Raw genomic sequence first — 57671 nt, 5'->3', positions numbered from 1 at the left:
GACAATCCACAGGGGTGTCTATCTGTCCTGGTAGACACCCCTGTAGGCGCCGGTGGATGCTAAGTGGTGCCGCTCAATCCGTAGGCGTCCGGGCTCACATCGGGCTCACCGCGCCGCCTTCAGGCAGCACAGACGCCACCGGGCGACGCGCAGGTCAATGTGGACGGCCACTCTGCCTCTTGATAGCTTTCGGGCTGCTTGCCCATGGGCGGGTGCCCGGCAACGCCGCGAGTAGCCCCGATGAGCGAAGCTGGCGCCCACGCACTCAGCCGTTCGGCGGACGCACTCTTCGCCCAGCCTGTCGATGAAGGGGTGCGCCAGTCGAAGCCATTGATCCCTCGGGATACCGTCCAGGTCAACGATCGATTCGGCTACCTCGTCAATGTCGTCGTACGACGCACGGAGGTGCGGTCCCACCAGCCATGCTCTGATGCCATTCCACCTTCGACCACTTACGCCGCGGGCTGTCTCGGAGGATCCCCTGGACTTCGCAGTAAGCGAGGCTGGCCTTGATGTGCGGGAAGAGTTTGGCCGCCGGCGGGAAGCTGCGCCAAGCGTGCCGGAAGCTCTGGTCTAGCGCCTGAGTATTCGTGGTGATGGCGGTGACGCCTAGGTCGGGCAGCCGACGGCAAGGCCGTCCCCAACAAGGTTGAGTTGGTCGGCGTTGGTGAATTCGCGGAGCATGGCGATGATTATCCCGTGGTTGGGCGCCAGCCATAACCTTCCGTTGGTCAGCGGTCTATTGTCGGACGGCCAGCCTCGGATGTGCTCGCGGTCGAAACCGAGCCGTTCTCATCCTGTGTAGCAGACGCCTTCGGCGTCGGTACGCCTGCAAGGCAGGCTGCAAGCATCCGCGACTACCCTAGGTCACCGCAAGCGGGGACAGCGGTGTCCGGATTTAGCCGATGAGAGCGCCCGTGCTTTCGCTGAGCCGGCTTATGACTCGGTCTGGTGGGCGCTGACGATGCGTTTCAGGACAGTTGCCATCGACGTCCCGGACGACATCGCGCACGAGCCCGACGGCACCCCCGCCAATATCACCGCCGCGCTGAGCTGGGCCCGCCGAATCCTGGCACAACGACAGGGAACCACCCGCCTGGATACTCTCATCGGCAACCGCGACCGCATGCTGCGCCAGCTCGAAAACACCACGCGCACCGTCAACCAGGCCCTCGCCGCGTTCGACCAGCAACTCGACATCACCACCCTGGAGAACACCGACTGGCGCCGCGTCACCCTCGCCGCCCCCAACGCCGCCGTCGGCGACGACCTGCGCCACGCCACCGCTACCCTGCGCACCACCGTCGCGGGCCTGGAAGCCGACCTCCGTCACGACATCAAAGGCATCCTCAAAACCTCGACATTCATCCAGCTGCGCCGCGACATCCAGCAACGCCGCGAAGCCGCCCAAGAGCTAGTGCGCCAGATCCGCACAACCCTGCAGAACGTACGCACTGGGGTCGCCCGCGTCGGCGTGCAAGTCGACTGGAAAGTCCGCGAGGACGACAATGCCCGCCAGATGGTCGACCTGCTCACCGCCCCGCCCTCCGACGAGGTCTTCGAGTCGATGTACGACGTCCTGCGCCGCCGGATGGAAGAAGCCGGCGATGAAACCTGGACCGACCGCGTTGCCCACACCTTCGACTACCGCTCCTGGCACGAGTGGCACATCAGCGTCACCCATAGCAGCTTCGGCGTCGACCAGTTCAAACCCGTCAACGCCCGCTCCAACCCGCTCAAGAGCCTGTCCACCGGCGAATCACGTCTGGCCACCATGCTGCCGCTGCTCGCCGCTGCCTGGTCCATGTACTCCGGCACCAACTACCAGGGCCCTCGCCTGCTGACCATCGACGAGATCGACGCCGCCTTCGACGACAAGAACCTGCGGCAGGTCCTGGCCCTGCTGCGCACCTGGAATTTCGACGTGCTCGCCACCACCCCGTCGATCGCCCCACTGATCAAACGCGAATCCCGCGACGTCGTCATCCACGAAGTCATCACCACCGCCGGCCGTCATCGCGTCACCATCCCCTGGCTGTGGAACGGCGCTGGCGAAGCCACCCCCGTCACCCTGCCGCTACCAGCCACCCGAACCGAGAGCTGACCCACGGTGCCCACCGAATTGACCTACCTCGCCGCCGACACCGACCTGCACCCTCTCTGGCAGGCGATCCACGACCGGCTGTGCGCCGGCACCACCCCCGAAACACTCACCACCGTTCGCGTCACCGACATGAACCACGCCGGCCTCGCCCAACTGCGAACCTGGCTTGACACCACCACCCGGCGCCGCCGCAGAACCTCAGCCGTCACCGTCACCGTCGACACGATCACCGTGCCCGTCCGCGATCTGCTCACCGTCCTCGACCTCACCCCTGACCAACTCGTTACGATCGTGGAACTCGCCATCGACGCCCCGATCATCGACCGCAGCGCCACAGCGCGCACCGCCGCCGCCCACCGCGAACAGCTCTGGCAGTACGCCGCCGACCAGCTTCCCGGGCTCTCTCAGCTGATCACCCGCATGCGCACCGCAGGCCTCGGTGAAGACGACACCGACATCCGCACCACCATCGCCGCCCTGGCTGCGGTTTTGAAACAGCTGCCCGTGACCCCGCCGAAGCCGCTGGCGAAACTGGCCCACGACACCGTCGGCGATCCGCACTACTTCGACCTGGACCGGCTCGCCGGTAGACGCCTCGTTGCCGCGATCGCCGAACACACCGGCCAAGCCGTACCAGCCCGACCCGACCTCGTACGGGCGCTGCTGGCCGAATCCGGCATCGTGGCCGACCGGTTGTCGGCCACCGTGCTGCTGTTCAACGTCCACACCACCGGTGACGGTCCCATCGACCGGCGGCTACGCGACAGCAGCACCCCCGTCGCCCTCACCCTGCTCGACCTCCTGCAGGAGCCGCCAACCCTCGGCCCGCAAGTTCTCACCGTCGTAGAGAACCCGTCGGTGCTGGAAGTCGCATACCTCAACGGCTCACCCCAGCCGCTGGCCTGCACCAGCGGACAACTTCGCGCCGTCGACCACACCCTGTTCCGCCTCGCCGTCCACCACGGCGTTCGCGTGCGATACGCCGGCGACATCGACCACGCCGGCCAGCACATCGCCGCCATCGTCGCCGATACCTACGGCGCTGAACTCATTGCTATGGACGCTGACACCGTCCAGCAAGCCCAGCAGCGGCCACCAGCCGTCGCGTCCGCACCTGCCACGCAGGCTGACACACCGGCGATCTACCAGGAACACGACGTCCTGCTGCACCGCATTCTCCAGTAGCGCCTCAGCTCAGCAGTGCGATGGCGGACGCTTAACTCCTCGCTCGCGGACTCCGTGAGTCGGCCAGTGCGGCGGTATCGGTCGGTGCCCAGCCAGCGTCTGCGGCGGGTTGCGCCCGTGAGCTGACCGAGGAGCCGGGCTGGTCGTCACCCTCACCAACCCGCGGGTCGAGACAATCGATCGTCAAGAAGTTCCGGAGTCACGGCAACGTTTGCTGGGGTCGAGAGCGTAAGTAGTGGCCGTGAGATTGAAACCGAGGGTGCGGGTGGCTGATGCATGATCGCGAGGACAAGGAGGTGACAGCCTTTGTGCGGGCGCGTTACGGATCGCTGCTCCGGACCGCCTTCCTGCTGTGCGGAGACCGAGGGAAAGCCGAGGATCTGGTCCAGACGACGTTGGCCAAGACGGTTGTGGCGTGGCCTCGGCTGCAACGCTCGGAAGGCGTCGATCACTACGTTCGGCGCATCCTAGTCAATACTTTCGTGTCCTGGAGGCGGCGCCGATCCTGGTGGGAGCAGCCTTTGGGTCGGCTGGTGGAGAGTCAGGCGCGCGACGAGTACGTGGGGGTGGAACAGCGGGACCTTCTCCGCCGGGCGTTGGACGGGCTGCCAGCACGCCAGCGTGCCGCCGTCGTGCTGCGCTTCTACGAGGACCTGTCCGAGCAGGACACGGCGCACGTGCTGGGTTGTTCGGTTGGCACGGTCAAGAGTCTTTCTTCAAGGGGTCTGCAGACTCTGCGTAAGCAGTGGGTTGAGGCCGACGCTGTTGCTGATCAAGAGGTGCGCTATGCGTGACACGACCGAGTTGCGTGACGGCCTGGCAGATCTGGCCGAGTCGGTGGCACCGACCGAGGGCTATGAAGGCAAGATCATGCGGCGGGCAGAGCGGCGTCGCGGGCGGCGGCGTATCGCCGCTGGAGCTGCGGCTGCGGTATGCGTGGCGGTGCTGGTCACGATGGTTCGGGTTGTCGGATTCGGGCCCGCACCGCAACTCGCTGCACCGCCGCCGGACGGCCCGTTTCTAGGCTGGTCCCCGGTGGGAGACCTGGACGCTGACCTGGTACATGAGGCCACCAGCGTCTGGGACCGCACCAACTCGGCAGGCCCGCACACTGATGTTCGGGCCCTTGTCGCGACGCGCCATCCACGCCTGCGCTCGACGGTGGTCGTCCTGCAGGGATACGACAAGCAGGGCAACGCGCGGTTGGCGTTCTTCACCGGTGATCTTGATGCGGCGGACGCCTTGCGGATGCGGGTTGATCGGCCGGCGCCCGACCCGGTGAAGACTCAGGCGATAAGCCTGGTCAGTCCACGGTTGTCCGGAGCCGCCGGCGAGGTCAGTAATGACCCTGCGGGCACCTACGCCATCGCCATCGCCATGCCAGGCGTGACAGCGGTGCGGGTGTCGAATACCGCAGTCGATAATGAAATGTTCCAAGAACCGGAGGGATCCACCAGTCGTCTTGTGGTAAAACGATTCCCGCTCACTGCGACCGCGCAGACGACGACGATCGCGGGGTTCACCAAGCCGAAGCGGCCGTTCGCCAGCCTCACGAAGGTGTTCGAGGTACCTGGTGAGGACGGCGTGGACGGCGACGCGCGGGCCGTACCCGCTGAGGTGCTCCGCAGGAACGGCCAACAGATTATCGTGGCGTTTCCGAAGGATCAGGGAGTCCAGCGAGGGCAACTAGCTGTTGTCGCCGAAGGTTTGGTCGGACGCGTAACGGCAGTCGATACCGTCCGCGGCGAAGCCACTGTCGACCTCATCACCAGCACCGGCTTCACCGGCCAGGTGCACACGAATATCAGTAATGTTCCGGGTTCCGTACGCGGCACCGGCGGAAAGCTGGTCATGGAAGGCGTTCCCGCAGACGGTGAGATCTACCAGACCAACCGTGTCTTGATGCCAGATCCGTCCCAGCAGAGCAGCCAGGTTGGCGCTGTCACGATCGGGCGAGCGTCTGCGGACAAGGCGGCAGGCGCGACCACGGTGGAACTTACGCCGACAGCCGACCTTGCCAACCTGACCAGATTGTCGATCATGACGCCATCCGCCCCTTGACGGCGACCCGCCGACGCAAGGATGGCGCGGAGGCGACTCGCCTCCGCGCCATCCTCAACAGGCCTGTAGATCAGTAGTGGACCGAGCCGCTGCCGGAAGCCTTTGCGATGTCACCGCCGGAGTTGCCCGTAGAGAAGTAGGTGAAGTGCATAGTTGTGTTCGTCGGAACGCTCGACCAGCACCAGGTGCGCGTTACGCCGTCAGTGGGAACGGTGATGGTCCCGCCCGCTGAAAGGCTAACCTTAAACTGGTGATGCGACCCCTGGGGGTAATCCCACGTGGCTTCAATGTCCTTGCAGAAGCTCGTCTGCGTGGACTTGAAGTCTCGGCCGTCCAGGCTCCACGCTCCATCAAAGGTAAAGGAGAACGGAATTGTGGCCACCGCGAAAGGAGTCATTCCCGTCGTGACCGTAGGGCCGTTCTGAGTGTAGTGGTCGGTCGGGCCCTGAAGCTTGGGCATCTTCCCGACAACCTTCATGGTCACGTTCGGCGGCAGCGACGCCCACACGGCGGCATTGTTCGCCTCGATCTCGGCGGCACTGGCCGTGGGTTTCGCCGGCTCGCCGCCGGCGGCCTCGGTTTTAGGTGCCGCTTGAGCCGGAGCAGCCAACAGCAGCAACCCTGTGGCCGCGGCAGCGACGGTGCCAAGAGACCGCTTCATCAACGAGTGTGACACTCTGTGATCCTCCCGTGCGGTTTGTGTGATGGCCTGACCCTGTCATCAATCGGGCCATTGCCGCAAGAATGACTATTATCTATATTTGTGCGACTTTTCACCAGCATCGGGTCAGCGCGTCCGGCGAACGTGTGGTATGGCCAGAAATCTTTGCGTGGGGGTCGGCTCGGGAGGCGGCTCCGGCAAGCGTGTCAACGCGAGGAATGCCTGCGCGAACAGCTCGGCGGTCGGCTGGCACGATTTCGTTGACGTCGACCTGCCCGGGATCATTGAGCCTTTTCCAAGTTGAGCCGGCAGTTCAGGGCGGGTGCGGCGAGCCCGGAGGTCGATGAGGGTGAGGCTCCGGGTAGGGCAGCAGTCGACCAAGATCCGATGCCCGGACCGGGAGCCTTGCTGTGCTGTCTTTTCCTTCCACGATCTCGCTGTCCAGCCGCGCCCTGAACCACCTTGCCAACCTCGTCCGCCAGCACCACAATCAGCATCGATCCTGCCGGTTGCTTGGCAGCTACCTCTCTGGGCGCTGTCCGAGGTTCGACACCACAGCTCGCTGCTGCACCGCAGTCGTGCCCAGCACCGTCCCCGCAGGCCCGTCGGCGGTGTCCGCCACGAGGTAACTGCGCTCACCGAGGTATTCGTACGTATGTTCATCGAAGATCCACTCTTTGCGCCGGCTCCGCTCGGTGTACGCGGCAGCCCCCCCCGCCGCCCGGCCGCGTCCGTGACCCCGCGAACCACCTCGACCCCCGGAATCTTCGCCGTGGCCTGGTAGAGCGCGGCAGCCGTCTGTGGCGGTACCAGTGACTCGCGCAGGATGTCGCCGATTGCGGTAAACGCCGCACCGTCGCGGCTGTTGCCTCTGCCACGCTCGTCGCGCTCCCGGTAGAGCTTCTCCAGCAGGGCGTCCGGATTGCTGGGCAGATCGACGAGTGCCGCGTTCGGCGTTACGTCCGTGAGCGTCTCCCGCTCCGGGATCACACCGATGATCGGTACGTTGAGGAACGGCTGACGGAGCAAGCCGTCACGGCGGCGGCAGATAACCGCCGCTCCATCAAGGCGGGAGAAGCTTAACTGGCAGACATTCAATGCTTCGTCAAGAAATGAGTAATCGGGAGTCCTGCCCACTCCGACCGCCGGCTAATTCTCCACAGTGCCCGCTGACTACTGTAGGATTACGGCATGAGCACCCATGCTGAGCATGGGTGCCGCAAATTCGTGTACGAATCCCCCCTCGGACACAAACGATAACCCCACGGTGTGCGCTGAGATCGACTTCAGCGCGCACCGTTTGCGTTTCCGGCTGGTAGTTCAGTCGGAGGCCGAGTTGTCGGTAGACCTCGGCTTTGTCGGCTGGGTCGGCGTTACGGAGCACGGTGGTGATGTCGCCGAGCGCGGTCACCAGGGTTGTGATCTCTCCTTGGCTCATCCGGCGCGGGGTGGTGCGCGCGATGGCGCGTAGTTCGGTTTCCGCGCGGGCGCGTTCGGCTTGGGTCTGCGCGATCCAGGCGGTGACCACGGCCGGGTCGGCGCCAGCGTCGAGGGCGGCGCGGTAGCGCTCCAGTTTGGCGTCGCACTCGGTGATGATTGCTTGGGTTGTGGTGCTGCGCTCATGGCCGAGCGGGGACTCGTCGCCAGAGCGAAACGACGCCGGCGTGGCCTGACTCGGCAGGGCAAGCGGCCGGCCGCCCCCGATCTGATCAAGCGGAACTTCACCGCGCCCGCGCCGGACGTGGCCTGGTGCGGCGACATGACCGAGATCGTCACCGGTGAGGGCAAGCTCTACCTCGCCACGGTCATCGACCTGTACTCGCGGCGGTCCTCGGCTACGCCATGGGCGAGCACCACGACGCCGGCCTGGTCGTCGCCGTGTTGAACATGGCCGCGGTCACCCGTGGCGGGGACGTCGCCGGAGTGATCTTCCGCTCGGACCGGGGCAGCGAGTACACCTCGGCTGACTTCGCCAGGGCGTGCGCCCGGTGGAAGGTGCGCCAGTCGATGGGTCGGGTCGGGTCGGCTCGTGCTTCGACAACGCCGTGGCCGAGGCCACCTTCTCCACCATCAAGGTCGAGTACGTTCACCGTCACCAGTTCCGCACGCGCACCGAGGCCCGGCTGAAGATCGCCACCTGGATCACCGACTTCTACAACCGCCGACGCCGCCATTCCGTCTGCGGCGGACGCGCACCGATCGACTACGAGCGATCGGCTATCCGCGCCCTGGAGGACCAGGCCGCATAACCGAATCCTCCACGATTACAGGGGATTGACAAAGAGTTAGGAGTTGTAAGACGTGCCATCGGGCATGCGCGTCGACCGCAGGGCTGTTGCAACCTTTCGCGTGACCCGGCTCAGTGATCCTGCGCACGTTCGTGCCGATGAACGGATGTCGGCCGCTGTGCTCCCGGACATCCGACTGTCCGCCGAGGCATGATGATCGGCATGCGTTACCTGCTGCCTCACCCCGACGCCGTGGCCGACCTCAGCGATCTTGACGTCGGGCTTTACGACGGCACGCAACCCCTCCCAGAGAACCTGGACGACGTCGAGTTGTACGCAGTGCCGTACGGGATCATCGATCCGCGCCTGTGTGAGCCGATCACTCGGATGCCTCGGCTCAACGTTGTGCAGGCAGTGACCGCTGGTTACGACCACGTCCTGCCATTCCTGCGGCCTGGTCTGACCCTGGCCAACGGCCGGGGCGTTCACGATGCGGCTACCGCCGAACTCGCCGTGGCGCTTACGCTCGCCGCCCGGCGCGGACTGCCGCAACTCGTTCGGGCGGGCGACGAGGGCCGCTGGGACCCGTGCTGGTCGCGTGGACTAGCTGACGCCCGAGTCCTCATCGTCGGCTACGGCTCGATCGGCGCCGCGATCGAACGCCGGCTCGCCGGGTTCGAGGTAGCCGTCAGCCGGGTGGCCCGGACTGCCCGCCCTGGGGTCCGGCCGATCTCGGAGATCGCGGACATGCTGCCGCACGCGGACGTCGTCATCCTTGCCGCACCGCTAACCCCGGAAACCGAAGGCATGGTGAACTCGGACTTCCTAGCCAAGATGGCCGACGGGGCCCTGCTGGTAAACGTGTCAAGGGGCCGAGTGGTGGACACCGACGCGCTGCTCACCGAACTCAGCAAAGGCCGGATGCACGCCGCCTTGGACGTTACGGAGCCCGAGCCGCTGCCCGCTGGTCACCCGCTGTGGTCCGCGCCGAATGTCCTTATCAGCCCGCACGTCGGCGGCCTGACCGCTGCGTTGTCACCCCGGGCTCGCCGCTTGTTGGTCAACCAGGTCCGGCGGCACGCAGCGGGCGAACCACTCGCGAACGTTGTCGTCGCGCCATGATCGCCCACTGCAGACGTCCGAGGTAGCGGCGACCCTCGCCCACGGGCACGTACCGCTGATGCTTCAGCCCAGGGCGGACGGGCCGGTCGAAACAGTGACCCAGGCTTGAAAGGTCAGACCCGGGTGTATGCATCGGCGCGCTGGGGCAGCTGGTGTTCGAAGCGAGGCTTCCTCTGGTGACGAAGCATGCGTGCAAATTGACGCTGGGATCGGTCCAGGCGGCAGGCCAGATCGTGATGCTGGCCGGTCGCACTACGCCGGTGCCTCGCTGAAAGAACTCGTGCAGAGCGCTCGCCATCAGGTCGGGGCTGCCACTGGGACGGATCTGTGCTGTCGTCGGTGAGTGCCGTGAGGTCGTGCAGCCAGCCGATCGCCGAGCTCCGCACGCGCGGTATCACACCTGTCATCGCCCGACGCGGCATCGTGCACGGCTCTGGACTCGGCACTCGACGCTGGGTCGTCGTGCAGACCATCGCCCTGCTGCACTGGTTCCGGCGCCTTCCGAATCCGCTGGGAGATCCGCGACGACATCCACGAAGCGTTCCTTACCCTCGCCTGCGCCGTCATCTGCTGGCGCCGACTCCAACGCTCAAAGAGTTAGGAGTTCTAAGTGCGGACCGCGGCGAAACTACAGCTGGCTGTACCTCAGTTCCGGTAGTAGGAGGTATCAGCCCAGGCCGCCGCCACTCCTAGCATCGGACGGCATGAGATCAACGAGGGACCCGTCGAGACGGCGCGTCCCGCACGCCGAGACCGCCCCGACCGACTCGCCATACACCCGCGCATTGCCGACATCGGGGGCATCGTCGGGGGCTGTCTCGCTAACGGTGTTTCCGGCGATCTTGTTAGTAGGTTTCAGCGGCTGGGAAGCGGTCGCTGAAGGTGATGGCGAAGGCGTTCAACGCGGGTTTCCAGCGCATCGTCCATCGGGTTCTGCCTGCTCCGGTGGGGTCCAGGGACCGGGTCACCAGGTACAGACACTTCAGCGCGGCCAGCTCGTTGGGGAAGTGGCCGCGGGCCTTGACCGCCCGCCGGTAGCGGGCGTTGAGGGACTCGATCGCGTTGGTGGAGCAGATGACGGTGCGGATCTCCGCTGCCGGCCCACAACCCGAGGATGTCCTTGTCGCCGTCGAGGGTGACTCCGATCGCGGCGTAGAACGGCCGGTTCGCGACCTGTCCGTCACGGACCTTGACCACGATGGCGTCGATGAACACCGCCGCGTAGATCTCATCGAGGGCCGATGCGACCAGTCGGTCATCTCCTCGATCACCTTGTCGGTGATCCGCGAGATGGTCTCCTTGCTGACCGAGGCCCCGTAGATCTCCGCGAAGTGAGCGCTGATCTCCCCGGTCGTCAAACCCTTGGCATACAACGACAACACGACCTCGTCGACCCCCGACAACCGGCGCTGCCGCTTCTTGACGATCTGAGGCTCGAACGTGCCAGCCCGATCTCGCGGCACGTCGATCTGCACCGGCCCCGACGCGTCGGTCAACACCGTCTTCGAGCGAGTGCCGTTGCGGATATTGCCCGACTCCACCCCAGCTGACTCATGTTTCTCGTAGCCCAGGTGTTCAGTCATCTCCTCGTTCAACGCGGTCTCCAGGACCGTCTTGGTCAGCTGCTTGAGCAGCCCGTCCGGGCCGGTCAGGGACAGCCCTTGCTCCTTGGCAGCCCGGACCAGGTCCGCAGCGGCCTTCGCCTCCGCCGAAGGCTCGGGTCGCTTCTTACGTCCGGTCTGGTCGTTCAGTGTCGCGGTCATCACGGCACCCTCCTCACCAGGCATAACGCCCGGCGGGTCAGGCCGGAAACACCGTTAGATCCACAGTGCCCCTGCCACCCACAGACGTTTGTTGGGTGGCAACCGCAGGCGCTGCCAGATCGCTGGGGTGACTGCTCGGTCTCCGGATGACGGTCCGTGTCGCCGCGTGGACGCTCGTCGCCCGGGAACGAGGTAGCGGCTTGCGCCGCCGCTGAGCAGCACGCCGAGCGTCCACGACAGAGCCGCGACGAACGCGAGATCAAAGGTCGTATTCCGTGTGAAGCGGCCGAGGGCCCAGGCAAGGGCAGCGAGAAGGTGACCACGACCTCGGGGTAGGAGGTGTGGACGCCGCGATCGACGAAGTACCGCCCAGTGTCGATACGCAGACGGCGTACGTCCGCATGGGGTGTGTACAGCTCGCCGACGCGCCCGTCGGCGTCGGTGCAGGCCCGGGCGAGGTGCTGCCACGCGTCGCCATGACAGCGCTCGACGACGACCGCGAGTTCCGGCGCGGGAGGCCTGTGGTGATGTCCAATACGTGAGTCAACAGGCTCATCAGCCCTCCGATCGCAGGAGTTTGCCCAGCCGCAGGCGGTTGATCTCGGCCAGTTCGGTGAGCGCTACCGGCGTTCGGTTGCCGGGCCGTATCCAGATCGCGTCGAACCGCCTGCCGACGCTCAGGTCGCCGACCTGGTCCCGCAGGCCCAGAGCCTGCGCCCCCGCTGTCGTGGCCAGGTACAACAGGTGCGCCGCGGTGAGTGGCACGCCCTCCGCTCCGTGCAGGCGTCGCAGAAGGTACGTCTGCAACCCTTCCTTCAGAAGTGAGAGCCGGTTCCCGCATCCCCATCGCCACCGAGTGCCACGAGCGCGCCATGGGCGAGGTGGCGGTTGAGCGGGAACATGCCGCTGCCCAGCGCCGCGTTGCTCGTTGGGCAGTGCGCAACGCTGGGCAGGGTCTCGGCCAGTCGCTCAGCTCGGTGCCGATCGAATGTACGTTGTGCGCGAAGACGCTCTGTCGGCCAACCAGCCCGTGCCGGTCGTAACAGTCCAGGCGGTTGGCCGTGCCGGACAGTCGCCGGACCGTGGCGACCTCGTCGACGTTCTCGTTCAGGTGCGACGTGAACCAGCTGCCCACCACGTCCCGGTGCAACTTCGTGGTCGGGTCCTCCGGTTGGGTATTTGGCGTGGGGCGGGCGCGGAGGTGTGCGCGTCGACGGTCCGGAGGTCTACCCGTGTCAACAGCGGGTGCCGGCGGCGGACGTCCTCGATGGGGTTGAACCGCACGTTGTAGCTGGCGTCGGCCGCCGTGAAGTGGCGGTGTCGAGGGCTCGGTGATTGACGGCCGTCGCTTGCACTGGGTGCGCTCTGCCCGTGAGGCTGTGAGCGATAACAGGACCGCAGCTGGTCGCGCCTTCGGTAGCGATCCGATCCGGCTCGCCGAGCATTTCGTGAGGCAGGGGCGGCCGAGCGGCTGGGCCGCTCTGATGGATGGGTGCGTTCTGGGGCCTGGAAATAGATGATTCGTTACGTCTTGACGAACGTGATGTTATCGCTCACCCTCGATGTCGAGGATGACGGCACCTGTGGCTTACCGGGCGAGCCCTCGCTGGTCGACCTCGCGATCATGACGTCCCCCAGGGCATGCGGACGTCGCCTCAGGACATCCGCTGGCGACAGCGACCGGACTCGCGTGTCGGTGCCTCCACCTCACTGACCGTCAGCGAGCCGCGCCCGCCGTTCCGGACCGGCTTGCCTGAGCGAATTGGCACATCATCACCGGATTCCCAGACTGGGAAGGAACGTCATGAGATCCAAGAGAACCCTGCTGTCGACGATGGCCCTCGCCGTCGCGCTGACTGCGGGTATGACGGTGGCGCTGGCCCCGACGGCCAGTGCCGGGACGACCCTGAAAGCGTCCGCCGCCGAGAAGGGTCGCTACTATGGCGCGGCCGTCGCGACGAGCAAGCTCTCCGACAGCCAGTACGTTGGCATTCTCAACCGCGAGTTCAACAGCGTTGTCGCCGAGAACGAGATGAAGTGGGACGCCACCGAGCCGCAACAGGGTCGGTTCAGCTACACGGGCGGTGATCGTCTCGTCAGTCACGCTCGGGCCAACGGCATGAGCGTGCGGGGTCACGCCCTGCTCTGGCACGCGCAGCAGCCGGGTTGGGCGCAGAGCCTCTCCGGTAGCGCGTTGCGCAACGCCGCGATCAACCATGTCACCCAGGTCGCCACCCATTTCCGAGGCCAGATCCACTCCTGGGACGTGGTGAACGAGGCGTTCGCCGACGGTGGCAGCGGCGGTCGGCGTGACTCCAACCTGCAGCGCACGGGCAACGACTGGATCGAGGCGGCGTTCCGCGCCGCCAGGGCGGCCGATCCCGGCGCGAAGTTGTGCTACAACGACTACAACACCGACGGCGTCAATGCGAAGTCGACCGGTATCTACAACATGGTGCGGGACTTCAAGTCCCGGGGCGTGCCGATCGACTGTGTCGGCTTCCAGTCCCACCTGGGCACCTCGCTCCCGGGTGACTACCAGGCCAATCTGCAGCGCTTCGCCGACCTCGGGGTCGACGTGCAGATCACCGAGCTCGACGTCATGAAAGGCTCCAACCAGGCCAACATCTACGCCGCAGTCACGCGCGCCTGTCTGGCTGTCTCGCGCTGCAACGGCATCACCGTGTGGGGTGTGCGGGACAGCGACTCCTGGCGCGGCACCGACGACGCCCTGCTCTTCGATCGATCGGGCGACAAGAAGCCGGCGTACACCTCCGTCCTCAACGCCCTGAACGAGGGCGGCAGCCCACCCACCACGCCGCCACCGGGCTTTCCGGTGGACACCAGTGCCTGGTATGTGCTGCTGAATCGGAACAGTGGCAAGGCGTTGGATGTGTACAACCTCGCGACCAATGACGGTGCGCGGATCACGCAGTGGGCGCGGAACAACGGCAACCAGCAGCAGTGGCAGTTCGTGGACTCGGGTGGCGGCTACTACCGGTTGAAGTCCCGGCATTCCGGCAAGGTGCTGGATGTCTACAACTTCTCCACCTCCGACGCCGCGGCGATCGTGCAGTGGAGCGACGGCAACGGCACGAACCAGCAGTTCCGGCTCGCCGAATCAGCCGGGGGTTACGTGCGCGTGATCAACCGTAACAGCGGCAAGGCCGTGGAGGTGCAGGGTGGGTCCACCGCCGACGGGGCGAACGTCGTCCAGTACACCGACTGGGGCGGCAACAACCAGCAGTGGCAACTGATCCGCATCGGGTAGCTGGTCCTCCGTCCGGTGCGCGGGCGGCATCCGTTCGCACCACCGCAGGCGGGCAGCCGGCCAAGGACGTGCGCCGGTGGCCGCATCGCGCTCGTACGACGAACACCGTGCTGACGCTGGACGTCGGCACGCACGCCAGGCCATCCGCGTGCGTTCCGCTCGCGGGTGACCCCGACCAGAGGAGTGGACCATGAGTGCCATCGGTGCGGCTCGTCCCGCCCTTCCACGCAGACATCGCTGGCGGTCAGGGCTGGCCGCAGCGGCTGCGGCGGTCATCGCGGCCGGCACGTTGGTCGCCGTGAACGCGGCACCTGCGGCCGCGGCGACCGTGGACACCAGCGCCTGGTACGTCTTGCTGAACAGGAACAGCGGCAAGGCGCTGGACCTGTACGCCTCGGCCACCAACGACGGTGCGCGGATCAGCCAGTGGACGCGGAACGACGGGGCGAACCAGCAGTGGCAGTTCCTGGACTCAGGTGGCGGCTACTACAGGCTGAAGTCCCGGCACTCCGGCAAGGTCCTCGATGTGCACAACTGGTCGACCGCCGACGGCGGAGCGATCGTGCAGTGGTCCGACACCAACGCCACGAACCAGCAGTTCCGGCTCGCGGACTCGGACGGCGGTCACGTCCGGCTGATCAGCCGGCACAGCGGCAAGGCCGTGGAGGTACAGGGTGCCTCCACCGCCGACGGCGGCAACATCGTGCAGTACTCCGACTGGAACGGCGCCAACCAGCAGTGGCAGCTTGTCCGCGTGGACAGCGGCAACCCGCCGTCGGGAGGTACCGGGTGCGGTAGGGCACCGACGCTGTCCAGCGGCACGCACACGATTCAGAGCAACGGCAAGAGCCGCTCCTTCATCCTGCGGGTGCCCACCAACTACAACAGCAACAACCCCTACCGGCTGATCTTCGCGTTCCACTGGCGCGGCGGCACCATGCAGGAGATATCCTCGGGCGGCACCAGCGGGACGGCCTGGTCCTACTACGGGCAGCAGGAGCAGTCGAACAACAGCGCGATCTTCGTGGCGCCCCAGGGAATTGGCAACGGCTGGGGCAACGCCGGCGGTGAGGACGTCACCTTCGTCGACGACATGATCAGACGGATCGAGAGTGACCTCTGCGTCAACCCGAGGCAGCGGTTCGCCCTCGGCTTCAGTTGGGGCGGCGGCATGAGCTATGCGCTCGCCTGCGCGCGGGCCTCCGTCTTCCGGGCGGTCGCGGTCATCTCCGGCGCACAGATCAGCGGGTGCAGCGGCGGTACGCAGCCCATCGCGTACTTCGGGCTGCACGGCATCTCGGACAACGTCCTGAACATCTCGCAGGGGCGGTCGTTGCGCGACACGTTCGTCCGGAACAACGGTTGCACCGCCCAGAACCCGCCCGAGCCGGGGCCGGGCAGCCGTACGCACGTCACGACCGCCTACTCCGGCTGCAGGGCCGGCTACCCGGTCCAGTGGGCCGCGTTCGACAACGGTCACATGCCCGGACCGGTGGACGGGACGTACGCCGAGAGTGGCGTCACCACCTGGACCAAGGGTGAGATCTGGAGGTTCTTCGCGCAGTTCTCGTGACGCAGACGGGTCAGGCGGCGCCGGCTCCCGCGACGCGGGGTCGGCGCCGGCTGGTGTTCTCCGTCGCTGGTGATCTGGCGGGGGCGGCCGCCTCCGCTCGCCCGACGATCACCGGCGCCGCGCGGTCACCGGTTGGTCGCTCGCCGGCTCCCAGTTCGTGAACCTGGGGCAGACGGCCATCGGCATCGGCAACGACGCCAACGGTCACACCAGCGGCGTCGGCCTGGGCGCCAGCAACATCACCGTCACCCGCTCAGAGATCGCCCGCAACTCCGCGGGCGGGATCGTGCTCGGCGGCGTACGAGGTAAAGTTGTCCTCGTCATGCCCGGTGTAGACGTACACCCGGCCGTTGTGCGCCATCGGCGCCGGGTCAGCGGTGTGGATGTTCTGCACGATCGGGTTGTCGGCCCGTGCCGGGCCCGGCAGCACGGCGACTGCGCAGGCAATGCTCGCGATTGCGGCGACCGAGCGCCGGAATCCCCGTCGGGCCGGAGCGGGCTCGCGATTCACGACGTACCCCCAGAATGTCGAGCGGTTTCCATTTATCGGCCCGCCGGCCGGGTGGACGTGCCGTCCACCCGGCCGGTCTGAGGTCAGCGGCCGGAGGTCACACCCGGCTCCACCGCTGGTTCGCGTTGCCGTGGCAGGACCAGAGAATCACCGCCGTGCCGTTGGCGGTGCCGCCGTTGGTGACGTCGAGGCAGAGCGCCGGGAAGCGGACGTTGCTGACCGTGCCGTTGCCGTTGAACGTCCACTGCTGGTTGGTGCCGCCGTTGCAGTCCCAGATCTGCACCCGGGTGCCGTTGGTGGCGGTGGTCGGGACGTCCAGGCACTTGCCGAGGATCCGCAGCGTCTGGCCGTTCTGGCTGATCTGCTGGTTGGCGTTGCCGTGGCAGTCCCAGATCAGGGTCCCGGTGCCGTTGGCGCTGTTGGAGTTGTCCAGGTCGAGACAGCGCCCGGCCGACTCGCTGCGCAGCCGGAACGTGGTGGGCGTCGGCGGGTCGGTGGTGCCGCCGCCGCTGACCCGGTACACCACGGTGCCGTGTGCCGGGACGCTCGCGGAGATGCTCCCGGTCGTCGTGGAGGTGGCGTTGGTCCACGCGTCCCGCAGGGTGAACGAGGTGCCGGTCTTGCCGATCGCCGCCGCCGTGGTGGAGATCGTCGTGGCGGAGCCGCCCTGGTTGAACAGGGCGACGGCGACGTCTCCGTTGGTCAGCCGCTTGGCCAGGATCCGCCGGGTGCCGTCGTTGGATACCTGGACGGCCTGGAGTCCGAGCGGGTCCTGGTTGATGGCGGTCAGGTTCTGGTTCTTCAGGATGGTCAGCGTCGCCGCACCGGCCGAGCGCAGGTCGTTGCCCATCATGAGTGGCGCCGCCATGATCGACCAGAGCGCGAAGTGGCTGCGCACCTCGGCGTCGGTCATGCCGCCGTTGCCGACTTCGAGCATGTCCGGGTCGTTGAACCCACCCGGTGCGGCATAGCCGGCCAGCGGCACGTTGACGTTGACGATGTTCTGGACGCCCATCGGGTAGCCGTTGCTCTGACCGGTGTTCCACGCGTTGGTGATGTCCTCGGTCGTGCGCCAGAGGTTGGCCACGTCACTCCAGTCGCGCTGCGGCCCGGTCTTCTCGTGGATGCTGTTCGGGTTGATGCTGTAGACGATCGGCCGGCCGGTGGCGGCCAGCGCGTCGCGCATGATGCCGAACCTCGCCACCTGGTCGTTGATGGTTCCGGTCGGTGAACACCAGTCGTACTTCAGGTAGTCGACGCCCCAGGCGGCGAACTGCCGGGCGTCCTGGTATTCGTGCCCCAGGCTGCCGGTGGAACCGGGGAAGGCATCGAAGTACTGGGCGCAGGTCTGATCCAGCGGCGCCTGGTAGATGCCGAACAGCAGGCCCCGCGAGTGCAGGTAGTCGCCGAGCGCCTTCATGCCGCTGGGAAAGCGTTGCGGATGCGCCTGGAGGTTGCCCTGCGCGTCGCGGTCCGGGTTGAACCAGCAGTCGTCGACGACGACGTACTTGTACCCCAGGTCCCGCAGGCCGTTGGTCACGATCGAGTCGGCCATCTGACGGATGAGCGTTTCATTGATGTTGCAGCCGAACGTGTTCCAGGTGTTCCAACCCATCGGCGGCGTCCGGGCGACGCCGTTGTTCAGCGCCTGCGCCGGTTGCGGCGCGACGACACCGCCGGCGAAGGCGGTCGCGGCCGCCACCGCCAGGACGCCCAGGACAGCGTTCATCCATCTCTTGTGTCTGTACACGTGTTCCTCCTCGGGAGCTCCGGCGTCGGCGGTCGATAGCCGGTGCCGTGACTGATCGGTAGGGCTGGGGCCGTTGGCGGGGACGGTTGTGCCCGTCCGTGCTCGCGGCAGGTTGCTGTGTGAGAGGCCGCCCCGGCCACGTGCAGAGCCGAGGCGACGATGCTCCGGTCGCGTCGGTCGCCCCGCTGTTGCCAGCCTGTCGGCTCCAGCCGCGCTGCCGTTCGCGGATGACGGGGCGATTGCAGTGATGTTATCGCTCACATTTATTCATGTAAATTACTGGCGATGATATCCCTGGGGAGGCGGCGGGTTGCCCGCCATGCGGACCGAGGCGGCTTCCTCGCAAATCACCACCGGTGTGATCGGAAGTGCCGAATCGGGGCGTGGGCCGGCCGCCCTGATGAAGCAGCACCTCTACCCGACGGTTGCGCCTTGACTAACAGCGTGTTATCGCTCACAGTCGATGGATCGGAACGGTGGCCTGTCGGTGGTGCCGGTGCTCAGCTGGCTTTCGAGCCAGGTGACCAGCGTCGTGCTGTACTGACTGCTGATGCTCGCGATATCTTCGCGCTCGTCGAAGCTCGGCAGGTGGTCGCATCCATCGAGCCGGCAGATCGTCAGGTCCAGCGCGCCGGTGGTGGCGGCACGCCGCCAGGCGGCGATGCTCGCATCGACCGGTACCCAGGCATCGCTCGTTCCGTAGAACAACAGCACTGGACAGTTCGCCCGCGCGAACACCGGCTCTGGATCGAAGTCCATGTCGGCCCAGGTGCCGGGCTCGGTGGGGAGCTCGCGAGGTAGCCACGCCAGCGGAAACCACGGGCGCGCTGCGACCCGGTCTACGGCGTGCTGCGCCGTTGCCCGGCCGGTGTGCCCGCGCAGGTACTCCTCGACCGTGCCGCGCAGATGGTCCAGGTCTGCTCATGCAGGCGGCCACCACCCGGTCGTCAGGTGCGCTCCTTCGCGACGCCAAGGCGGAGGAGATTCCCGTGGTCTCCTCCATGAAGGACATCCTGCCCGGCGCCGCCACCATCGACCTGTGGGTCGCCAACACCTACGAGCCGGGTGGAGGCTCGGGACCCATCAAGGTCGGGTAATTTCCAGGCGAGCGGGAAAGCGAGATCGACCACACCGAGACGTCGTCCAGCAGAACCGCCGGTCAACACCGTCCACCGGGCGGCTCTGGTCGATGTCCCAAGTGCGAGCGCAGAGCACATGTGAAGAAATCCGTCCTCGCTGCGATGTGATGAGATGGTCGTCGATGTTCGTGGCGGCGGATGCCGCGGCGGCTTCGTCCACACCGTCACGATCACGACCGGAGGCCGCAGTCATGGCGCACATCGATCTTGGTATCGACGAGACGCAGTTCCCCGGCGTCTCCGGCCTGATGCGATACCGGCCGGAGACGGCAAAGCCACTCAACGAGCTGGCCGAGGTGCTGCTCCGTGGCCCTCATTCGCTCTCGCCCGGTGAACGTGAGTTGATAGCCGCCTACGTTTCCGGGCTGAATGAGTGCACGTTCTGTTGCACGTCGCATTCGACGTTCGCGGCGGTGCAACTCCAGGACGGCATGCCGCTGGTCGACCAGGTGCGCGCCAATCCCGATGCCGCGCCGATCTCCGTCAAAATGCGGGCTCTCCTGCGTATCGCTTCCGCGGTACGAATCAGTGGTCGAAACGTGACCACCGCGATGGTCGAAGACGCCCGCGCGGAGGGCGCCACCGACCTGGAGATCCACGATGCCGTCCTGATCGCCGCCGCCTTCTGCATGTTCAACCGCTACGTCGACGGGCTCGCCACGTTCGCACCCGATGGTCCCGACGTCTACCTCGAGTCGGCACGCCGAATCGTCGAGTTCGGCTACGGATCCGTTGGATAGATCGGCGCACCACAGCACACAGCACGCGCACGGATGACCTCGCTCGATCCCTCTGTCACGGTCGGTGGACCAGACCCGCCCACACCTGGCTGGAGGGACCGATGGACCATCCCCGCGCTCTGCTCGGCGCCGCGCGGCGGCTCCGGGAAGACATGGTTGCCCGCCTGGGTGCTCTCGTCACGTCCGAGTCGGCACCGGGTTCGCTGCCCCACCTGGTCGCCTGTGCCGATCTGCTCGCCGGGTGGGGAACGGAGGTGCTTCGCCGATCTCCCCGCCGTGTCGTGGTCGACGGCCTGCCACACCTGCTGTGGTCGGCCGAGCGCCAGGACGTGCTGCTGCTGGGTCATTTCGACACCGTGTTCCCGATCGGCACGATCCGATCCAGGCCGTTCACGGTGCGCGGGAACATCGCGACGGGCCCGGGCGTGTGCGACATGAAGGCCGGCATCGTGCAGATGTTCGGGGCGCTCAGTCTGATCGCGGACACGTCGGCGGTCGGCGTGCTGCTCACCTGCGACGAGGAGAGCGGTTCCGTCACGTCACGGTCGCTCATCGAACGTGAGGCACAGCGATCGGGGGCCGTCCTGGTGTGCGAGGCGGCCACGCCGGACGGAGGCGTGAAGGTGGCCCGGAAGGGCGGGTCGGTGTACCGCCTCACCGTTCAGGGCCGGGCCGCCCACGCCGGTACGGAACCGCACCGCGGGGTCAACGCCACGGTCGAGGTCGCCCATCACATCCTCACGCTGCGGACCCTCGACGCGGCGGCAAGTACGGGCACGTCCGTCACACCCACGCTGCTCTCCGCCGGCACCACGACCAACACGGTCCCAGAGCGCGCCAGCGTGGCCGTCGACGTGCGGGCGTGGACCAGTGCTGAACTCGACCGCGTCGATCGCGCCATCCGTGGGCTCGAACCGGTCCTCACCGAGGCCGTGCTGGCTGTGGACGGCGGCATCAACCGACACCCCATGTCACCGGAACTCGCCCGGCCCCTCCTGTCGCTGGCGCAGGACGTCGCCGCCCGGCTCGGCATCCCGGCCCTCACCGGCGCACACGTGTCCGGCGCGTCCGACGGCAACTTCACCGCCGCGCTGGGCGTGCCGACCCTCGACGGCCTGGGTGCGGTCGGTGGTGGCGCGCACACCCCCGAGGAGTACGTGGACCTAGACCACCTACCCGAACGAACCGCCCTGCTGGCAGGAGTCGTGAGCCGCCTGACCACCCCGGCCGGCGTCGGACAGCGAACCGGGCACCGAGAACCGTAGGGTCTCCCTGTCGACGCCCCGTCGGCGGAGAGGGCCGGTCAGCATGGTCACGGGCCAGAGATCACGATTCTCCCTTCCCCTGCTCGGCGTCGAGGAGGAGTTCCTCGTCGTCGACGCCGGCAACGGCGAGGTGGTGCCGCAGGCAGCCGCCGTCATCGCGCGGGCAAGCCGGAGGCTCGGGGCGCGGGTCGGCGGTGAGATCACGAAGCTCCAGGTCGAGACCCGCACCGATCCCTGCCGTACGATCGCCGACCTCGAGGCGCAGCTCGCTGACGGGCGTGCCGTGAGCCAGTCCGCCGCCGTGTCTCTGGGGCTACGGGTGATCGCGAGCGCCTCACCGGTGCTCGGGCCGGCCGTGCCGGCACCCATCACCGAGGGGCCACGTCAGGACCGTGGCAACGCCGCCTTCCGGGGGCTGCACGACGACGTCGCCACCTGTGCCGTGCATGTGCACGTGGAGGAGCACGACCGGGACCGCGCCGTGCTGATCAGCAACCACCTGCGTCAACACCTTCCGGTGTTGCTGGCGCTCGCGGCCAACTCGCCCTACTGGTCGCAACGCGACACCGGTTACGCGAGTTGGCGCAGCGTCATCTGGCAGCGTTGGCCGGTCGCCGGCCCGCCGCCGTTCCTGACGTCTGCCGCGCAGTACGACGCCCACGTGGACACGTTGTTGGAGGCAGGCGCACTGGTCGACCGCGGCACCATCTTCTGGGATGTCCGCCCGTCGGCGCACAAGCCCACACTCGAGGTGCGGGTGGCCGACGTGGCCGTCACCGCAGTGGACGCCGCCGCGCTCGCTGCCCTGGTGCGGGCCCTGGTCATGATCGCCGGCTCAGCGGTCGACAGTGGCGACGAGGGGCCAGCACTCCTGCCGGAGATGATGCGGCTGGCGTACTGGCGGGCGGCACGAGACGGGATGGGCGGCCACGGCGTCGACGTTCTCACCGGCCGGCTGCTCCCCGCCGCGGCGCTCGCCGCGCGGTTGGTCCGGCTCGCTCAGCCGGCGCTGGAGGAGACCGGAGACCACGAGCGTGTCCAGGGGTGGCTGGCACGTCTGGCCTCGACCGGCGACGGGGCAGCCCGGCAGCGCGCGGCGGCGGCACGCCGAGGACGCCTCGGCGACGTGGTCGACGCACTCGCGGCCTGGACCGCGCCCGGCCTGCCCGTACGCGAAGAGAGCACGCTGACGTAACGACAGGCCCCCGGTCTTCGGCATGCTGGTGGCAGAGATCCCGGTGGCAGACGCATCATCTCGCCCAGCACCCGGCATCGCCTGACTCTCGCAGGAGGCGCCCGATGACCGACCTGATCGCACCGGCCACGGTCCCGGTTCCCTACGACCGCAGGCCCCCGGCGGAGATGGTGCGTGAGGCGGAGGCCTTCGCGCACCGGATGGCGCGCCGACGTTCGGTGCGTGACTTCGCCACCGACGCCCTGCCCGACGGGGTGATCGAGGCCGCGATCAGAGCCGCGTCGACCGCACCCAGCGGGGCCAACGTGCAGCCGTGGCGGTTCGTCGTCCTGACCGACGCCGCACGCAAGCGCCGGCTGCGCGAGGCGGCGGAGAGCGAGGAGCGTGAGTTCTACCAGCGCCGTGCCTCGCCGGAATGGCTGGGTGCGATCGCCTCACTCGGTACGGACTGGCGCAAGCCGTTCCTCGAGACGGCGCCGGCCGTCATCGTCGTCTTCGAGGTGCACCAGGGACCACACAGTCCCAAGCCGTACTACGTCAAGGAGTCGGTCGGCATCGCGGTCGGCCTGTTGATCTCCGCGCTGCACCTCGCCGGACTCGTCACTCTGACCCACACCCCCAGCCCGATGCGCTTTCTCAACAGGGTGTGCGAGCGACCCGCGGAGGAACGTCCCTACCTGGTGATGCCGGTCGGTTATCCGGCACCCGGCGCCCGGGTCCCCGACGTGGACCGCAAGCCGCTCGACGAGGTCATGGTGCGCTGGTGAGGTTGGCGGTCAGGAAGGCGACCAACGGTTCGACGTGGCGGTCCGGGCGCCGCCACTCGGCCAGCAGGTCCTCCAGCAGGTGCTGCTCGGCGCGGCAGTCCGGGCCACGGTAGCGGCGGATCACCGGGTGGATGAAGGCGCTCTCGGCGGCCCGCTCCGGAGTCGGGTGGCGGTCGATGGCGAAGACGTCACCGTAGTCGTCGCGGCCCCACCGCAGCGTGACCGTGTACCAGTGCGCGGCCCTCCCGAAACGCTCGACGGCGTAGTCTTCCGGTACCTCCTCGTAGTGGTGGAAGTCGCCGGTGGCGTCGTCGCGGACGAAGACGTCGCACAGGTACTCGAACTGGGTCCACAGCGCTGAGCTCCAGTTGACCCGGTCGAGGATGAGCTTCGCCAGGGACGTGGCGTCGGCTGGCGTCGTCGTGAAGGGCAACGGCACGTCGTGGTACCGCTCGCGCAGGATCCGGCTCAACGTGCGCAGGTTGTACCGGAAGCCGTCGATGAACGGTGACGAGGCATGTTTGACGTCGCGGGCCTGGGCGATGGTGCCGGCAAAATACAGCCCGTCGATGTTGCTGGACTGCCAGTCCGGGCGCAGGGCCGGCATCCGACCATCCCGGACCATGTCAGGTCGGCATTGCTCGTCGAACAGTGCGGTGTCCATCCGAAAGCCGGTGCACCGCAGCACCGCGTCGTAGTCGAGGACGGCGGTCTCCCCGTCAGCGTGGGTGTAGGTGATCGCCACCTGGAACCGCCCGTCGACAGGCCGGATCTCATCGATTGTGCAGTCCAGGACCGAGTGCAGGGTCTTGAACTGGTAGCTGTCGAGGATCGCGCCGTACTGGCCCCGGACGTCGCCGGGGTGCTTGGTGTTCCAGGCCAGCCGCAGCGGCCGTGGACTGGCCAGGTGCACCATGGACGCCTTGCCGAGGATCGCCGAGGCCGTCTCGAACGCGGAGTTGCCCTTGCCGATGATGAGGACACGCTTGCCGGCGTACACCTCCGGGTCGACGTCCATGTCCTCGTAGCCGACCGCGTGGTCGATGCCCTTGATGGCCGGCACGTACGGCAGGCCCCAGCCTGTCGCGACGACAAGGCAGCGAGCGCGCACCGCACCGGTGTCGGTGTCGACCGTAAAACCATCTCCGGTGCGCGTGATTCGGTCGACTGTCGTGCGGTATCGAACATTGAGCTGGCAGGAGCGCTGGAATTCGGCGAGATAACGCACCAGATCATCGGCTGCGGGGAGATAATCGTCGCTGAACTTCGGAAACAGCAGGTCGGTGGAGTCGTTGAGCAGTGAGTTCCAGTCCCAGCGGAGTCGGATCTCGGGATCCGTGCTGTCGACGTGCACCTTGTTGAGGGAGATGAGTCGGCGGTGGCGCGGGAAGTGCCGGAAAAATCCGCCCGGCCCGTCGCCACTCTCGAGCGTCACGTAGTCGGCTCCGCGTCGCTGCAGGTAGTAGCTCAACTGCAGTCCGGCCGGTCCGGCTCCCACGATGACGTACGTGTGTTCGTCGACCACCGCACAGTATCCCTTCGACGGGGCAACAGGTCCTCAGACCATGCAGGCGACGAAGGGATGTGTCAATGAGTTGCTGACGGAGGGGCTCGGCGCGCCCTGCGCGGGTCGCGCGCCGACCAGAAGGCATCGAGGTCAGCGGCTAGGACGCTTGCGCGCCATGTTCGTCGGTTCGCGATGGTGCCGCATCGTGGGCCGCGGCATCGGCCACCGGCGTCGCGTCTGCCGTGTCGCGCTCGGCCTTCGCCGAGACGAGCTCCAGCAGCGCGGCCCGACGCGTGTCCTGCAAGCGGTCCGGCTCGAAGCGCCCGGTCATGGAATCGATGAGCGAGCGGGTCATGGCCAGCTCCGTCGGTTGCACCGCGTGGACCGTGGCGGCGGGGTCGAGCAGGGGCGTGCGGATCTCGTCCGGCCATCGCATGGTCTGCGCGACGAGGAGGTCACCGCGTACCCGGATCACCGCGAGGCGCTCCACGTGCCGCAGTGCGATCTTGGCGATCGCGACCCGCCCGCTGCCGCGCAGGGCGTTGAGCAGGAGAGCGTACGGGGTCGCTGCGACGCCGTCCGGCTCCACGTAGTACGTGCGATCGTAGAGAATCGAGTCGATCTCTTCCGCCTGGACGAATTGGAGCACTTCTATCGTGCGCAACGTGGGCAGCGGCAGGCTGGCCAGATCGTCGTCGTCAACGACGACCAGCCGTCCGTCCACGAATTCGTAGGCCTTTGCGATGTCGGCGTAGGCGACGTCGTCTCCGCAGACGTCACAGCGCCGGCGGATCGATATTTTGCCTCCGTCGTCGCGGTGCACCTGGCGGAACTGCACACCCCGGTCCTCTGTCGCGGCATACAACCGAACGGTGATCGACATCAGTCCTACGGCGATCGCGCCCTTCCACATTGCCCGCATCCGCGCCCCCAAAGAGTCGATTCGCGTCTCCGTTGTCAGCGTGGCATCGGCACTGCGCGGGGTCGTCCTTCTGTGTGCTCTGTCGCGGGCGCCCGCGCACCGTGGAAGGTGAGCCGTCGCGGCACGTGCGGCGACGATCAGGCTGATCCACCACGGGCCGGTTGCGCCGGACGCGGCGTGGGGCGACGGAGAGGCGGAAGCATGGGTGTAGCCGGCGGTGGCGCTGCCAAACACGTACCGGTCAACCGGGTGCTGCAGGAGTATCTGCTGGCCTCGATGACCCCTCCCGATGCGGTCATGACGAGTCTCGTCTCCGCGACAGAGGCACTGGGAGAGGTTGCCGGCATGATGGTGCCGATCGAGCAGGCCGGCCTGCTCACGCTGCTCGGCAGGATCTGCAACGCCCGCACGGTGGTCGATCTCGGTACCTTCACCGGGCTCAGCGCCCTGGCGCTCGCCCGCGCTCTTGCGCCGGGCGGACGCGTCATCACCTGCGACAACAGCGACCGTTGGCTGGGTGTGGCGCGGGCGCACTGGGACCAGGCCGGGGTGAGCGACCGCATCGACTTCCGACTCGGACCGGCGGCCCGGACGCTGCGGACACTGCCGGCCGCCGGCGTCGACATCGTCTTCGTCGACGCGGACAAGCTGAACTACCCGACCTACTACGACCTTGCGGTGCCGCTGTTGCGTCGTGGAGGGCTGCTGCTGCTGGACAACGTGCTCCTCGACGGCTTCGTGACCGCGCCACACCTGGCAGCCGAGCCACTTCAGCGCCGGTGCGCGGCAGTGATGCGTGAGGTGAACGCCGCCGTGGCGGCCGACGAAAGGCTCGAGGCCGTGATGCTGCCCCTGGCCGACGGGCTCACGGTGGCGATCAGACGCTGACCGGATGCCGTCCCGAGGGGCACCCCGCCGGCCGGCGGGGTGCCCCTCGGTTGCTCAGAGCGACTCGGGCAGGTCGAACGAGGCGAATACCTCGGGGGAGAAGGCGGTGATCTCGGCGATCATGCCGTCCTCGATCCGGAAGACATTGAGCACCTGCGGACGGTAGACGGACTCGCCGGGGCGCCGTACGTAGCCGGCGACGGCCGGCTGGCCGTTGGCGCGCGCCGGCAGGGCTCGCCACGTCCCGAAGTACGCCGGTGAGGCCGGGTCGAACTGTGCGACGAGACCTGCGACGAAGACGTCCCGGCCGACGATCCAGAACGGGTCCGGTGGCATCGTCACCCGCACGTCCTCGCGGACCAACTTCGCGAAGTTTTCGGCGTCGGCGTTCTCGAGGGCCTCGATGCAGCGCTGCACGAGTGCTCGCTCGGCCTCCGCCGGATCCGTTGTGGCGCCCCAGTCGCTCGGCCGAGGGGGCAGGCGGTCCTTCAACGTCGCCCGTGCGCGTTGTAGTGCGCTGTTGGCGGAGGCGACGCTGATGTCCAGCATCGCGGCGGCCTCGACGGCGGGCCAGTCGAGGACGTCCCGCAGGATCAGCACCGCCCGCTGCTGCGGGGGCAGGTGCTGAATCGCCACGAGGAAGGCGAGCTCGATCGTCTCCCGCGCCATGATCTGGAAGTCGGGCTGCCGCTCGGCGGGCGCGGCAGGCTCGAGCAGGTGGTCAGGGAAGGGCTGCAGCCAGGGAACCTCGTCCGTCGGAGGCGGGGGAGTGGACGGTCCGGCGCCCAGCGCCGGCTGGCGGTGCGGAACCGGTGCGCGGGCGGTACGTCGGAGAAAGTCGAGGCAGACATTGGTGGCGATGCGGTAGAGCCACGCCCGGACGCTGGAGCGTCCCTCGAACGTCTCACGCTTGCGCCACGCCCGCAGGTAGGTCTCCTGGACCAGGTCCTCGGCATCCTCGAACGAACCGAGCATGCGGTAGCAGTGGACGTGTAACTCGCGTCGATGTCTCTCGACAAGGGCCGTGAAGTCGTCTTCGCCGTCGAGGTTGGCGGTGGACCGCTCTGCGCCGGGCTGTGACGCGTCTGCACCAAGGGTCACTATCTGTCCCTCTTCCTCCACTGGCGGACCAAATATACACGTCACCCTATACCGCTCCAGGACCTTTCACCAGGAAGGTGACACGCGGTGTGACGGACTCCGACCCTTGTGTCGCCTCGCGCAACGCCGAAGATGTCCACCCCCGCTGGGGTTGCCACGATGGTCTGGTGATCAGGCCATGACACGCGACGGGAGCGAGGACCCATGGACGCGACGGCACCGACCATCGAGGACATCGGCCGGATGTACGACGAGAGTGCCGCGCTGTCGCAGCTCTTCATCGACGGCCAGGAGCACCTGCCGTACTGGTACGACCACCGTGACGAGACGCCGGTGGTGGAGGCGGCGAGGCGCATCACCCGTCGGGTCGGCGCGGCGATCGGTCTGCGTAGCGGGGAGCACGTCCTCGACGCGGGCTGTGGCGTCGGTGCCCCGGCGGTACAACTGGCCGAGGAGTACGGCGTGCGGGTCACCGGCGTGACAGTCAGCGCCGTCCAGGTCGGTGAGGCGCGCCGCCGCGCCGGCGGCAGCGAGTCGGCTCCGAGGGTGGTGTTCGCCCAGGGCGATTACAACGACCTGGACTACCCCGATGGCACGTTCGACGCGGTCGTGGCGGTGGAGTCACTCATGCACGCCGGCGAACTCGCCACACCTCTGGCCGAGTTCCACCGCGTACTGCGTCCCGGGGGTCGACTGGCGATCGCCGACTGCACGCGTGAGGCGCACGTCGGGGCGGAACGGGCCGCGCGGTTCATGGCGACCTTCCAGATCGGCCAACTGCTCTCGGTGCCCGAGTGGATCTCGCGCCTGCGTGGGTCGGGCTTCGACGTCGAGGAGTACACCCAGTGCGGACCGCGGGTGTACGGCATGGGGCTGCGCTACCTCGACCGCGCGGACGAGCTGCACGACGAACTGGCCGCCCGGTTCGGTGCCGACACCGTACGCGAGCTGAAGCAGTCGTACCGGGACTACTTCGGGTGGGGCACCGACATCGGCTACGCGATCATCGCCGCACGTAAGCCGTACGCCTGAGCGTTCGGCGCGTCGCCGGGCGGGCAGCGGCCCTGACGGGGCGCGCGCCCGCCCGCCGGCGTGACCGGGGCCCGGCGGCGTCCTACCAACGGCTGATCCCCCATCGCCCGGTTGGGCGGGGATGGCCGAATCCTGCACGATCGCGTCCGAAACCGATGAGTTACCGGCGGCGCTGACGTCATAAGAGACGTGGCAGGTGCGCCAGGCGGTCGACGGGCCCGTCCGTCGCGGCACCACGTCCCCCTGTGGGCCGTGGCCGTGGCCCGCGTCGAGGAGCACCCGGCCACCGGCTCGATCCCATGACCGCGCCGGTGCCGCGCCATGGACCATCCGCATCGGTAAATCCCAAGGAGCGATCATGTCTGAGAACGAGCAGCAGATGCCCCCACCGCCGCAGCCGGAGCCGGCTCTGCGCCGCCTGGACTACCTGGTCGGCACCTGGAAGCTCAGCGGCAAGACCGAGGCCGGCCCCATGGGCCCACCGGCCGAGCTGTCGGGCACCGAGACCTTCGAGTGGCTTGAGGGCGGCTTCTTCCTCGTGCACCGGTGGAACTGCGCCATCGACATGGGGCCGGCGGGCAAGATGCCGGACGTCGGGTACGAGTTCTTCGACTTCGACCCGGAGACCCAGAAGTTCCGGTCGCACTACTTCAGCAGCTTCGGGCCGTACAACGAGCAGCAGAGTCACTACGTCGGTGGGTTCGAGGACGACAAGTTCGTCCTGGTCGGCCCGGCGAAGTACGTCCGCAAGCTCAACGAGGACGGCTCCATCAGCTACGACTGCGACTTTCCGCTGCCGGACGGCACCTGGGTTCCGTTCATGCACGCCACCCTCACGAAGGTGTCCTGACCACATCGACGTGACGGGCACCGCGCGATCAGTCACACCCCAGAACGATCGCGCGGTGCCCGTCGGGCGTGGGGTACCGGGCCCACCACGCCGCGTCGCGCCGACCCGGCCGGCGCGAGGTGGCGGCTCCTTGCGGAGCGGCCACCAGGCTTCACCCCGGTACGGAGGAGATAAGTCCACCGTCGACGAGCAACTCCTGACCGGTGATGTACGCCGACCGGTCGGACAGCAGGAACATGACGGCCTCCGCAACGTCCTCCGGCCGACCCAGCCGACGCAACGCCACCTGGTTACGGGCGGACTCGCGGGCCTGCTCGGTCGTGGCGATGTCGAGGAACATGTCGGTCACGATGTAGCCGGGGCTCACCGCGTTGATCCGAATGCCACGCGTACCCAGGTCGCCCGCGAGCGATCGTGCCAGGTTCACCACCGCTGCCTTGCTCGCGGCGTAGATCGGCGTGGTCGCCAGGCCCCGATGCGCCAGCCAGCTCCCGTTCACCACCACCGCACCACCGTCGGCCAGCAGGGGCAGCGCCTTCTGCAGCGTGTGGAAGACGCCCCGCAGGTTGGTGCCCAGGACGTCTTCGTACTCCTCTCCGGTCACCACGGCGCTCGGGTTGAACCGCGCGACGCCCGCGTTGGCGAAGACCCCGTGCAGGAGACCGAACCGACGCCGTACCGTCGTCATCAACCGGTCGACATCACCGCCACGACGGACGTCCGTCGCCACGGCCAGTACGCGATCCGGCGCGCCGAGCGCCTCGACGGCACCGTCCAGGCGGGCGCTGCTGCGACCGGCGATCACCACCTGCGATCCGGCCTGTAGTAACCGGCGCGCGGTGGCCAGGCCGATGCCGCTGCCCCCTCCGGTGACGAGAACCGTCCTGCCGTCGAAATCCGCCATGCACACAGGGTTGCAGGCCTCGCCGGGCCGGAGCACCTCCGTAAGTGCGCCACCGGATGGCGGTCGCACGCCCGGAGATGCGCGTCCTGCCGGAGGGTTGCGAGGGTCGTTGGCGGAAACGTCGGACGGCACCGGGCCGTGCGCTGCGATCGGCCGGAGCGGCGCACCGTCCCGGCTGCGGCGCCAGTTCGTTCGACTCCGACGCGACCACGCACAGGTGTGCACCGCGACAGCACGTCACCGAGGAGATTTCATGACACCTGGTTCACGATCCGCCGCCGGTGCCGGAACAGTCCGGTCGGTCGGGGTCACCTACGACACGGGTACGAACTTCGCCACCGGCCAGGGGGAGCTGTCCCGCCTCGTGTGGAGCCGGGACCTGATGAGCGAGGAGATCGGCGCGATCCGTCGACAGCTGCGGTGCCGCTCGGTCACCGTCTACGGCAGCGACCTCGCACGGATGGCCGACACCGCGAGCGCGGCCGTTGACGCCGGGCTGCACGTGTGGCTCCAGCCCCGCCTCGTCGACCGCCCGCAGCGGGAGATCGTCGACCACCTCGTCGAGGCGGCGCGGATCGCCGAGGGGCTGCGCGACGCCGGGGCGCCGATCGGCCTCTCGATCGGCTGCGTGCACACGGTCTTCACCCCCGGCATAGTGCCCGGCGGCCGCTACCACGAACGGATGGCGAACATCTTCGCCGACGCCGACCATCTCGTGCTGGTACCGACGGGTGTGGTGGATTTCGGTGACGCGAACGCTCGCCTCAACGAGTTCCTCGACCGGGCGGTCCGATCCGTCCGGTCGGTCTTCGACGGCGAGACGAGCTACGCGGCCGCCCCGTTCGAGGACGTCGACTGGCGGCTGTTCGACTCGGTCCGGCTCATGCACTTCTACGCCTTGGCGTACCCGGCGGACGACGCCGTGCACGCCCGCGACCTCGCTCGCTACCATCGCTGGGGCAAGCCGGTGATGATCGCGGAGTTCGGCACCGCCACCCACCCCCGCGCCAGCGAGATGGCGTTTCTGTCCTTCGACGTCGTCGACCGCGGTGGTGCCGTGCACCGGGTCAACGAGGGCGTCCTGCGCGACGAGCATGCCCAGGCGGCCTTCCACCGCCGGATGCTGAACGTGTTCGAGCGGGCCGGCCTGCACGGCGCGACGGTGAGCGAGTTCATCCATCCGACGCACCCACACTCGACGGATTCCCGACTGGACCTCGATGTGGCAAGCATGGCGCTGGTCAAGAGCATTCGCGAGGACCACCTCGACCCGGCGTCGTCGTACCGCTGGGAGCCCAAGGAGGCCTTCCGGGCCTTGGCCGCGCGCAACGCCCGGTTCGCGGGCCACGACACCGATCTCCGGCTGCCCGGATAGCGGCCGACCGGGTCACCGGTGCGACAGAAGAGCACGGTGGGCCCGACCCTGCCGGTCGGGCCCACCGGTGCCACCGCGTGCGGTCCGTCGCCTACCAGGCCACCGGTAGCACGGCGAGCCGTTCCATGGGGCCGGTGACGCTGGTACGGATCTGGTCGGCCGCAACGGCGAGCCGCAGACCGGGGACGCGTCGGGTCAGCGTACGGAAGGCCAGCTCCAGCTCGATACGGGCGAGGTTCTGCCCGATGCACTGGTGGACACCGAAGCCGAAGCCGAGGTGGTGCCGCGGCGACCGGGTCACGTCGAGGCGGTCGGGGGTGCGCACCAGCTCCGCCGAGAAGTTCGCCGCGGCCGCACCGATCAGGAGGCCCTCGCCGGCCCTGATCCGGTGGCCGGCGATGTCGATGTCCTCGACCGCGACCCGGGAGATGGCCTCGATCAGCGACACGTAGCGCATGATCTCCTCCACGGCACCCGCCGCCAGATCTGGGTCGTCACGGAGCCGGGCGAACTGGTCCGGGTGCTCCAGCAGGGCCAGGACGCCCAGTGCGATCACGTTGGCGGTGGTGTCCTGTCCCGCGATCAGCATGAGCATCGCGTAACGCACCAGCTCCTCGTGGGACAGCGCGCCGGTGCGGACCGGTCCGGCGATCAGGTCGTCGAGTAGCCCCACGCCCGGGTCCGCCACCTTGCGCTCGATGAGCTGCCCGAAGTATTCGCTGAGCGCCACCATCGCCGCACCGGCCCGTTCCGGATCGGTGTCGAAGAGGCTCCGGGCGGGCCCTTCGAACGCGTCGCGATCCTCGTAGGGAACGCCCAGCAGTACGCAGACCGCCATGGCAGGCACCGGCAGCGCGAAAGCGGCGACCAGGTCGACTGGGGGACCGGCGGCCAGCATGGCATCGATGCGTTGATCCACGATCTGCTGGATGGCGGGCCGCAGCGCGTTCATCCGGCGTACCGAGAAGCTGGGAATCAGCATGGCGCGCTGGCGGGTGTGCACCGGCGGGTCGACACCGATCAGGACATCGGTGTAGCCCGTGTTCTCCAACCCCGCCATCTCCGCACTGAGCGCGGGGAAGCCGTCGAGGCGGGGATTGATCGAGACACGTCGGTCGGCGAGCAGCGCGCGTGCCTCCCGGTAGCCGGTGACCAGCCATGCCACGCTGCCGTCGTAGAGCCGTACCCGCGACATGGGGCCCTCGGTGCGGAACGGGGCGTAGCCGTCGGAGGGCCGGTAGGGGCACTGCCGGCCGATGGGAAAGGCCCGGGGCTCAGCCGGTGTCGCTGCTGGCGTCGACATGCGATCTCCTCAGGTCGGGCTCGGTGGCGCCGCGGGTCAGGTGGCGTCGTTCCGCGGCGCGAGGGACGGGCGGCGGACGCCACGGCCCACAGAGGTCCGCCAATTCCTGGTCAGCCTGCCGGGGCGGCCGGCCGGTGTCTTCTTCCCCTGTGCGGCACCCCCGCGGCCGCAGCGTGGGAGGTGTCGAGCGCCGCGCGCAACACCGACCATGGTGGACGCGGTCGGCGGTGGCACCGCCGACCTGGCGGGTGCGCGCCCTCTCGGGTGCCGGCGCCGGAGCAGGGAGGACATGGACGCGTTGACGTATCGAGGCCGCGCGAACCCTCTGTCGCGACGAGTCGGTGCAGCCGCAGGGCGTCGATGTGGTGCTGCCCAACGGTGTCCGGCTGGACCACCGCGTGGTCCGCCGGCCGGACGGCGCGTTCGCGGCCGTCACCCGGGACGAGCGGGTGCTTCTGCTGACGCTGTTCGCGCCGCTCTGACGTATCGCCGTACACCGTCTGCATTTCTCGCCGAATTGTCCCACGTGCCGAAGGGGGTGCGCTTTGGGTGGCGACGCTGTTCAGTCAATCGGGTAGGGGGGCGGAGCGCTATGACTATCGCTTTCTACTGATGTGTGCCGATAGACTCCAGGCGTTGTGCAGGGCGGTGCAAAGTGCCCCAGCATCCGTGTCGTGAGAACGTTCCGAAAAATGACTGAAGGGTGTGTCATGAATTCTGCTGTCTCCCACGCCGCCACCCATTCCGAGCGCGGTCGTACCCCCCGGTGGCGTGCACGCGCGCTCGGCGTGCTGCTGGCCGTCCTGGCCACGGTCCTGATCTGGGTCGTGGCGGTTCCCGTCGCCGGTGTCGATCTCGAGGCGACGGTGGCCGAGGGCGAGCCGCCCATGCAGATCGGCCTCGGCGCGGTGATCGCGACGTCGTTGCTTCTCTCGCTGCTCGGGTGGGGGCTTCTCGAGTTCCTGGAGCGGTTCACCCGTCGCGGCCTGCGCATCTGGGTGATCGTGGCGTCGGTCTTCACTCTCGTCTCCCTCCTCGGTCCGACCACGGCCGAGAGCGGGAGCGCGATGCTGGTACTCGCGCTCATGCACCTCGCGCTCGGCGCGGTTCTCATCGCGGCGATGACCCGCACCACCCGGGGCTGACGCCCACACCGGCTGTTCGTTCCGGCCCACCACCGTGCCCACCCTCGCGCCGAGGGTGGGCACGGACGGTCGTGCCTGCGCCGACGGCGCAGGCACGACCTGGGAGGGCGGCGATGGATCAGCTGAGGGCCAGGGCCCGGTTGTAGACGGTGGTGACCGACTCGGTGGCGAGCCGCTCCGTCGGCTCGACGGACCAGATCAGCAGGTCACCGTTCGCGGTCAGAGTGAGCTGTGCCTCGCACTCCTGAGTGAGGATCTCGTTGCTGGCCGCGCTCTTCGTCGTGGGCAGGACGGTCGTGAGGGTCGAGGCGAAGGTGCGGGCACCGTCCAGCACCGGGGCCTCGTGCTCGGCGTAGGAGATGCTGCCCTTGAGCGGCTGACCCGCGCCGGTGTCGAGCGTGATGGTGCCCGCGCTGCAGGTGCGCAGTACCTTGTTCACCTTGTCGATCGCCGCCTCCGCCCCACCCGGGATCTGGAACACGGCGGTCATGAAGTACCGCTGCAGGCTGCCCGGAGCGGCCTCCTCCGAGCGCTCGCCCGACTGCATGAAACCGAGGGTCGCGCTGAGGTCGCCGAGGGCATCGGTCATGTTGAGGCAGCCCTGGGGCTCGGACGTCATGCCCGGGCCGGACGCGAACTGCCCGGTCGCCACAGCCTCCTTGATGCTGATGATGGGCTGGGTGTTCGTGCTGGCCGTCTGCAGGGAGTCGGTGGGCTCCAGCAGTTGCCGCAGCTCCGCCTCCTCGAAGTGCATCGTCGCCGCCATGTTGTCGCCGGGGCCGGCGGTGGCCGCTCCGTTGCCAGCCAGGAACAGTGTGGTGAGAGCCGCGGCTGCCACCGCGGCGAGTGCGACTGCCGTACGCTTTTTGCGCATTTTTTCTCCACTTTCGGTTACATGTGCCCGTGGCCGCGTCATACGCGGAATTGTGTCGAGGCGGAGGGCCGCCCTCCCAAATTTCCGCCTGTCTTGAGTATGTGCTGCGGGGTGGGGCGATTTCGCCTCCCGTATTGCTCGTCGCTGCATTTTGTGTGACCTGTTTGCGTGGCTGGTTATTGTGGAATCCGTTTATCGAAGTGATGTTTTCTGCCGGCCCTGCGGACGCGACGGCAACACCGGCCCGATCAATTCCGCGCCCGTCGGACGAGCAGTGCGTGCAGTGCCTCGGCGAACTGGTACGGGTGGGTGACGTGTCCGAGGTGACCGCCGGGGAAGTCCACCATCGGCACGTCGAGCAACCGGGCCAACTCCCGGTTGGGGCGGTACGCGTACTGCTCGCGGGAGTCCTCCCCGCCGGCCAGCACCAGCCGGTCGGCGTGGCGGCGCAGGGCCGCCAGATCAGGCTGGAAGGCCGGGAAGCTGCGGGTCTCGTGCTCGAACCAGAACACCTCGTTGCGGCGTAGCCGCGCCAGCAGTTCCTCCAGCTGCGGCGCTGGCAGCACCGCGTCCTGCGGCGGCCGGGTCTGACCGGCCAGGCCGACGTGCTCGCGGAACATCGCCTTCGCCGCCGCGACGCCCGACTCCCGGTATGTGGCGTGGAGCCGTTGGTAGAAGTCGAGCCAGTGGGTCGCGTCCGGCAGCACCGACGCCAGCGGGGGCTCGTGCGCGACGAGAGTCCGCAGCCGCAGCGGGTGCGCCTGCAGCAGAGCCAGTGCCACGATGCCCCCCGAGCAGGTGCCGAAGACCGCCGCGGGCTCGTCCGTGAGGTGGTCGAGCAGGGCCCGCGCGTCGCGCGCGTCGGCCTGGACCCGCTGGTCGTCCGGGACGACGTCGTGGGCCGTACTGCGGGAGAAGCCGCGACGGTCGTAGGTGATGACTGTGTGATGGGCGGCCAGGGTGTCGGCCAGCGGACCGAAAGGGGTCGCGTCGCCGTTGCCCGTGGGGATGCAGAGCAACGGCGGCCCGTGGCCGCGAACCTCGAAGTACAGGGTGGCGCCGGGTACGTCGAAAGTGCCGTGGCGGGGCAGGGGCATGAGACCTCCTGAGAGCCGGGAGAGGAAGAGCCCGCACGCCCATGGCGGGCTACGGACGCGGCCGGTCCGCGCGCGCCAGGCGGGCTCCGGCGGGGCGTCGCTGTCGCCCCTACGATGCCGACGGACGATCGGGGCGGCCGTCTGCGCTCTGCCTCGGGCGCGGCGTCGCCGATCGGCTCGCGCCAGCGCCGTGCGGCGTGCGGGTGCCCGCCGTGCACCGAGGATAGGAGCGCTGCCCGGGCCGTGCACCCTGCCGAGTGCGTCGATGGCCGTCTGTGATGTCGTGCTCGAATAGCCCGATCGGCGCAATGCGAACAACCCCGCCTCGGGAAATTGTTCGAGTGCGGCGTTCGGTCGACTCCTGCACCCAAAAAAATGTTCCGGGCCATGCGTAAGCATGACCCGGAACAGTCGAACGGATATTCCTACCTCCGGAAGGAGATCGCGGCCCCGGTGCCCTCGCCGAGATCGTTGAACATGCCGATACCGCACTGGGCGGTGCGGCAGTCCACGGTGCCCCACGGCGTCGCGTCGGGGCCCAGGGTGCCCTGGTAGACGCGGCGCACGGTGAGCGTGGTGGTCAGGTTGCCGGTGCTGGTGGAGCTGACGTGGATCGTCCCGGCGCCGTTGCACGGCAGGGCGTCGCCGATGATGGCGCATTGGCCGATGTGGTAGACGGTGCTCGGCCGCAGGCCGGTCGTCGCGACGGTCACCACCGAGCCGTCGACCAGGTTCGTCGACGGGGTGATGGTCATCTTGGCCGCGGCGACTGTGACATCGCCCTTCGGGGCGGCGACCGCCGGGGCCGCCGCGACGGCGGTCACGCCGAAGGCCACCGCGGCGCCGAGGCCGAGTGCGGGCAGGAGGGTTCGATTCCACTTCTTCAGGGACATGCTGAGCTCCAATTCAGGTTGACGGCACACTGTGGTCGGGACCCGGGGTGTGGCATCCGTCGCAACGGAGGGTGATGCGACACGACGGCAGAACAACGTGCATCCGTGTCAGGGCGTATAGACGACCGTCGAGCCGCATCTGAGCGCTCTGACAGTTATGACGATCGCCGGCCCGGCGATTTATCGGTCCGCGGGAAGAATCTTTTCTGCAACCTGCCGCACGGGTGGTGGGCGGCGGCCCGGTGCGACCTCGTCAGGTCGACGGGGCCAGGAGGAGCCGCAGCGCCCTCTTGTCGGGCTTGCCGAGCGGCGTGTGCGGCAGGGCGTCCAGGACGACCAGGCGTTCCGGCACCTTGAAGGTGGCGAGCCCGCGTCGCGTCAGGGTCGCGACGACCTGGTCCAGGGTCAGTGTCCGTCCCGGGTGCAGGCGGACGACCAGGCACACCCGCTCCCCGAGCGTGACGTCGGGAACAGACACGGCGGCGGCCTCGGCCACGCCGGGGATGTCCTGCGCCAGCGTCTCGATCTCGGCGGCGGAGATCTTCTCGCCCGCCCGGTTGATCACGTCCTTGATCCGTCCCCGCACGACCACGTCACCGAGGGGAGTGACGCTGACGAGGTCCCCGGTGCGGTACCAGCCGTCGGAGGTGTAGGAGGCCGCGTTCTGTTCCGGCGCGCGGTAGTAGCCGCGCGGCGTGTACGGGCCCCGGGTCAGCAGCTCGCCTGTCGCGCCGGGCGGCAGCGGCCGCAGCGTCACCGGATCGACGACGCGCAGTTCGTCGAACGGACTGAGCGGCCGACCCTGTGTCTTGCCGCGGACGTCGAGGGGCGCGTCGACCGGCGTGTAGCAGACCAGCCCCTCGGCCATCCCGTACACCTGTTGCAGCTCACAATCGAGGGCGGGGCCGATCGCGGCGGCAACCTCCGGTGCCAGCATCGACCCCCCGACGTGGATGTACCGCAGGCTGGACAGGTCGTACGGGGTGTCCACGGCGGCCTCCATCCAGCGCACGGCCACCGCCGGCACGACCGATGTCGCGGTGACGCGCTCCGTGTCGATGGCGGCGAAGGCCTGCTCCGGGCGGGGCGAGGCGAGCATGACCACGCGCCCGCCGCTGTGCAGGGCTCCCAGAACGCCCGGATTGGCCAACGGGAAGTTGTGACCGACGGGCAGGACGGCCAGATACACCGTCTGGCGGTTGAACCGGCAGACGACGGCGCAGCGCCGGATGTTGTATTCGTAGTCGTCGTGCGTGCGGGCGATCACCTTCGGCACGGCGGTGGTGCCGCCGGACAACAGGAAGAGCGCCACGTCCGACGCGGACGGTGCGTGGGCGTCGAGCCAGCGGCGCCGCCCCTCGACGTCGCCCCCGCTGCGCATGAGGGCCCGCACATCGAGCGAGCGCGGACCGACGTCGGCGCCGACCACGAGAACAGCCGGCGTGTCCGGCAGGGCCGCCGCCGTGCGGTGCGCCAGCGCCTGGTGGTCGTATCCGCGCCACGTGTCGGGCACGACCAGCGCCCGCGCCCCCACGTGCCGGGCGATCCCGGTCAGCTCGTGCGCCCGGTGCTGCGGCAGCATCATCACCGGTGCCACGCCCAGCCGGAGGGCGGCGAAGGTGACGACGAGGAACTCCCAGCAGTTCGGCAGCTGGACCAGGATGCTGTCGCCGCGGCGTAGGCCCTGATCCGCGAGCTGCACGGCCAGGGCGTCGCTGAGCACGGCCAACTCCCGGTAGGTGAGCCGCCGGTCACCGTCGACCACCGCGACGAGGTCGCCCCACGCCTCCGCCCAGTCCCACAGGTACGCACCCAGGGGCCGCCCCCGCCAGCAGCCGGCCGTCCGGTACGCGTACGCCAGATCCTCGGGCCAGGGCACCAGGCCACCGTCGATCACGCTTCGGTTCCTTCCGGTCGGGACGCCGCCGGCGCCAACCGTGCGGCCAGGTACGCGGCGATCGCCGCGACGGTGGGCTGGTCCCACAGCAGCGTCGCCGGCAGCGCGAGCCCGAACTCCTGTTCCAGGGCGTGCCGGACCCGGGTGGTCATCACCGAATCCAGCCCCATCTCGGACAGCGGGCGGTACGCGTCGACCTCGTCGACCGGCAGGGCCGTCTCGTCGGCGACGTGCTCCCCGATCCGCCGCAGCAGATGGGCCTGCAGCGCGTCGGGGTCCAGCTGCGCCCAGCCTGGCGCGGCGCCATCATCAGCCTGCTCGGGCGGCGACGTGGCGCGATCGGCGAGCAGGGCGACGCGTCGCCCGCGTGGCGCCGCCGCCAGCACCCGCAGGACGGCCGCCTCGGTCAGGTCGTAGCGCTCCACCAGTTCCCAGGCGGCGAAGGCCTCGGCCGCGGTGATGTCCGCGGTTCCCCGGGCGGCCAGCTCGACGTCGATCACCGTCGTCGAGGTCGACATGCCCAATCCGCGCCAGGACGTCCAGGCGATGCTGCGCGTGCCGCGGTCGCCGGCCGCCCTGCGGTATCGGGCGAGACCATCGAGGAAGGCGTTCGCCGCGGCGTAGCTCGCCTGGCCGGGCAGGCCGAGGAGCTGGCCGGCCGAGGAGAAGAGAACCAGGAAATCCAGACTGCCGGGCGGGAAGATGGCGTCCAACGCGAGCGCGCCCGCGACCTTCGGCCGCAGAACCCGCCGCAGTGACGTGTCGTCGAGGTCGCGGACCTGCCGGGCATCGAGGACCCCTGCGGCGTGCACGACGCCGCAGACGGGAGGCAGGCCGAGCGCCGCCGGCCGCAACTGCCGCACGAGGGCCTCCCGGTCGGCCACGTCGACCGCCACCACGGCGACCGTCACCCCGGCGCGTTCGAGCGTCCGGATGGTGTCGACGGCGGTCCGCTGCCCCGGGTCGGTGAGCTCGTCCCACCCGTCCCGGTCGGGCAGGCCGTGCCGGCCGGCCAGCACGAGGCGCCGGGCACCCCGGGCCGCCAGCCAGCCGGCCACCTCCAGGCCGAGTGCGCCCAGGCCGCCGGTCACCAGGTACGTGCCGTCGGCCCGGCAGGTCACCGGCGGCAGCTCGGACACGGACCCACCGGTACGGAGGCGAGGCACCGAGACCACCCCGTCCCGGACGGCGACCACGTCCTCGCCGTGGCTGTCCCCGATGATCTCCGGCAGCGGCGTGAGGTCGTCCGGTCGGGGCCCGACGTCAACGACGCCGCCCCAGACGTCCGGGTGCTCGCCGCCGATGATCCGGCCCAACCCCCAGAGGGCGGCGTGGCCGAGCGCCCGGGCGTCCCCGCTCTCGAGGACGCCCTGCGTCACGCACCAGAGGCGCGCCGGCCGCGACGATCCGGTGCGGGTCAGCCGCTGCGCCGTACGGGCGAGCAGCCACACGTTCCCGGTCACCGACCCGGCGGTGTCCCCGGCGGACGTCGGCCCGGGGACGACCAGGCAGCTGCCGTCATCGCCGACGTCGGTGTCGGCCAGCTGATCGGGATCGGTGACCTGCCGGCACGGTATGTCCGCCGAGCGTAGTCGTGCCAGGAGGCTGTCACTGAGCGTCGTGACGGGCCCGACCACGACCACCGATCGCGGACGGCGCACCGCCAGCGTGGCCGGCTGCCAGACGGTCCGGTGCACGAGCTGCGCGGGGTTACCGGTCTGGTCGACGGCGAGGTCGAGCACCCCGTAGCGCAGCCCACCGAGCCGGCCGATGATCCGGCCCGACGGGTCGAGGATGGTCACGACGACGACGTCGTCGGCGGTGCGACGCACGACGATCCGGGGCCGGTGCGGCACAGCACCCGCGAGCGTGACGCGGTGGACGTGCGCGGGCATCCGCAGCACCGGCGCTCCGGGGAACACCACCGACGCGACGGAGAGCGCGGCGTCGAGCACCGGCGCCCAACTCGGCCGCGCACCGTCACCCTGCGCGACGTCGACGTCGGCGACCAGTCCGTCGGCGGTGCGGACGAGACGGCGTACGTGCCAGGCGAACCCCATGGCGGCGACCCCGAGCGTGCCCAGCCGGTCGACGACGTGATTGTCGGCCAGCGCCTCCCCGTCGTCGTCAGGGTCGGTCTCGTCAGCCGGCAGCGTCGCGGGGGCGGCGACGCCGGCGGTCGTGTGAGTCACCCAGCCCTCGTCCCCGCCGTCGTCGGCGCCAGCGAGGATCCGGGAGTTGATCCGCAGCGTCCCGCCCTGACCTACCACCTGGATCTCGCGGGCCCGGGCCACGCTGATCGGCACCCGCAGCGCGACGTCCACCAGGTCGACATCGTGGCGATCAGTGGTGGCCGCGGCGAGCAGGGTGGTGAGCAGCACCGCCGCCGGCACGATCTCCACGTCCCGTACGGGGTGGTCGCCCGGGTACGGCCGCGAGGCGCGGTCCAACCGGGTGGACCAGACCTCCGTGCGCGTGGCCCCGTGCACGACGGTGCGTCCGCCCAGCAGGGTGTGGCTTCGCGGGTCGTGTCGGCGTGCCACCGACGGCGTCCGCGGTGCCGCCGCCGTCCAGTGCCGCCTGCGCTGCCAGGCGGGGGCCGGAAGATCGGCGAGGCTGCCGTGGTGCCACAGGAGCGACCAGTCCACGGCGCCGCCGTGGCAGTACAACTCGCCGAGGTTGCTCAGCAGGACGCCGAGGCCGGGGCGGTGCCGTCGCAGGGAGTAGGCCACGTGGGCGTCGTCGAGCCCGAGGGTGTCCAGGGTGGCACGGATCGAGTGCGCTACGACCGGGTGGGCGGAGACCTCCAGGAAGAGCCGGTGGCCGTCCTCGGCCGCGGCGACGACCGCGTCGGCGAATCGGACCGTCCCACGGAGGTTCCTCGCCCAGTAGGCGGCGTCCCGGGCAGCGCAGGATCGCGGATCGCTCAGCGCGGTGGTGTAGACCGGGACCGAGGGTGCGGCGGGGGACAGGTCGGCCGCGGCGACGACCAGCGGGTCCAGCAGCGGGTCCATGTGCGGGCTGTGGAAAGCCACATCGGAGTCGACCCGCTGGACCGTCACCCCGTCTGCGCGCCACCGCTCGGTGACGTCGGCGATGCCCACGACGTCACCGGAGAGCACCGCACTCGTGGGGGACGCGGCGATCGCGACGACCACGTCGCGACGTCCGTCCAGCCGGCGGGCCGCCTCGTCGGCGCCGACGTCGACCATCACCATCGCACCGGCGCCCGCGACGCGGCGCAGCAGCAGCGAGCGGCGGCAGACCAGCCGGGCGCCCTGCTCGACGGTGAGCATTCCTGCGGTGACCGCCGCGGCGATCTCCCCGACGGAGTGGCCGATGACGGCGGCGGGACGCAGCCCGGTCGCCCGCCAGGTCGCCGCGAGCGCCACCTGCACAGCGAAGATCATCGGCTGGATCACGTCCACCGGCTGCGGGTCGTCGTCGAGCAGTGCCGACCGCGCCGACCGACCGAGTTCGGCCGCGAAGACCGGATCCAACCGGTCGAAGACCCCGGCGAACGCCGCGTCGGCGGCGAGGAGGTCGCGTGCCATTCCCGTCCACTGTGCGCCGTGCCCGGAGAAGACCCAGACCACCCCACGCTCGCCGCCGCTCGGTGCCGTACCTGTCGGAGCGTCGCGACCGGTGGCGGCATACGCGCGCAACCGCCGCACCAGGTCGGCGCGGTCGGTCGCGATCACTGCCGCGCGGTGCGCCAGGTGACTGCGTCGGACCGCGAGGGTGTGGCCGACGTCCCGCACGGTCAGGGTCGGATCCGCCGCGAGCCGTCCGGCGAGGCGGTCGGCGTACTGGCGCACGGCCGTGGCGCTGGCCCCCGACAACGGCACGAGGTACGGCCCGGGCCGCTCGGCGTCGCCAGCGGTCCGGGCGGTGGTCTCCTCGTCGTCGAGGATCAGGTGCGCGATGGTGCCCCCGTAGCCGAATCCCGACACCGCCGCGCGTCGCGGCGTGTCCCGCCGCGGCCACGGCGTCCGTTCGGTCACCACCCGCAGGCCGGAGGACTCCCCGCTCACCCCCGGGTGGGGGCGGTGGAGGTTGAGGTTGGGTGGGAGTTCACCGTGCTGGAGCGCGAGCACCGTCTTGATGACCCCGGCCACCCCGGCGCCCGCCTCCAGGTGGCCGATGTTCGGCTTCGCCGACCCGATCAGCAGCGGGCGGTCGACCGGCCTGTCGGCGCCGAACACCGCGGCGAGTGCGCCCGCCTCGAGCGGATCACCGACCGGGGTTCCGGTGCCGTGCGCCTCGACGTAATCGACCGTCAGCGGGTCGACGCCGGCATCCGCGCAGGCGCGGCGCATCAACAGTTCCTGTGCCTGCCCGTTCGGCGCCATCATGCCGTTGGTCCGGCCGTCCTGCCGCACCGCGCTGCCGCGCAGGACGGCGAGCACACGGTCGTTGTCCCGCTGGGCGTCCGCGAGGCGGCGCAGGACCACCACACCGCCTCCCTCACCCCGGCCGTAGCCGTCGGCGTCGGCGTCGAAGGACTTGCTCCGGCCGTCGGGCGCGGTCGCGCCGGCGGCGTCGAGCACGAGGGTGAGGCCGGGTGCCGCCATCACGAGCACCCCACCGGCGAGGGCGACGTCGCACTCGCCCCCGCGCAGGGCCTGCGCCGCCAGGTGGATCGCGACCAGGGAGGAGGAGCAGGCGGTGTCCACCGCCATGCTTGGCCCGTGCAGGTCCAGCGCGTACGACACGCGGTTGGCAACGGCGCAGTAGGCTCCGCCGATACCTGTCCACGCCTCGATGCGCGGCAGGTCCTCCAGCAACCGCCGCCCGTAGTCGTCGGTGCCGACGCCCATGAACACACCTGCGTCGGTGCCGGCCAACGCACGCGGCGGGATGCCGGCGTGCTCCAACGCCTCCCATGCCAGTTCCAGCACGATGCGTTGCTGCGGATCCATCAACGCGGCCTCACGGGGTGTTATCTCGAAGAAGTCGGCGTCGAATCCGGCGATGTCGGTGAGGAAGGAGCCCCGCGCAGTCGCCGAGGCCACCGCCTCGGCATAGTCCGGCCCCTGTTCGGCGTACCAACTCCAGCGGCCCTCGGGTAGGTCCCCGACGGTGTCGCGGCCGTCGCGCAGGAGTGTCCAGAACTCCTCGGGCGAGCTGACACTGCCGGCGAACCGGCAGGCCATGCCGACGATGGCGATGGGTTCGGTCGGAGTCATGAGACGTTCTCCTTGGCGCGTCGCGATCGCAGGGGGGTACGTGCGGGTGGGCTGCCGCGCGAGGTCCTACCGGCGGCCCACGACGAGCGCGTGGCTGAAACCCATGTCCTCGTACCGCTCGGTGTGTGCGAAGCCCGCATCCCGCAGCGCCTGCTCCATGTCGGCGGCCGAATACGCCATGCCCTCGCCAGAGGCGAGGGTGAGGAAGTACGGGGACACCAGCCCGGCGCTCATCGGGCCGGTGCCCGCGTCGTTCGAGACGAAGTTGTAGACCAGGCAGACACCGCCGTCCGGCAGAGCCGCCCGACACGCACGCAGCAACTCTGTGTTGCGCTCCCGGGACCAGATCTCGAATATGTGGAAGACGAGTACCGCGTCGGCGCCGGCGGGGAGCGGGTCGGTGAGGATGTCACCGGGGTGAAAGCGGATCCGTCGGCGCAGGTCGGGATCCTCGATCCGGTCGGCCGCCAGGCGGGTGACGCTCTCGTGGTCGAAGACGGTGACCGTGAGGTGCGGGTGACGCCTGGCGAGTTCGATGGCGTTGGTGCCATCGCCACCACCGACGTCCACCGCATGCCGCACCGTGCTGAAGTCGTAGCACTGTGCCAGCGGGGCGAACGCCTTGCGCGATGCGTCGCCCATGTTGGTGTAGAACACCCGCTGCAGGTCGGGGTGCGCGGTGAGCCGCTCGTACAGGGTCGTCCCCGGACCCGGCAGGTGCCGGAGGCCGACGTTGGTGCCGTGGCGTACCGATTCAGCGAGATCCGGCATGGCCTGGTTGATCACCTTCGCCTGCACGTCGACCAGTGGTCCGAGGTGACGAGGGCTCGACCGCAGCAGCTTGTCCCGGGTCATCCTGGAGATGACGTACACGTCATCGCGCTTGTCGACCAGCCCCAGCGCGCAGAGCCCGAGCAGCATGACGCGAGCCGGCTGCACCGGGACGTCGATGGCCTCGGCCAGCCGCGCCGGATCCATCCCGCCCGCGCGGTCCAGCTGCTCGAAGATCTCGAGTTCCAGGCTGGCGCGCACCAGCTCGAACGCGGTCGTGCCATGAACCAGCAGGCGGAGGTAGTCGGCCTCCGTCAGCGACACGTGCCGATCGGTGCCCATGCTTCTCCTTTGCGGCCCTGCCGGGGAAGGACCAGCGATCCCGCCGCACGGCGTGGCTGCCCCCGGGACGCTCCGATCGTGGTCGCGTCGCCCGGTCGCGGGCACCTCCGTGTGTGCGCGTCGTCCGGCGTGTGGGCGTCGGTCCGCCCCCGCCCCGCTGCGCATCGGGGAAGATGCCGCGCCGGTCCGGCCGCTGTGATGATCGAGCCAGCCGGACCGCGTCGGCGCGGGAAGCGGCGCGGTCCGGCGACATCAGAAGGCGGTGCGGACATGGGTGGCGCGACGCGGGTGGCCGTCATCGGTGCCGGCCCCGCCGGTCTTTTCCTGGCGCGGCTGCTCGGTCACGGGTTGCCGGGCACGCGGATCGACGTCTACGAGCGCGGCCGACCCGGCGACGGCAGCGGCTTCGGTGTCGCCCTCACCGAGCGGACCCTGCGGGACATGACGATGTGGGATCCGGCGGTGGCGGCACGCCTCGGGCGCGTGGTGCGGTCGTTGTCCGCCATCGAGTTGCGGCTGCCGGGTGGATCGCTGCGCTATGACGGCTTTCCGATGTCGACGGTCTCCCGCACGGTCCTGCTGGCGCTGCTCGTCGAGGAGGCACGCCGGGTCGGGGTCCGGTTCCATCACGGATCCGACGTGCAGGTCTCCGACCTGGACGCGGACGTGATCGTCCTCGCCGACGGCGCCCGCTCGACCAACCGCAGCGATCGGGCGGTCGCGTTCGGCACCACGGTGAGCAGCGGCGCCGCCCGCTACATCTGGCTGGGCGCCGCCGCGGACGTCGGCGACGCCGCCACCATGTTTTTCGTGCCCACCAGGTACGGGCCGATGGCCGCCCACGTCTACGCCTGCGGTGCGGGGCCGAGCACGGTGGTGGTGGAACTCGACGAGCAGACGTGGCGACGGGCCGGTCTGGACGCCATGACCCGCCCCGGTGGGTCACCGGGCGAGATCGGTGCGGACGGGTTGGCGCTACTGGACGACGTCTTCGCCACCCGAATCGGCGCCCCCCTGGTGAGCAACCGGAGCCGATGGGCACGGTTCGACGTGGTGACGAACCGGCGCTGGTCCGACGGCAACGTGGTGCTGGTCGGCGACGCCGCGCACACGGCCCACTTCACCGTCGCCTCCGGCACCACGATGGCTCTCGCGGACGCGGCGGCGCTCGCCGCGGCGCTCTGCGAGCACGACAGCGTCTCCGCGGCGCTCGCCGCCTATGAGCAGGCCCGCAAGGGGCCCGTGGCACGTGTGCAGCGGGTGGCGGAACCCAGCATGCGGTGGTGGGAGACGTACGGCAGTCGGCTGCACCTGCCACCGGCCGAATTCGGCCTGCACTTCATCAGCCGCAGCACCGCCGTCGGTTTCCGCAGCCTGCTGCGCCGTTGCCCGGCACGGCTCGCCGAGGCAGAGGCGGCCTACCGGGCGGCTGCCGGTTCCGCACGGACGGGCACCGCCCGTCACGCCGTGGCGGAGCCGCTCACCGTCGGCGCCCTACGCCTGCCGAACCGGCTGCTCCACCTCGTCGGGACGGATGTCGGCCGCCCCGACGGATCGCCGCCCGACGGAAGCGACGACGGGCCGGGGCTGCGACCGGCGGCCACCCTGCGTCCGCTTCCGTCGGATCCGGTGGTCGACCGGTGGGCACCGGGCATGGCGGGGCGACTGACGGCCCGGGCGGGTTCGCCCACGCTACGGGTCGTGGCGGTGGCGCCCCCGGAACCGGAGGCGACCCGGACCGACTGGGAGTCGGCGCTCGAGCGGGTCCGGGCGCTGCGGGTGCGGGGGGTCGACATCGTTCTGCTGCTGCCGGCTCTCGCAGTGCCCGACTGGTGGGAACGTGCGGTCGAGTTCGGCGGTCGGATCAGGGCGGAGACGGCGATGGTGGTCGCCGGCTGCGTGCCGGAGGACTGGGCGATCGACCTGTGCCGCGATCTGTCGACGGACACGTGGACAGAACGGGTTCACCTGGCGCTGATCACCGGGCGCCTCGACCTCGTGGCCCAGTGGCACGGACTCGCGGCAGCGGCCGCCACGCCCCGGTAGGCGCGTGGCGGCCGGGCCGCCGGGCTCACCCGACGCAAGCGCGGGTCAGCCGGCCTCACCGGACTCCGACGTGACGGCGACGTGCCGGGTCCCGTCGAAGGGCGCCGCGGCCAGGCGCAGCGCTACCGGCGGCGGCACCGACGCCGCCTCCACGACGTAGACGACGTCACTGGTACCGAGGCCGCCGGCGGTGAACTGCTCCAGCCAGGAGTCGGCACTCGCATGGTCCCTCACCTCGGTGAGGGTCTGCACGTGGCCGGTCTCGATGTCGTACAGCCTGATCGACAGCATCGCCTGCTCCTTCCTGCGTCGACCGCGGTGCCTCGGTGGAGCACTCGGGCTAGCCGGCGGGCCCCGCCCGTCGCACCACCTCGTCGACGAAGGTCCTCATGTCGGGGTCCTCGAAGAGGATGGCCGCGTCCACCTCGATGCCGATCTCCTCCTCGATTCGGCCGACAATGCGGACGGCTGAGATCGACTGCCCCTGCAATTCCAGGAAAGTGGCGTCGGGGGAGGCGTCCCGCGCGTTCAGGACGTCCCGCCAGATCGTGCTGATCCGTCGTCGCAGCTCCGCTCCTTCCACGTGGTCATCGGCGGTTCCCGCAGCGTCGTTCATGTCGAGTCCTCCAGCATGCGCTCAGTTCTGGGGCCATCCTCAGCGACGGTGACAGTGGCCGGCATCTCTGCGAATGCGCATTCCAGAAGATCGGCTCACGTCGACACCGATCGCCGGGCGCAGACCAGGCGACGGCGCAATCCGAGAGGTGCCCGACCGCCTGGGCACGCCGAAGAATCTGCTGCGTGACAATCGACGCATCGCCGCTGACGGCCGCCGCCTCGGACGTGCAGCAGGGCGTCTGGTTCCTCACCCGGCTGCGTCCGGACGCACCGCCAGCGGTCGCCCGTCACTCGTACTGGGTCAGCGGACCGTTGGACGTGGACACGCTGGGCGCGCTCTGGCGGGTGGTGCTCGAGCGGCACGCCGTGCTGCGGATGACCGTGGCAAGCGTCGACGGCACACCGCGACCGCGTGTCGGGCCCGCCCACCGCGACGCCTTCGACGTACGGCGGGTGGGGCAGGGAACACCGGCGGTGCTGCCCGGTTCCCTCGACAGGGGACCGCTCGCCCGGCTCGTGGTCCACCGGATCACGTCCCGACATCACCGCGTCGACCTCGTCGCGCACCGCGCGGTCGCGGACGACGTGTCGCTGACGCTCGTCGCGCAGGAACTCTCGGCCCGCTACGCCGAGGCCATCGGCGCCCCCGCCCCTCCTCCGATCCCTGGCCGCCTCGCCGAGCACCCCCAGCCGGGCGGTGCCGACGTGCCGGAGCGCTCCGCGGTCGAGCCGTGGTCGACCGCGTCGGCCGTGTCGCTGCCGGTAGGTCGGGACGTGCCCGGAACACCGGCGGCCCTCGACGAGATCGTCTTCGACTGGGGCAGCGAGGCCCACCGGCGCGTCCGGGCCCTGGCCCGGGCAGAGGGCACCCGCCCCGCAACGATCGTGCTGGCGGCGCTGCAGATCGTGCTGGCCCGGCACGGCCGCGACGACACCGGCACGGTGGGCCTGCCGGTCTCGCTGCGCGGGCCGGGTGAGGAGTCCACCGTCGGCCCCCTGTCCACGGTCGTGCCGGTGGTCGGTGGGCCGACCGCCGACACGACGTTCCGGCAGCACCTTCGACGGACGGTCCGGCGGTGTCCGCGCCCCGCGACGACCGACCCGCTGGGAGGCCCACGCCTCGATCCCTTCTCTCTCGCCGAGCGGAACCCGCCGTACGACGCGGTGCTCGCCGTGGCCGAGCGGACCGACGCACCCCTGCAGTTGGCCGGCGCGGCGGTCCGTGAACTGGCGACACCACGCGGGACGCTCCTGGCCCATCTCACGTTGACCGTCGCCACCGGCGGGCCCACCCTGGGCGGCGCCCTGGCCTTCCGCACCGATCGGCTCGAGCGCCGCACAGCCTCCGGCCTCCTCGGGCACCTGCACACCCTCCTGGTGGCGGCCGTCGGCGACCCTGACCGCACCCTGGCCGACCTGCCGCTGGAGACACCCGCGCAACTCGCCGACGCGGCCCGTGCCGGTGATGCCACGGCCCACGGCCCGCAGCCGCGTCCGGTGCCGGAGCTGGTCGCCGAGTGCGCCGAGCGGTTCCCCCACGCCCTGGCGGTCCGCGACGAGGTGGAGCCCCTGACGTACGCCGAACTCGTGACCCGCGCGACGGGCCTGGCGGCGTGGCTGCAGGCCCGAGCAGCGGTAGCCCAACGGGCGGTCGCCATCCGGCTGTCGATGGGATCGACGCTGGTGGCCGCCTCCCTGGCCGTGCTGCAGGCCGGTGGGCACCTGGTCTGGCTGAGCCCGCGCGACCAGGGGCAGCGGGCCCGAACGGTGTTGCGCGACCTGCGGCCGGCGGTGCTGCTGGTAACCGGCGATCCCGACGACGACCCGACGGCTCGCTGGTACCGCGACGAGGAGGGTGGGCAGGTGCTGGCCCTGGCGGCGGAACCGCCCGAGGGCTCGACGGCCACCCGTCCGACCGACCCCGCGGGCGCGGCGTACGTCGCCTTCACCTCGGGCTCGACCGGGCGGCCGAAGGGGGTCCGGCAGACCCACGCCGCGCTCGCGCAGTTCGCCACCTGGCTGGCCCACGTCGGTGGACTCCGGCCCGGCGCCCGGGTGGCACAGTGGGCCGCCGTCGAGCACGACCCCAGCCTGTGCGAGGTGTTCGCCACCCTGGTCGCCGGCGCAACGCTGGTCCCGGTGCCGGACCGGGTCCGGATCCACCCCGAGCGGTTCGTGCGGTGGCTCGAGCGCGAAGGCGTGACGTTCTTGCAGACCGTACCGAGCTTCGCCCGGGAACTCGTGGCGGCGCTCGAGCGCAGAGGTGCGCCCCCGCACCGCCTGGCCCACCTGGTGCTCATGGGTGAGACGCTCGGGGTGGATCTGGCGAACCGGCTGCGTGACCTGCTGCCGCACGCGCGGCTGTGGAACGTCTACGGGCCCACCGAGACGGTGGCGGCGACCGCGTACCAGATCCTCGCGCCGGTCGCCGGCGAGCGGACGCCGATCGGCCAGGCGATCCCCGGCCGGCAGATCCTGGTCGTCGACGGGCAGGACCGCCTCTGCCCGGCGGGGGTGACCGGGGAGATCGTGGTCCGCAGCCCGTTCGCCGTCTCCGGCTACCTTCCCGTCGCCGGGGGACACGGGCCGGAGGGTGCCCCGTTCCGCCCGCTGCGCGCTGTCGCGCCGGCCGCCGTCACCGACGCCCGCTGCTACCGCACCGGCGATCTCGGCCGTCGTCGCTTCGACGGGGTGCTCGAACACGTCGGTCGGGTGGACCAGCAGGTCAAACTCGCCGGGCACCGACTGGAGCTGACGGCGGTGGAGGCGGCCCTCGCCGAGCTTCCGTCGGTCGCGGACTGCGCCGCGACCGCGGTGACCGATCCGGACGGGCTCGTGAGCCGCCTCGCCGTCTTCGTGGCGCCCCGAGGCCGCGGGGACCGGGCGACGCTGGTGGCGTCGCTGCGGGCGCGGTTACGCCACCGCTGCGGGCCGGTGCTCCACCGCACCACATTCGCCCTGCTCGACCGGATCCCTCGCAACGTCGGCGGCAAGGTGGACCGCGCCCGGCTGCCCGACCCCACCCGGATGGTCGATGCCGCCGCGCGGCTCACGCCCGACCCGGTCGAGTGTGCGGTCGAAGAGATGTGGGCGGCACTGCTGCCGGCCCCTCCAGCGGACCGGCACCAAGAATTCTCCGCCGCCGGCGGGCACTCGCTGCTGCTGGCCCGGCTCGCCCACCTGTGCACCGCGCGGTTCGGCGTGGATGTCGCGCTGGCTGAGCTCCTGGCTGCTCCGACAGTCGCCGGGATGGCGGCGGCGGTGCGGTCTGCGGTCGACGCGAACGGCGACCCGACAGTCGGTGGGTCACTCGGTGCCACCGGTCAACCACGACGATGGGAAGAGGACCATGGCTCAGATTGACAGCCGCGCGAAGCCGGTTGTCCTGGACGGCGACGGACTCACGATCGCCCAGCTGCGACAGGTGGCCGAGCAGAGCGCCGCCTGCGTCGTTCCGGCGGGCTCACTGGCCCGGGCGGCGGACAGCCGGCAGCGTTTCGAGGACATCGTCCGACAGGGCATCCCGGTGTACGGCGTGACCACCGGGTACGGCGAGATGATCTACATGCTTGTCGACCAGTGCAAGGAGGTGGAGCTCCAGACCAACCTGGTCCGGAGCCACAGCGCCGGCGTCGGGCCCTACTTCTCCGAGGTGGAGGCGCGGGCGATCCTCGCCACCCGGCTCAATGCCCTCGCCAAGGGCTACTCGGCGGTGCGCCCCGAGTTGATCACCCGACTTGAGCTGTACCTCAACCTCGGTGTCACGCCGGCGATCCCGGAGATGGGCTCGCTCGGTGCCAGCGGCGACCTGGCGCCGTTGTCACACATCGCCAGCACCGTGCTCGGGGAGGGCCGCGTCCTGCGCGACGGACGACCCGTGCCGACCGCGCAGGTGCTTCAGGAACTCGACATCGTGCCGATGGAGCTGCGGTTCAAGGAGGGCCTGGCGCTGATCAACGGCACCTCGGCCATGACCGGCCTCGGTGCTCTCGTGGTCGGGCGAGCCACCGAACAGGTACGCCAGGCCGAGATCGTCGCCGCGCTGGTCATCGAGACGCTGCGCGGATCGACAGCCCCGTTCGTCGCCGAGGGGCATGATCTCGCCCGGCCGCACCCGGGTCAGATCGACTCCGCCGCCAACATGCGGGCATTGATGGGTGGCAGTGCGCTGACCGTCTCCCACACCAGCCTGCGCGAGCAACTCGCCGACGAGCGACGACAGGACGAGGCGGTGCAGCGTACGGAGATCTACCTGCAGAAGGCGTACTCGCTGCGCGCGGTGCCGCAGGTGCTGGGGGCGGTACGGGACACCCTTGCCCAGGCGCGGGCGACGGTCGAGATCGAGCTCAACTCCGCCAACGACAACCCGCTGTTCTTCGGCGAGGGCGAGGTGTTCCACGGCGCGAACTTCCACGGCCAGCCCGTCGCCTTCGTGATGGACTACGTGACCATCGCCCTGACCCAGCTCGGCGTGCTCTCGGAGCGGCGTACGAACCGCCTGCTGAACCGCCACCTGAACTACGGCCTGCCGGAGTTCCTCGTCATGACCGAGCCGGGACTCAACAGTGGGTTCGCCGGCGCCCAGTACCCGGCGACGGCCCTGGTCGCGGAAAACCGCACGATCGGACCAGCCAGCATCCACAGCATCCCGTCCAACGGCGACAACCAGGACATCGTCAGCATGGGCCTGATCGCCGCACGTAACGCGCGTCGCGTGCTGACGAACAACGACACCATCCTGGCCGTGGAACTCCTGGCCGCCGCCCAGGCGGTCGACGTGTCCGGGCGCCACGCGCAGCTCAGCCCGGCCGGACGGGCCGCGTACGACCTCACCCGGTCCATCGCGCCGACCCTGCACCGCGACCGCCACATGGCCGACGACATCGCGGCGGTGGCGACGGCGCTGAGTCGCGCAGACCTGCTTGACGCGGTCCGGTCCGCCGGCGTTGTCCTGCGCTGACCCGAACCACTGTGTGATCTTTGGAGGACGTCACATGAACAACGACGCATTCGACTACGACCTCGTCGTCGTGGGCGGCGGGCCGGCCGGCTCCACTGCCGCCACCCTGGTCGCGATGCAGGGACACCGGGTCCTGCTGCTGGAGAAGGAGACCTTTCCCCGGTACCAGATCGGGGAGTCGCTGCTGCCGTCCACCGTGCACGGCATCTGCCGGCTGACCGGTGTCACCGACGAACTCGCCCGCGCGGCCTTCCCGGTGAAGCGCGGAGGCACGTTCCGGTGGGGCCGCAACCCGGAGCCGTGGACGTTCGCCTTCGCCATCTCCCCGAAGTTCGCCAGCGAAGGCGCCACCGCCTACCAGGTGGAGCGGATGAAGTTCGACCAGATCCTGCTCGACAACGCCCGTCGAAAGGGGGTGACGGTCCGCGAACGATGCGCCGTCGTGGACGTCCTGGAGGATGGCGACAGGGTCTGCGGGGTCCGCTTCGATGACGAGGACGGCATCCGACGTGAGGTGCGCAGCCGCTTCGTCGTGGACGCCTCCGGCCACCGCAGTCGAATCCACAAACGTATCGGTGGTGATCGGCACTACTCGGAGTTCTTCCGCAACCTTGCGCTCTTCGGGTACTTCGAGGGCGGCAAGAGACTTCCCGAACCCAACGGCGGCAACATCCTCGCCGTCGCGTTTCCCAGCGGCTGGTTCTGGTACATCCCGCTGAGTGACACGCTGACCAGCGTTGGCGCCGTCCTGCGCCCGGAGGCGCTGGACCGGATCCGGGACGGCGACCGCGAGGCGGTCCTGCACCAGCTCATCGCCGAATGCCCGATGATCGCCGACTACCTCGCCGACGCCACCCGCGTGCAGAGCGGTCCGTACGGGCAGGTCCGGGTGCGTAAGGACTACTCCTACATCCACGACACCTTCACCCGGCCCGGGATGCTCCTCGTCGGCGATGCCGCCTGCTTCATCGACCCGGTCTTCTCCTCCGGGGTGCACCTGGCGACGTTCAGCGCGTTGCTCGCCGCCCGCTGCGTCAACACCTGCCTCGCCGGGGAACTGGACGAGGAGGCGGTCCTGGCGGAGTTCGAGGCTCGCTACCGCCGCGAGTACGGGCTCTTCCACGACTTCCTGGTGGCCTTCTACGACATGCAGCAGGACGAGGAGTCGTACTTCTGGACCGCCAAGCGGCTCAGCGAAGACACCGTCGCCGACGCCGTGGCGGCATTCGCGCAGCTTGTCGGCGGTGCCGGATCGCAGGAACGGGCACTGGTGGACGCCCGGTCCTACGTCCAGCACCGTCAACCGGCCTTCCGGCAACTCGCCGACGTCGTGCAGGAGCCGGTCGCAGAAGCGGGCGAGGACCGCGAACTGCTCGGCGCGTCGATGCTGAAGGAGGTCCTCAAGGAGGGCGTCCGGGTCCAGACCCAGGCAGCCCTGGGCGGCAACGTCGACGAACAGCACCCGATCCGCCCGGGCGGGCTGGTCCCGTCCGAGGACGGCATGCGGTGGCGGCGCCCGGCGGGCTCGACACCGTCGGCGCCGACCGGCGGCACCGGGCATGCCGGCGGATGACCCCCGTCCGGCGGCGCCCCTGTGGGCGCTGCCGGACGACGTGGCGCTGACGGCGCCGCAGGCGCAGCCGTCGCCCGCGCCGGAACCGGGACAGCGCTTCCCACTCTCCCGCCAGCAGGAGTTCCTTCGCATTGTCGACACCGGAGACGACGCCGGCCCGTTCGGACCCCGGTACACGATCGTCGGTGGCTGGCGGATCTCCGGACCGCTCGACGTCGGCTCGCTGCGGGTGGCACTTCACGACGTGGTCGAGCGACACGAGGCCCTGCGCACCAGGATCGTGCGGAAACCGGGGGAGGCACACCAGCGGGTGTATCCGCCGCTCACCCCCCGCCTCGACGTCGAGACCGTCGCTGTCCCGGCCGCCGGTCGCGACCGGCTGGCCGAGACCCTGCTCAACGACGTGGAGGCCCACCCGGTCGCGATCGACGACTGTTCGACGCTGCGAGCCCGGCTGGTGCGCTTCGACGGCGTCGACTCCCTCCTGGTGCTCGCCGCCCACCACACCGCGGTCGACGGCTGGTCCATCCAGGTGGTGCTGCGCGACCTCGCACTCTGCTACGCCGACCGGCGGGCGGGTCGCCGACCGGCCCTGTCACCGGTCCGCCAGTACCGGGACTACGTGCACTGGCAGCGGGGCGCTGGGGCGTCACCGGCCTTCGCCGAGGCCAGGGAGTACTGGCGGCACCGGCTGCGGGAGGCCACGGTGACCCCGATCCGGATGGACCGGCCGCGCCGTGACCAGATTCCCGACGCCACGTCCTGGTACCGGTTCCGCTACGACGACGACCTGGGACGCCGGGTACGCCAGTACGCGAGACACCGGCGTTGCACGCCGTTCATGGTGCTGGCCGCTGTCTACGTACGGCATCTCGCGCAGCTGACCGGACGTCCCGACGTGGTGATGCCGACCTTCACCCCCGGCCGGCGGCCGGCCTGGACGGTGGACATGGTCGGTTCCTTCTTCAACATGCTGCCGCTTCGGGTGCGGGTCGACGCACACGACCGCTTCGACGACCTGGTCGACCGGGTCCGGGCGGCCTGCATCGAGGCCTACCGGTACGAGATCCCCTTCGTCGACCTGCTCGGGGTGGCACCGGACCTGATGGCCGACGCGGCCGGCGACGATCACGCCGCCTGCGTCTTCCAGCTGGTCCAGTCGCCGTTCACCGCCCGCGGTGAGCGGTTCGGTGACCTCCACTACCGGGCGATGCGCCGACGCCTGCAGTTCCAGCCGGTGGGCTCGCAGATCCCGGACGGGGCGCTCTGGGCTGTCGAGTTCGACGGCGGCGGGATCGTCGGCAGCGTCGGGTACGGCCGCGGTCAGTTCCGGACCGAAACGGTGACGGGGCTGGTGGACGGCTACCGCGAGGCCCTCGGCCGGGTGTTGCCGGCCTAGCAGTGCCGGTGGGGCCCGGCCGCCACACCGGTCCGGGCCTCCACCGGGGGAGAAGACGCCCACGAGCCGACACGACGACCAGCACCGGCCTCCGACGACCGACGTCGGCGGACCGCAACGACCCATCCGGAGGTGACCATGCCCGTCGAGGCAGGCGAATCCACGTTCTACGATCTCACAGACGGCGGCGACCGTCGCGACCACGCCGCGGAGGCAGAGGCGGTATCGCGTGTAGTCCAGGCCCGCCGCCCGGGCGCCACCGCACTGCTCGACGTCGCGTGTGGCGCGGGAGAGTACCTGCGGCACCTCATCCCGCACTTCGCGCTTGTCGAGGGGGTCGCCACCGGCCCGGCCACGGCTGAGGCGGCCCGCCGTGCGCTGCCGGACACGACCGTCCACGAGGGGACACTGCCGCAGCTCGACCTGGGGCGCACCTACGACGTCGTCGCCTGCCTGCACGACGAGTCGGCGAGGTTCACGCTGGCCGGGTACCGCACCCTCCTTCGAGCGTTGGCGCGTCACCTGACGCCGGGGGGACTGCTGATCGTCGCACCCTTCTGGATGCCGGACACGGTCATCCGCCGTACCGCCACCGAAGCGCTGGTCCACGACGACGGCCGGACGGTAAGTCGGATCGAACGGGGCCGGCCGCGCGACGGAGCCCACCACATCGAGCGGCACGTCCTTGTCGCCGACGGGGACAGTGTGCGACACCTGGCCGACACGCGGCTGCTGCACTCATTCGCGCGCCAGGAGCACCTCACCGCATTCGCGGCGGCCGGCTGCGGTGGCGAGCTGCTCCCCACCGGTTTGGCCGGACGGCCCCTTCTGGTCGGGGTGCGCCGTTGACCGGGCGGACACCGAATCCCGACAACCGACCCCAACCCCAGCGAGGAGAGAGCATGCGCGTCCTGTTCGCCATCGACCCATCGATCGCCCACCTGTATCCCATGGTTCCCGCCGCGTGGGCACTGCAGAACGCCGGTCACGAGGTGCGCCTCGCGTCGCTCAGCGGCTTCGCCGACCGGATCGCCGCCACCGGCCTGACGCCGGTGCCGCTCGGCGACGCGTCCTGGGCCGCCCGGATCTCCGACGACCCCTTGGAGCCGCACGGCCCGCACGAGGCCCAGCGCTACGCGGAGGTCCTCGGGCTCAACCCGGAGGAGCGTGAGTACTGGTATCTGTTCTACCAGTACCTGTTGACCCCGACCGGCGACTACCTGCGCCCCGACCGTCCGGAGCCGCACGCGCTGATCGAGTACGCCCGCGCCTGGCGCCCCGACCTGATCGTCTGGGACCTGACCCAGGCCGCCGGAGCGGTCGCCGCCCGGGTCTGCGGCGCGGCACACGCCCGACTCGTCTTCGCGTACGACCCGTCGGGGTGGAGCCTGGACCGTCTGGCCGCCGGCCGCGGCGCCCTCACCGAGGCCGGCCTCGACGAGAACCCGCTCGCCACGCTCGTGCGCCCGCTCGCCGAACGCTACGGCGTTGACGTCGACGACGAACTCCTCGTCGGGCAGTGGACCATCGACACCGCCCCACCCGGCCTCGGCCTGTCAACGCGGACCCGCAAGGTGGCCCTGCGCTACGTGCCGTACAACGGGGCGGAACCGGTGCCGGACTGGCTGCGCGAGCCGCCGCAGCGACCGC

General features: G+C 69.6%; 47 protein-coding genes and 3 pseudogenes (1 of these 50 cut by a window edge). 30 read left to right on the top strand and 20 right to left on the bottom strand.

Features of this window, described 5'->3' with window-relative positions:
• Positions 1 to 964 precede the first annotated feature (964 nt).
• From ACQ452_RS18485 to ACQ452_RS18470, 4 genes are all read left to right on the top strand, one after another.
• Positions 965 to 2104: an SbcC/MukB-like Walker B domain-containing protein gene (locus tag ACQ452_RS18485; RefSeq protein WP_433386263.1), complete on the top strand. Its 1140-nt coding sequence runs from the start codon at positions 965 to 967 to the stop codon at positions 2102 to 2104.
• Between the two features lie 6 nt (positions 2105 to 2110).
• Complete coding sequence (locus tag ACQ452_RS18480) at positions 2111 to 3289, top strand: TIGR02679 domain-containing protein (RefSeq protein ID WP_433386262.1); 1179 nt, start codon at positions 2111 to 2113, stop codon at positions 3287 to 3289.
• Between the two features lie 272 nt (positions 3290 to 3561).
• Entirely contained in the window at positions 3562 to 4083 is a 522-nt protein-coding gene (locus ACQ452_RS18475; protein ID WP_433386261.1) for a SigE family RNA polymerase sigma factor, read from the top strand.
• Positions 4076 to 5350 carry a rod shape-determining protein MreC gene (locus ACQ452_RS18470; protein WP_433386260.1) on the top strand — a complete coding sequence of 425 codons (1275 nt, stop codon included), beginning with the start codon at positions 4076 to 4078 and terminating at the stop codon, positions 5348 to 5350. The genes ACQ452_RS18475 and ACQ452_RS18470 overlap by 8 nt, the downstream gene beginning before the upstream one ends.
• 70 nt (positions 5351 to 5420) lie before the next feature.
• Here the strand turns inward: ACQ452_RS18470 and ACQ452_RS18465 are convergent, their stop codons facing one another.
• Positions 5421 to 6026 carry a hypothetical protein gene (locus ACQ452_RS18465; RefSeq protein WP_433386259.1) on the bottom strand — a complete coding sequence of 202 codons (606 nt, stop codon included), beginning with the start codon at positions 6024 to 6026 and terminating at the stop codon, positions 5421 to 5423.
• 395 nt (positions 6027 to 6421) lie between these two features.
• Between ACQ452_RS18465 and ACQ452_RS18460 the strand changes: the two are divergent.
• The 6 genes and pseudogenes from ACQ452_RS18460 to ACQ452_RS18435 all read left to right on the top strand — a co-directional run.
• Positions 6422 to 6514: pseudogene (locus ACQ452_RS18460) on the top strand (IS5/IS1182 family transposase); the annotation flags it as partial.
• 1118 nt (positions 6515 to 7632) lie between these two features.
• Complete coding sequence (locus tag ACQ452_RS18455) at positions 7633 to 7896, top strand: DDE-type integrase/transposase/recombinase (protein ID WP_433386258.1); 264 nt, start codon at positions 7633 to 7635, stop codon at positions 7894 to 7896.
• Positions 7854 to 8138: a DDE-type integrase/transposase/recombinase gene (locus ACQ452_RS18450; protein ID WP_433386257.1), complete on the top strand. Its 285-nt coding sequence runs from the start codon at positions 7854 to 7856 to the stop codon at positions 8136 to 8138. Before ACQ452_RS18455 ends, ACQ452_RS18450 begins: the two co-directional genes overlap by 43 nt.
• Positions 8057 to 8260 carry an IS3 family transposase gene (locus ACQ452_RS18445; RefSeq protein ID WP_433386256.1) on the top strand — a complete coding sequence of 68 codons (204 nt, stop codon included), beginning with the start codon at positions 8057 to 8059 and terminating at the stop codon, positions 8258 to 8260. Before ACQ452_RS18450 ends, ACQ452_RS18445 begins: the two co-directional genes overlap by 82 nt.
• 201 nt (positions 8261 to 8461) lie before the next feature.
• Positions 8462 to 9361: a 2-hydroxyacid dehydrogenase gene (locus ACQ452_RS18440; protein ID WP_433386255.1), complete on the top strand. Its 900-nt coding sequence runs from the start codon at positions 8462 to 8464 to the stop codon at positions 9359 to 9361.
• A 378-nt stretch (positions 9362 to 9739) separates the two neighbouring features.
• Positions 9740 to 9962, top strand: a pseudogene (locus ACQ452_RS18435) (IS5/IS1182 family transposase); the annotation flags it as partial.
• 244 nt (positions 9963 to 10206) lie between these two features.
• On the opposite strand, the pseudogene ACQ452_RS18430 reads toward ACQ452_RS18435, so the two are convergent.
• From ACQ452_RS18430 to ACQ452_RS18420, 3 genes and pseudogenes are all read right to left on the bottom strand, one after another.
• Positions 10207 to 11124: pseudogene (locus ACQ452_RS18430) on the bottom strand (IS256 family transposase).
• Complete coding sequence (locus ACQ452_RS18425) at positions 11124 to 11660, bottom strand: hydroxyisourate hydrolase (RefSeq protein ID WP_433394217.1); 537 nt, start codon at positions 11658 to 11660, stop codon at positions 11124 to 11126. Before ACQ452_RS18425 ends, ACQ452_RS18430 begins: the two are co-directional and overlap by 1 nt.
• A gap of 19 nt (positions 11661 to 11679) precedes the next feature.
• Positions 11680 to 12060 carry an amidohydrolase family protein gene (locus tag ACQ452_RS18420; RefSeq protein WP_433394215.1) on the bottom strand — a complete coding sequence of 127 codons (381 nt, stop codon included), beginning with the start codon at positions 12058 to 12060 and terminating at the stop codon, positions 11680 to 11682.
• Between the two features lie 868 nt (positions 12061 to 12928).
• On the opposite strand from ACQ452_RS18420, the gene ACQ452_RS18415 reads away from it, so the two are divergent.
• On the top strand, positions 12929 to 14395 hold the full coding sequence (locus tag ACQ452_RS18415) for an endo-1,4-beta-xylanase (RefSeq protein WP_433386254.1): 1467 nt from the start codon (positions 12929 to 12931) through the stop codon (positions 14393 to 14395).
• 190 nt (positions 14396 to 14585) lie between these two features.
• Positions 14586 to 15968: an RICIN domain-containing protein gene (locus ACQ452_RS18410; RefSeq protein ID WP_433386253.1), complete on the top strand. Its 1383-nt coding sequence runs from the start codon at positions 14586 to 14588 to the stop codon at positions 15966 to 15968.
• 253 nt (positions 15969 to 16221) lie between these two features.
• Here the strand turns inward: ACQ452_RS18410 and ACQ452_RS18405 are convergent, their stop codons facing one another.
• From ACQ452_RS18405 to ACQ452_RS18395, 3 genes are all read right to left on the bottom strand, one after another.
• Complete coding sequence (locus ACQ452_RS18405) at positions 16222 to 16479, bottom strand: hypothetical protein (protein WP_433386251.1); 258 nt, start codon at positions 16477 to 16479, stop codon at positions 16222 to 16224.
• A 97-nt stretch (positions 16480 to 16576) separates the two neighbouring features.
• On the bottom strand, positions 16577 to 18208 hold the full coding sequence (locus tag ACQ452_RS18400; protein WP_433386249.1) for a glycoside hydrolase family 27 protein: 1632 nt from the start codon (positions 18206 to 18208) through the stop codon (positions 16577 to 16579).
• Positions 18209 to 18676: 468 nt separating this feature from the next.
• Complete coding sequence (locus tag ACQ452_RS18395; RefSeq protein WP_433386247.1) at positions 18677 to 18988, bottom strand: alpha/beta fold hydrolase; 312 nt, start codon at positions 18986 to 18988, stop codon at positions 18677 to 18679.
• A gap of 164 nt (positions 18989 to 19152) precedes the next feature.
• On the opposite strand from ACQ452_RS18395, the gene ACQ452_RS18390 reads away from it, so the two are divergent.
• From ACQ452_RS18390 to ACQ452_RS18370, 5 genes are all read left to right on the top strand, one after another.
• On the top strand, positions 19153 to 19326 hold the full coding sequence (locus ACQ452_RS18390) for a hypothetical protein (protein ID WP_433394491.1): 174 nt from the start codon (positions 19153 to 19155) through the stop codon (positions 19324 to 19326).
• A gap of 233 nt (positions 19327 to 19559) precedes the next feature.
• A complete protein-coding gene (locus tag ACQ452_RS18385) occupies positions 19560 to 20108 on the top strand; it encodes a carboxymuconolactone decarboxylase family protein (protein ID WP_433394214.1) in 549 nt (182 codons plus the stop codon).
• 101 nt (positions 20109 to 20209) lie between these two features.
• Positions 20210 to 21373, top strand: coding sequence for a M20 family metallopeptidase (locus ACQ452_RS18380; protein WP_433386245.1), 1164 nt, complete (start codon positions 20210 to 20212; stop codon positions 21371 to 21373).
• A gap of 43 nt (positions 21374 to 21416) precedes the next feature.
• Positions 21417 to 22568, top strand: a complete 1152-nt coding sequence (locus ACQ452_RS18375; RefSeq protein WP_433386243.1) for a carboxylate-amine ligase — start codon at positions 21417 to 21419, stop codon at positions 22566 to 22568.
• A 167-nt stretch (positions 22569 to 22735) separates the two neighbouring features.
• Positions 22736 to 23335: a nitroreductase family protein gene (locus ACQ452_RS18370; RefSeq protein WP_433394213.1), complete on the top strand. Its 600-nt coding sequence runs from the start codon at positions 22736 to 22738 to the stop codon at positions 23333 to 23335.
• On the opposite strand, the gene ACQ452_RS18365 is transcribed toward ACQ452_RS18370, so the two are convergent.
• Together ACQ452_RS18365 and ACQ452_RS18360 are read right to left on the bottom strand one after the other, a co-directional pair.
• Positions 23319 to 24860 (bottom strand): NAD(P)-binding domain-containing protein, encoded by a 1542-nt coding sequence (locus tag ACQ452_RS18365; protein WP_433386241.1) that lies wholly within the window; start codon positions 24858 to 24860, stop codon positions 23319 to 23321. The genes ACQ452_RS18370 and ACQ452_RS18365 overlap by 17 nt on opposite strands.
• A 139-nt stretch (positions 24861 to 24999) precedes the next feature.
• Complete coding sequence (locus ACQ452_RS18360; RefSeq protein WP_433386239.1) at positions 25000 to 25755, bottom strand: Ku protein; 756 nt, start codon at positions 25753 to 25755, stop codon at positions 25000 to 25002.
• Between the two features lie 210 nt (positions 25756 to 25965).
• Between ACQ452_RS18360 and ACQ452_RS18355 the strand changes: the two genes are divergently transcribed.
• On the top strand, positions 25966 to 26652 hold the full coding sequence (locus ACQ452_RS18355) for an O-methyltransferase (RefSeq protein WP_433386237.1): 687 nt from the start codon (positions 25966 to 25968) through the stop codon (positions 26650 to 26652).
• Between the two features lie 54 nt (positions 26653 to 26706).
• Here ACQ452_RS18355 and ACQ452_RS18350 read toward each other — a convergent pair whose 3' ends face one another.
• Positions 26707 to 27756 carry a sigma-70 family RNA polymerase sigma factor gene (locus ACQ452_RS18350; RefSeq protein ID WP_433394211.1) on the bottom strand — a complete coding sequence of 350 codons (1050 nt, stop codon included), beginning with the start codon at positions 27754 to 27756 and terminating at the stop codon, positions 26707 to 26709.
• Between the two features lie 201 nt (positions 27757 to 27957).
• On the opposite strand from ACQ452_RS18350, the gene ACQ452_RS18345 reads away from it, so the two are divergent.
• Together ACQ452_RS18345 and ACQ452_RS18340 are read left to right on the top strand one after the other, a co-directional pair.
• Positions 27958 to 28785 carry an SAM-dependent methyltransferase gene (locus ACQ452_RS18345; protein ID WP_433386235.1) on the top strand — a complete coding sequence of 276 codons (828 nt, stop codon included), beginning with the start codon at positions 27958 to 27960 and terminating at the stop codon, positions 28783 to 28785.
• 358 nt (positions 28786 to 29143) lie between these two features.
• Positions 29144 to 29635, top strand: a complete 492-nt coding sequence (locus ACQ452_RS18340; RefSeq protein ID WP_433386233.1) for a DUF1579 family protein — start codon at positions 29144 to 29146, stop codon at positions 29633 to 29635.
• A gap of 151 nt (positions 29636 to 29786) precedes the next feature.
• Here the strand turns inward: ACQ452_RS18340 and ACQ452_RS18335 are convergent, their stop codons facing one another.
• Complete coding sequence (locus tag ACQ452_RS18335; RefSeq protein WP_433386231.1) at positions 29787 to 30539, bottom strand: SDR family NAD(P)-dependent oxidoreductase; 753 nt, start codon at positions 30537 to 30539, stop codon at positions 29787 to 29789.
• 253 nt (positions 30540 to 30792) lie between these two features.
• On the opposite strand from ACQ452_RS18335, the gene ACQ452_RS18330 reads away from it, so the two are divergent.
• Positions 30793 to 31914 (top strand): abortive infection protein, encoded by a 1122-nt coding sequence (locus tag ACQ452_RS18330; protein WP_433386229.1) that lies wholly within the window; start codon positions 30793 to 30795, stop codon positions 31912 to 31914.
• A 91-nt stretch (positions 31915 to 32005) separates the two neighbouring features.
• Here ACQ452_RS18330 and ACQ452_RS18325 read toward each other — a convergent pair whose 3' ends face one another.
• The gene (locus ACQ452_RS18325) at positions 32006 to 33217 is read right to left on the bottom strand and encodes a cytochrome P450 (RefSeq protein ID WP_433386227.1); all 1212 of its coding nucleotides are present in this window, start codon (positions 33215 to 33217) and stop codon (positions 32006 to 32008) included.
• A 341-nt stretch (positions 33218 to 33558) separates the two neighbouring features.
• On the opposite strand from ACQ452_RS18325, the gene ACQ452_RS18320 reads away from it, so the two are divergent.
• Both ACQ452_RS18320 and ACQ452_RS18315 read left to right on the top strand, forming a co-directional pair.
• Positions 33559 to 33699, top strand: coding sequence for a hypothetical protein (locus ACQ452_RS18320; RefSeq protein ID WP_433386225.1), 141 nt, complete (start codon positions 33559 to 33561; stop codon positions 33697 to 33699).
• A gap of 228 nt (positions 33700 to 33927) precedes the next feature.
• Positions 33928 to 34362 carry a DUF6069 family protein gene (locus ACQ452_RS18315; protein WP_433386223.1) on the top strand — a complete coding sequence of 145 codons (435 nt, stop codon included), beginning with the start codon at positions 33928 to 33930 and terminating at the stop codon, positions 34360 to 34362.
• A 118-nt stretch (positions 34363 to 34480) separates the two neighbouring features.
• Here ACQ452_RS18315 and ACQ452_RS18310 read toward each other — a convergent pair whose 3' ends face one another.
• From ACQ452_RS18310 to ACQ452_RS18285, 6 genes are all read right to left on the bottom strand, one after another.
• Positions 34481 to 35200, bottom strand: a complete 720-nt coding sequence (locus tag ACQ452_RS18310) for a hypothetical protein (RefSeq protein ID WP_433386221.1) — start codon at positions 35198 to 35200, stop codon at positions 34481 to 34483.
• Between the two features lie 284 nt (positions 35201 to 35484).
• Positions 35485 to 36333, bottom strand: coding sequence for an alpha/beta fold hydrolase (locus ACQ452_RS18305; protein ID WP_433386219.1), 849 nt, complete (start codon positions 36331 to 36333; stop codon positions 35485 to 35487).
• Between the two features lie 425 nt (positions 36334 to 36758).
• Positions 36759 to 37226 carry an enediyne antibiotic chromoprotein gene (locus ACQ452_RS18300; protein WP_433386217.1) on the bottom strand — a complete coding sequence of 156 codons (468 nt, stop codon included), beginning with the start codon at positions 37224 to 37226 and terminating at the stop codon, positions 36759 to 36761.
• Positions 37227 to 37479: 253 nt separating this feature from the next.
• Positions 37480 to 39123 (bottom strand): (2,3-dihydroxybenzoyl)adenylate synthase, encoded by a 1644-nt coding sequence (locus ACQ452_RS18295; protein ID WP_433386215.1) that lies wholly within the window; start codon positions 39121 to 39123, stop codon positions 37480 to 37482.
• Complete coding sequence (locus ACQ452_RS18290; protein ID WP_433386213.1) at positions 39120 to 44312, bottom strand: type I polyketide synthase; 5193 nt, start codon at positions 44310 to 44312, stop codon at positions 39120 to 39122. The genes ACQ452_RS18295 and ACQ452_RS18290 overlap by 4 nt, the downstream gene beginning before the upstream one ends.
• Positions 44313 to 44378: 66 nt before the next feature.
• Entirely contained in the window at positions 44379 to 45425 is a 1047-nt protein-coding gene (locus ACQ452_RS18285) for a methyltransferase (protein WP_433386211.1), read from the bottom strand.
• 270 nt (positions 45426 to 45695) lie between these two features.
• Here ACQ452_RS18285 and ACQ452_RS18280 point away from each other — a divergent pair, with 270 nt between their 5' ends.
• Positions 45696 to 47471 (top strand): FAD-dependent monooxygenase, encoded by a 1776-nt coding sequence (locus ACQ452_RS18280; protein WP_433386209.1) that lies wholly within the window; start codon positions 45696 to 45698, stop codon positions 47469 to 47471.
• Between the two features lie 45 nt (positions 47472 to 47516).
• Here ACQ452_RS18280 and ACQ452_RS18275 read toward each other — a convergent pair whose 3' ends face one another.
• The gene (locus ACQ452_RS18275) at positions 47517 to 47762 is read right to left on the bottom strand and encodes a hypothetical protein (protein WP_433386207.1); all 246 of its coding nucleotides are present in this window, start codon (positions 47760 to 47762) and stop codon (positions 47517 to 47519) included.
• A 49-nt stretch (positions 47763 to 47811) separates the two neighbouring features.
• Positions 47812 to 48087, bottom strand: a complete 276-nt coding sequence (locus ACQ452_RS18270) for a phosphopantetheine-binding protein (RefSeq protein WP_433386205.1) — start codon at positions 48085 to 48087, stop codon at positions 47812 to 47814.
• 185 nt (positions 48088 to 48272) lie between these two features.
• On the opposite strand from ACQ452_RS18270, the gene ACQ452_RS18265 reads away from it, so the two are divergent.
• From ACQ452_RS18265 to ACQ452_RS18240, 6 genes are all read left to right on the top strand, one after another.
• Positions 48273 to 51452, top strand: coding sequence for an AMP-binding protein (locus ACQ452_RS18265; RefSeq protein WP_433386203.1), 3180 nt, complete (start codon positions 48273 to 48275; stop codon positions 51450 to 51452).
• Positions 51439 to 53049, top strand: coding sequence for a tyrosine 2,3-aminomutase (cmdF, locus tag ACQ452_RS18260; RefSeq protein ID WP_433386201.1), 1611 nt, complete (start codon positions 51439 to 51441; stop codon positions 53047 to 53049). The genes ACQ452_RS18265 and cmdF overlap by 14 nt, the downstream gene beginning before the upstream one ends.
• A gap of 34 nt (positions 53050 to 53083) precedes the next feature.
• Positions 53084 to 54622: a tryptophan 7-halogenase gene (locus ACQ452_RS18255; RefSeq protein ID WP_433386199.1), complete on the top strand. Its 1539-nt coding sequence runs from the start codon at positions 53084 to 53086 to the stop codon at positions 54620 to 54622.
• A complete protein-coding gene (locus ACQ452_RS18250) occupies positions 54609 to 56021 on the top strand; it encodes a condensation domain-containing protein (protein ID WP_433386197.1) in 1413 nt (470 codons plus the stop codon). Before ACQ452_RS18255 ends, ACQ452_RS18250 begins: the two co-directional genes overlap by 14 nt.
• A gap of 138 nt (positions 56022 to 56159) precedes the next feature.
• Entirely contained in the window at positions 56160 to 56870 is a 711-nt protein-coding gene (locus ACQ452_RS18245) for a class I SAM-dependent methyltransferase (RefSeq protein ID WP_433394209.1), read from the top strand.
• A gap of 53 nt (positions 56871 to 56923) precedes the next feature.
• Positions 56924 to 57671, top strand: partial view of a nucleotide disphospho-sugar-binding domain-containing protein gene (locus ACQ452_RS18240; RefSeq protein WP_433386195.1) — the 5' portion only. 668 nt of this gene lie beyond the right edge of the window; the window shows 748 of its 1416 coding nt (coding positions 1–748); its start codon is at positions 56924 to 56926; the stop codon falls past the right edge of the window.

It is taken from the genome of Micromonospora sp. KLBMP9576 (assembly GCF_050941805.1).
Classification (GTDB): Bacteria; Actinomycetota; Actinomycetes; order Mycobacteriales; family Micromonosporaceae; genus Micromonospora.
The sequence above is the reverse complement of the archived record's forward strand: the minus strand, read 5'-3'. Positions and strand labels throughout refer to the sequence as shown.

Coding starts and splice junctions, on each gene's coding strand:
- ACQ452_RS18485 (WP_433386263.1), top strand. CDS start 965: ATGCGTTTCAGGACAGTTGCCATCGACGTCCCGGACGACATCGCGCAC.
- ACQ452_RS18475 (WP_433386261.1), top strand. CDS start 3,562: ATGCATGATCGCGAGGACAAGGAGGTGACAGCCTTTGTGCGGGCGCGT.
- ACQ452_RS18470 (WP_433386260.1), top strand. CDS start 4,076: ATGCGTGACACGACCGAGTTGCGTGACGGCCTGGCAGATCTGGCCGAG.
- ACQ452_RS18455 (WP_433386258.1), top strand. CDS start 7,633: ATGGCCGAGCGGGGACTCGTCGCCAGAGCGAAACGACGCCGGCGTGGC.
- ACQ452_RS18450 (WP_433386257.1), top strand. CDS start 7,854: ATGGGCGAGCACCACGACGCCGGCCTGGTCGTCGCCGTGTTGAACATG.
- ACQ452_RS18440 (WP_433386255.1), top strand. CDS start 8,462: ATGCGTTACCTGCTGCCTCACCCCGACGCCGTGGCCGACCTCAGCGAT.
- ACQ452_RS18415 (WP_433386254.1), top strand. CDS start 12,929: ATGAGATCCAAGAGAACCCTGCTGTCGACGATGGCCCTCGCCGTCGCG.
- ACQ452_RS18410 (WP_433386253.1), top strand. CDS start 14,586: ATGAGTGCCATCGGTGCGGCTCGTCCCGCCCTTCCACGCAGACATCGC.
- ACQ452_RS18400 (WP_433386249.1), bottom strand. CDS start 18,208: ATGAACGCTGTCCTGGGCGTCCTGGCGGTGGCGGCCGCGACCGCCTTC.
- ACQ452_RS18395 (WP_433386247.1), bottom strand. CDS start 18,988: ATGGACTTCGATCCAGAGCCGGTGTTCGCGCGGGCGAACTGTCCAGTG.
- ACQ452_RS18390 (WP_433394491.1), top strand. CDS start 19,153: ATGCAGGCGGCCACCACCCGGTCGTCAGGTGCGCTCCTTCGCGACGCC.
- ACQ452_RS18385 (WP_433394214.1), top strand. CDS start 19,560: ATGGCGCACATCGATCTTGGTATCGACGAGACGCAGTTCCCCGGCGTC.
- ACQ452_RS18380 (WP_433386245.1), top strand. CDS start 20,210: ATGGACCATCCCCGCGCTCTGCTCGGCGCCGCGCGGCGGCTCCGGGAA.
- ACQ452_RS18375 (WP_433386243.1), top strand. CDS start 21,417: ATGGTCACGGGCCAGAGATCACGATTCTCCCTTCCCCTGCTCGGCGTC.
- ACQ452_RS18370 (WP_433394213.1), top strand. CDS start 22,736: ATGGTGCGTGAGGCGGAGGCCTTCGCGCACCGGATGGCGCGCCGACGT.
- ACQ452_RS18360 (WP_433386239.1), bottom strand. CDS start 25,755: ATGTGGAAGGGCGCGATCGCCGTAGGACTGATGTCGATCACCGTTCGG.
- ACQ452_RS18355 (WP_433386237.1), top strand. CDS start 25,966: ATGGGTGTAGCCGGCGGTGGCGCTGCCAAACACGTACCGGTCAACCGG.
- ACQ452_RS18345 (WP_433386235.1), top strand. CDS start 27,958: ATGGACGCGACGGCACCGACCATCGAGGACATCGGCCGGATGTACGAC.
- ACQ452_RS18340 (WP_433386233.1), top strand. CDS start 29,144: ATGTCTGAGAACGAGCAGCAGATGCCCCCACCGCCGCAGCCGGAGCCG.
- ACQ452_RS18335 (WP_433386231.1), bottom strand. CDS start 30,539: ATGGCGGATTTCGACGGCAGGACGGTTCTCGTCACCGGAGGGGGCAGC.
- ACQ452_RS18330 (WP_433386229.1), top strand. CDS start 30,793: ATGACACCTGGTTCACGATCCGCCGCCGGTGCCGGAACAGTCCGGTCG.
- ACQ452_RS18325 (WP_433386227.1), bottom strand. CDS start 33,217: ATGTCGACGCCAGCAGCGACACCGGCTGAGCCCCGGGCCTTTCCCATC.
- ACQ452_RS18315 (WP_433386223.1), top strand. CDS start 33,928: ATGAATTCTGCTGTCTCCCACGCCGCCACCCATTCCGAGCGCGGTCGT.
- ACQ452_RS18305 (WP_433386219.1), bottom strand. CDS start 36,333: ATGCCCCTGCCCCGCCACGGCACTTTCGACGTACCCGGCGCCACCCTG.
- ACQ452_RS18300 (WP_433386217.1), bottom strand. CDS start 37,226: ATGTCCCTGAAGAAGTGGAATCGAACCCTCCTGCCCGCACTCGGCCTC.
- ACQ452_RS18290 (WP_433386213.1), bottom strand. CDS start 44,312: ATGACTCCGACCGAACCCATCGCCATCGTCGGCATGGCCTGCCGGTTC.
- ACQ452_RS18285 (WP_433386211.1), bottom strand. CDS start 45,425: ATGGGCACCGATCGGCACGTGTCGCTGACGGAGGCCGACTACCTCCGC.
- ACQ452_RS18280 (WP_433386209.1), top strand. CDS start 45,696: ATGGGTGGCGCGACGCGGGTGGCCGTCATCGGTGCCGGCCCCGCCGGT.
- ACQ452_RS18275 (WP_433386207.1), bottom strand. CDS start 47,762: ATGCTGTCGATCAGGCTGTACGACATCGAGACCGGCCACGTGCAGACC.
- ACQ452_RS18270 (WP_433386205.1), bottom strand. CDS start 48,087: ATGAACGACGCTGCGGGAACCGCCGATGACCACGTGGAAGGAGCGGAG.
- cmdF (WP_433386201.1), top strand. CDS start 51,439: ATGGCTCAGATTGACAGCCGCGCGAAGCCGGTTGTCCTGGACGGCGAC.
- ACQ452_RS18255 (WP_433386199.1), top strand. CDS start 53,084: ATGAACAACGACGCATTCGACTACGACCTCGTCGTCGTGGGCGGCGGG.
- ACQ452_RS18250 (WP_433386197.1), top strand. CDS start 54,609: ATGCCGGCGGATGACCCCCGTCCGGCGGCGCCCCTGTGGGCGCTGCCG.
- ACQ452_RS18245 (WP_433394209.1), top strand. CDS start 56,160: ATGCCCGTCGAGGCAGGCGAATCCACGTTCTACGATCTCACAGACGGC.